The 57671-nt window shown below is 56.8% G+C and carries 47 protein-coding genes and 3 tRNA genes (1 of these 50 only partly in view); 19 read left to right on the forward strand and 31 right to left on the reverse strand.

The window, feature by feature from the left end; genetic code table 11:
- Both P4G45_RS10740 and P4G45_RS10745 read right to left on the reverse strand, forming a co-directional pair.
- Positions 1–1406, reverse strand: partial view of a beta-L-arabinofuranosidase domain-containing protein gene (locus P4G45_RS10740; protein ID WP_348266477.1) — the 5' portion only. 430 nt of this gene lie to the left of the window's left edge; 1406 of the gene's 1836 nt are visible here — the first part of the coding sequence; its start codon is at positions 1404–1406; its stop codon lies beyond the left edge, outside the window.
- A 170-nt stretch (positions 1407–1576) separates the two neighbouring features.
- Positions 1577–2965 (reverse strand): tetratricopeptide repeat protein, encoded by a 1389-nt coding sequence (locus tag P4G45_RS10745; protein WP_348266478.1) that lies wholly within the window; start codon positions 2963–2965, stop codon positions 1577–1579.
- 977 nt (positions 2966–3942) lie between these two features.
- On the opposite strand from P4G45_RS10745, the gene P4G45_RS10750 reads away from it, so the two are divergent.
- Complete coding sequence (locus P4G45_RS10750) at positions 3943–6948, forward strand: hypothetical protein (protein WP_348266479.1); 3006 nt, start codon at positions 3943–3945, stop codon at positions 6946–6948.
- Between the two features lie 436 nt (positions 6949–7384).
- On the opposite strand, the gene P4G45_RS10755 is transcribed toward P4G45_RS10750, so the two are convergent.
- Both P4G45_RS10755 and glgA read right to left on the reverse strand, forming a co-directional pair.
- Positions 7385–7471, reverse strand: a tRNA-Leu gene (locus tag P4G45_RS10755).
- An 84-nt stretch (positions 7472–7555) separates the two neighbouring features.
- Positions 7556–9004 (reverse strand): glycogen synthase GlgA, encoded by a 1449-nt coding sequence (gene glgA, locus P4G45_RS10760; RefSeq protein ID WP_348266480.1) that lies wholly within the window; start codon positions 9002–9004, stop codon positions 7556–7558.
- A gap of 74 nt (positions 9005–9078) precedes the next feature.
- Between glgA and rsmA the strand changes: the two genes are divergently transcribed.
- The gene (gene rsmA, locus P4G45_RS10765; protein WP_348266481.1) at positions 9079–9891 is read left to right on the forward strand and encodes a 16S rRNA (adenine(1518)-N(6)/adenine(1519)-N(6))-dimethyltransferase RsmA; all 813 of its coding nucleotides are present in this window, start codon (positions 9079–9081) and stop codon (positions 9889–9891) included.
- 14 nt (positions 9892–9905) lie between these two features.
- Here rsmA and P4G45_RS10770 read toward each other — a convergent pair whose 3' ends face one another.
- The 4 genes from P4G45_RS10770 to P4G45_RS10785 form a co-directional block, all read right to left on the reverse strand.
- Positions 9906–11516: a DUF6600 domain-containing protein gene (locus tag P4G45_RS10770; RefSeq protein WP_348266482.1), complete on the reverse strand. Its 1611-nt coding sequence runs from the start codon at positions 11514–11516 to the stop codon at positions 9906–9908.
- Positions 11517–11563: 47 nt separating this feature from the next.
- Complete coding sequence (locus P4G45_RS10775) at positions 11564–12271, reverse strand: hypothetical protein (protein WP_348266483.1); 708 nt, start codon at positions 12269–12271, stop codon at positions 11564–11566.
- Complete coding sequence (gene ruvC / locus P4G45_RS10780; protein ID WP_348266484.1) at positions 12271–12777, reverse strand: crossover junction endodeoxyribonuclease RuvC; 507 nt, start codon at positions 12775–12777, stop codon at positions 12271–12273. Before ruvC ends, P4G45_RS10775 begins: the two co-directional genes overlap by 1 nt.
- A 288-nt stretch (positions 12778–13065) precedes the next feature.
- Positions 13066–13440: an Rrf2 family transcriptional regulator gene (locus tag P4G45_RS10785; protein ID WP_348266485.1), complete on the reverse strand. Its 375-nt coding sequence runs from the start codon at positions 13438–13440 to the stop codon at positions 13066–13068.
- Between the two features lie 113 nt (positions 13441–13553).
- Here P4G45_RS10785 and P4G45_RS10790 point away from each other — a divergent pair, with 113 nt between their 5' ends.
- Complete coding sequence (locus P4G45_RS10790; protein ID WP_348266486.1) at positions 13554–14348, forward strand: TIGR00282 family metallophosphoesterase; 795 nt, start codon at positions 13554–13556, stop codon at positions 14346–14348.
- A gap of 39 nt (positions 14349–14387) precedes the next feature.
- On the opposite strand, the gene P4G45_RS10795 is transcribed toward P4G45_RS10790, so the two are convergent.
- The 15 genes from P4G45_RS10795 to P4G45_RS10865 all read right to left on the reverse strand — a co-directional run bounded on the left by P4G45_RS10795 (position 14388) and on the right by P4G45_RS10865 (position 31027).
- Entirely contained in the window at positions 14388–15881 is a 1494-nt protein-coding gene (locus P4G45_RS10795) for an NADH-quinone oxidoreductase subunit N (protein WP_348266487.1), read from the reverse strand.
- A complete protein-coding gene (locus P4G45_RS10800; RefSeq protein WP_348266488.1) occupies positions 15881–17461 on the reverse strand; it encodes an NADH-quinone oxidoreductase subunit M in 1581 nt (526 codons plus the stop codon). Before P4G45_RS10800 ends, P4G45_RS10795 begins: the two co-directional genes overlap by 1 nt.
- A gap of 17 nt (positions 17462–17478) precedes the next feature.
- Positions 17479–19458: an NADH-quinone oxidoreductase subunit L gene (gene nuoL / locus P4G45_RS10805; RefSeq protein ID WP_348266489.1), complete on the reverse strand. Its 1980-nt coding sequence runs from the start codon at positions 19456–19458 to the stop codon at positions 17479–17481.
- Positions 19455–19757 (reverse strand): NADH-quinone oxidoreductase subunit NuoK, encoded by a 303-nt coding sequence (nuoK, locus tag P4G45_RS10810; RefSeq protein WP_348266490.1) that lies wholly within the window; start codon positions 19755–19757, stop codon positions 19455–19457. Before nuoK ends, nuoL begins: the two co-directional genes overlap by 4 nt.
- Before the next feature lie 184 nt (positions 19758–19941).
- Complete coding sequence (locus tag P4G45_RS10815; protein ID WP_348266491.1) at positions 19942–20451, reverse strand: NADH-quinone oxidoreductase subunit J; 510 nt, start codon at positions 20449–20451, stop codon at positions 19942–19944.
- Between the two features lie 90 nt (positions 20452–20541).
- Positions 20542–21600 (reverse strand): NADH-quinone oxidoreductase subunit NuoH, encoded by a 1059-nt coding sequence (nuoH, locus tag P4G45_RS10820; protein ID WP_348266492.1) that lies wholly within the window; start codon positions 21598–21600, stop codon positions 20542–20544.
- Positions 21601–21617: 17 nt separating this feature from the next.
- Entirely contained in the window at positions 21618–23999 is a 2382-nt protein-coding gene (locus P4G45_RS10825) for a molybdopterin-dependent oxidoreductase (protein WP_348266493.1), read from the reverse strand.
- 139 nt (positions 24000–24138) lie between these two features.
- Complete coding sequence (nuoF, locus tag P4G45_RS10830; protein WP_348266494.1) at positions 24139–25458, reverse strand: NADH-quinone oxidoreductase subunit NuoF; 1320 nt, start codon at positions 25456–25458, stop codon at positions 24139–24141.
- Positions 25458–25967 carry an NAD(P)H-dependent oxidoreductase subunit E gene (locus tag P4G45_RS10835; RefSeq protein ID WP_348266495.1) on the reverse strand — a complete coding sequence of 170 codons (510 nt, stop codon included), beginning with the start codon at positions 25965–25967 and terminating at the stop codon, positions 25458–25460. The genes nuoF and P4G45_RS10835 overlap by 1 nt, the downstream gene beginning before the upstream one ends.
- Before the next feature lie 66 nt (positions 25968–26033).
- Entirely contained in the window at positions 26034–26336 is a 303-nt protein-coding gene (locus P4G45_RS10840; protein WP_348266496.1) for a transcriptional regulator, read from the reverse strand.
- Between the two features lie 39 nt (positions 26337–26375).
- A complete protein-coding gene (gene nuoD, locus P4G45_RS10845; RefSeq protein ID WP_348266497.1) occupies positions 26376–27632 on the reverse strand; it encodes an NADH dehydrogenase (quinone) subunit D in 1257 nt (418 codons plus the stop codon).
- Positions 27632–28114 carry an NADH-quinone oxidoreductase subunit C gene (locus tag P4G45_RS10850; protein WP_348266498.1) on the reverse strand — a complete coding sequence of 161 codons (483 nt, stop codon included), beginning with the start codon at positions 28112–28114 and terminating at the stop codon, positions 27632–27634. The genes nuoD and P4G45_RS10850 overlap by 1 nt, the downstream gene beginning before the upstream one ends.
- Positions 28114–28521, reverse strand: a complete 408-nt coding sequence (locus P4G45_RS10855; protein WP_348266499.1) for an NADH-quinone oxidoreductase subunit A — start codon at positions 28519–28521, stop codon at positions 28114–28116. The genes P4G45_RS10850 and P4G45_RS10855 overlap by 1 nt, the downstream gene beginning before the upstream one ends.
- Before the next feature lie 65 nt (positions 28522–28586).
- Complete coding sequence (locus tag P4G45_RS10860; RefSeq protein WP_348266500.1) at positions 28587–29507, reverse strand: prepilin peptidase; 921 nt, start codon at positions 29505–29507, stop codon at positions 28587–28589.
- A 20-nt stretch (positions 29508–29527) separates the two neighbouring features.
- Complete coding sequence (locus tag P4G45_RS10865) at positions 29528–31027, reverse strand: carbohydrate porin (protein ID WP_348266501.1); 1500 nt, start codon at positions 31025–31027, stop codon at positions 29528–29530.
- 111 nt (positions 31028–31138) lie between these two features.
- On the opposite strand from P4G45_RS10865, the gene P4G45_RS10870 reads away from it, so the two are divergent.
- Positions 31139–31411, forward strand: a complete 273-nt coding sequence (locus P4G45_RS10870) for a metal/formaldehyde-sensitive transcriptional repressor (protein ID WP_348266502.1) — start codon at positions 31139–31141, stop codon at positions 31409–31411.
- Between the two features lie 24 nt (positions 31412–31435).
- Here the strand turns inward: P4G45_RS10870 and P4G45_RS10875 are convergent, their stop codons facing one another.
- Positions 31436–31657 carry a DUF3185 domain-containing protein gene (locus P4G45_RS10875; RefSeq protein WP_348266503.1) on the reverse strand — a complete coding sequence of 74 codons (222 nt, stop codon included), beginning with the start codon at positions 31655–31657 and terminating at the stop codon, positions 31436–31438.
- A 378-nt stretch (positions 31658–32035) separates the two neighbouring features.
- Here P4G45_RS10875 and P4G45_RS10880 point away from each other — a divergent pair, with 378 nt between their 5' ends.
- Positions 32036–32806 carry a thiazole synthase gene (locus P4G45_RS10880; RefSeq protein WP_348266504.1) on the forward strand — a complete coding sequence of 257 codons (771 nt, stop codon included), beginning with the start codon at positions 32036–32038 and terminating at the stop codon, positions 32804–32806.
- An 11-nt stretch (positions 32807–32817) separates the two neighbouring features.
- Here P4G45_RS10880 and lysS read toward each other — a convergent pair whose 3' ends face one another.
- Complete coding sequence (gene lysS, locus P4G45_RS10885) at positions 32818–34500, reverse strand: lysine--tRNA ligase (protein ID WP_348266505.1); 1683 nt, start codon at positions 34498–34500, stop codon at positions 32818–32820.
- 197 nt (positions 34501–34697) lie between these two features.
- Here lysS and P4G45_RS10890 point away from each other — a divergent pair, with 197 nt between their 5' ends.
- From P4G45_RS10890 to P4G45_RS10905, 4 genes are all read left to right on the forward strand, one after another.
- Positions 34698–34955: an AtpZ/AtpI family protein gene (locus P4G45_RS10890; RefSeq protein ID WP_348269250.1), complete on the forward strand. Its 258-nt coding sequence runs from the start codon at positions 34698–34700 to the stop codon at positions 34953–34955.
- 14 nt (positions 34956–34969) lie between these two features.
- Positions 34970–35380, forward strand: a complete 411-nt coding sequence (locus P4G45_RS10895) for a hypothetical protein (RefSeq protein WP_348266506.1) — start codon at positions 34970–34972, stop codon at positions 35378–35380.
- Between the two features lie 71 nt (positions 35381–35451).
- Entirely contained in the window at positions 35452–36183 is a 732-nt protein-coding gene (atpB, locus tag P4G45_RS10900) for a F0F1 ATP synthase subunit A (protein WP_348266507.1), read from the forward strand.
- 127 nt (positions 36184–36310) lie between these two features.
- Positions 36311–36622 carry an ATP synthase F0 subunit C gene (locus tag P4G45_RS10905; RefSeq protein WP_348266508.1) on the forward strand — a complete coding sequence of 104 codons (312 nt, stop codon included), beginning with the start codon at positions 36311–36313 and terminating at the stop codon, positions 36620–36622.
- 344 nt (positions 36623–36966) lie between these two features.
- Here the strand turns inward: P4G45_RS10905 and P4G45_RS10910 are convergent, their stop codons facing one another.
- Positions 36967–38436 (reverse strand): hypothetical protein, encoded by a 1470-nt coding sequence (locus tag P4G45_RS10910; RefSeq protein WP_348266509.1) that lies wholly within the window; start codon positions 38434–38436, stop codon positions 36967–36969.
- A gap of 495 nt (positions 38437–38931) precedes the next feature.
- Between P4G45_RS10910 and smc the strand changes: the two genes are divergently transcribed.
- On the forward strand, positions 38932–42795 hold the full coding sequence (gene smc, locus P4G45_RS10915; RefSeq protein WP_348266510.1) for a chromosome segregation protein SMC: 3864 nt from the start codon (positions 38932–38934) through the stop codon (positions 42793–42795).
- 92 nt (positions 42796–42887) lie between these two features.
- On the opposite strand, the gene P4G45_RS10920 is transcribed toward smc, so the two are convergent.
- Positions 42888–43673, reverse strand: a complete 786-nt coding sequence (locus P4G45_RS10920) for a hypothetical protein (RefSeq protein ID WP_348266511.1) — start codon at positions 43671–43673, stop codon at positions 42888–42890.
- Positions 43674–43989: 316 nt separating this feature from the next.
- Here P4G45_RS10920 and P4G45_RS10925 point away from each other — a divergent pair, with 316 nt between their 5' ends.
- From P4G45_RS10925 to P4G45_RS10945, 5 genes are read left to right on the forward strand one after another with little or no spacing between them, the layout of a single operon-like run.
- On the forward strand, positions 43990–44622 hold the full coding sequence (locus P4G45_RS10925) for a hypothetical protein (RefSeq protein ID WP_348266512.1): 633 nt from the start codon (positions 43990–43992) through the stop codon (positions 44620–44622).
- Between the two features lie 44 nt (positions 44623–44666).
- A complete protein-coding gene (locus P4G45_RS10930; protein WP_348266513.1) occupies positions 44667–45560 on the forward strand; it encodes a phosphoribosylaminoimidazolesuccinocarboxamide synthase in 894 nt (297 codons plus the stop codon).
- On the forward strand, positions 45557–46099 hold the full coding sequence (locus tag P4G45_RS10935) for a CvpA family protein (protein WP_348266514.1): 543 nt from the start codon (positions 45557–45559) through the stop codon (positions 46097–46099). Before P4G45_RS10930 ends, P4G45_RS10935 begins: the two co-directional genes overlap by 4 nt.
- A 52-nt stretch (positions 46100–46151) precedes the next feature.
- Positions 46152–46430 carry a helix-turn-helix domain-containing protein gene (locus P4G45_RS10940; RefSeq protein WP_348266515.1) on the forward strand — a complete coding sequence of 93 codons (279 nt, stop codon included), beginning with the start codon at positions 46152–46154 and terminating at the stop codon, positions 46428–46430.
- A gap of 27 nt (positions 46431–46457) precedes the next feature.
- Positions 46458–48380, forward strand: coding sequence for a hypothetical protein (locus tag P4G45_RS10945; RefSeq protein WP_348266516.1), 1923 nt, complete (start codon positions 46458–46460; stop codon positions 48378–48380).
- On the opposite strand, the gene P4G45_RS10950 is transcribed toward P4G45_RS10945, so the two are convergent.
- The gene (locus tag P4G45_RS10950; protein WP_348266517.1) at positions 48355–49878 is read right to left on the reverse strand and encodes a PAS domain-containing sensor histidine kinase; all 1524 of its coding nucleotides are present in this window, start codon (positions 49876–49878) and stop codon (positions 48355–48357) included. The two genes, P4G45_RS10945 and P4G45_RS10950, sit on opposite strands and share 26 nt — an antisense overlap.
- Before the next feature lie 89 nt (positions 49879–49967).
- Here P4G45_RS10950 and P4G45_RS10955 point away from each other — a divergent pair.
- The 3 genes from P4G45_RS10955 (at position 49968) to P4G45_RS10965 (ending at position 51480) form a co-directional block, all read left to right on the forward strand.
- Positions 49968–50042: transfer RNA gene (locus P4G45_RS10955), tRNA-Gly, on the forward strand.
- A 67-nt stretch (positions 50043–50109) separates the two neighbouring features.
- A tRNA-Cys gene (locus P4G45_RS10960) sits at positions 50110–50184 on the forward strand.
- Between the two features lie 72 nt (positions 50185–50256).
- Positions 50257–51480 (forward strand): site-specific integrase, encoded by a 1224-nt coding sequence (locus P4G45_RS10965; RefSeq protein WP_348266518.1) that lies wholly within the window; start codon positions 50257–50259, stop codon positions 51478–51480.
- 537 nt (positions 51481–52017) lie between these two features.
- Here P4G45_RS10965 and P4G45_RS10970 read toward each other — a convergent pair.
- From P4G45_RS10970 to P4G45_RS10980, 3 genes are read right to left on the reverse strand one after another with little or no spacing between them, the layout of a single operon-like run.
- Positions 52018–52938: a hypothetical protein gene (locus P4G45_RS10970; protein WP_348266519.1), complete on the reverse strand. Its 921-nt coding sequence runs from the start codon at positions 52936–52938 to the stop codon at positions 52018–52020.
- A 3-nt stretch (positions 52939–52941) separates the two neighbouring features.
- The gene (locus P4G45_RS10975) at positions 52942–54075 is read right to left on the reverse strand and encodes a DUF3696 domain-containing protein (protein ID WP_348266520.1); all 1134 of its coding nucleotides are present in this window, start codon (positions 54073–54075) and stop codon (positions 52942–52944) included.
- Entirely contained in the window at positions 54069–55244 is a 1176-nt protein-coding gene (locus P4G45_RS10980) for a DUF262 domain-containing protein (protein WP_348266521.1), read from the reverse strand. The genes P4G45_RS10975 and P4G45_RS10980 overlap by 7 nt, the downstream gene beginning before the upstream one ends.
- Positions 55245–55651: 407 nt before the next feature.
- Between P4G45_RS10980 and P4G45_RS10985 the strand changes: the two genes are divergently transcribed.
- On the forward strand, positions 55652–56251 hold the full coding sequence (locus P4G45_RS10985) for a recombinase family protein (RefSeq protein WP_348266522.1): 600 nt from the start codon (positions 55652–55654) through the stop codon (positions 56249–56251).
- The last annotated feature ends 1420 nt before the right edge of the window (positions 56252–57671 follow it).

Genomic DNA, 57671 nt, shown 5'->3' on the forward strand with positions numbered 1-57671 from the left:
GCGTCTCCGTTCGCCGGGTATTGGGTGTGCTGGGTGAGCGAGACATGCGCGCTTCCCTGCTGCCAGGTGATGCGCGACGGGACGTAGAGGTTGACATTGATGCCTTTGGCGCTGCGCAGGTAGGAGCTAATGCCGTAGTCGGCGGTGAGCTGCGGGAAGGTGCCGGAACAGCAGGGCCACTTCTGTTCGTAGTAGACCTTCTTCGCATCGTGGTTATAGTCGGCGTAGTAGAAGCTGACGCCGTCTGGCTGGATGGGGCGAGCACCGAGGATGGTGTTGTAAAGTACGGTCTCCATGCTGTCGCCGTAGCGGCTATCGCCGGTAACGCGCATGAGGTAGCGAGTGATTTTGAAGTGGCCGTAGGCGCCGCAAGGAGTCTCGAAGCTGCTGTGGGTGGAGGCGAGACTTTCGGCGAGGCCGTTGCCGTCGGGCTGCTGGAAGGTCTCGTTCGGTCCCCAGCCTCCGGTGGCGAAGCTTTGCTGTTGAACGAAGGCGAAGCCGTTGCGGGCGGCGGTAAGGTGCTTCCGACTGCCATCCGTAAGGTAGGACTGCATAGCAGAGCAAAGGGCATTGACGTGGCTGTAGGCGTGTTGGCCGGGGAGCACGTTTTTGTTTTCGGAGAGCGGGCCGAAGTAGGTGTCGTCTTCGAGGAAGCGTCGGGCGAGTAGACGATAGCGGTCGCCTGCTCCGCGCTGATAGGCGAGATAGAAGTTTTCGGGCAGGGTGTAGGTCTCGTCCCAGGTGAAGGAGATGTTCTTATGAGGGCGAGCCAACATCTCTTCGCGGTTGAGAGCTTTGGGCGGAAGAAAGGGGAGGACAGCATCCGTGGCGCGATTGAGAACGGCGAGAGCGTGGGGGTCGCCGGCGAACTGATGAGCGTCGATGAGGCCGCAGTTGGTCTTGTCGAAGGTGTAGGCGGGAATGCAGTAGTCGTCGTAAAACTTCTTGCTGACGGTAGGAGAGAAACCGGCGACGAGTCGTTGGACCTTAGCCTGAGTGGCCTTGTCTCCGGTGACTGCGTAGGCACGAGCGAGACCGGAGAGATATTGGCCGAAGCTGTGGCCCGGGATGTAACCGGTCATGTCTTTGGGCGGATCGAAGAGGGGGGATGGCGAATACCAGCCACCCATGTCTTCGCCGGGCGCGGGGAGACCGGAGAGCTGACGGAAGGGCTTGAGGAGGCTGTCTTCGTTGAGATTGAGGAAGAGCTGGTGGTTGTGGCGGAACTGCTCAAGCATGGGACCGTCGAGAAGCTGGACATCCTGATATTCGAACTGCGTCAGCGGCGTCGCAGATGTCATCGCTGCAGACGACGCAGCAAATGCAGGCGTGCTGCGAAGGACAGCGGCACCGGCAGCCAGGGCTGCGCTACTTTTGAGGAAAATTCGACGGGTTGGCTTGGGCATAAATGGAATCCTCGTGTCGGTGGGGTTGTGCCGTTAATGAGATTGAGAAATCGTTTACTTTTTATTCCCGCCTAAGAATGCTTCACGAAACGGGATGAGGTTACCACTGCCGTATTGCAGGTGTAAACCTCATCCTGTTTGACGTGCTCCGCAAGAAATAAAGAGGAACACTAATGGGCTGGCGTTGCGGGAGGGGCCTCCTGCAGTGCGTACTTTGTATGACCCTGCTGATTGTGCGCCTTAGCGTTCTCAAGTTGTTTGACGAGCAATGCTGCCTTGTCCGCGTGCTTCAATTTGTGTTCGGCGAGAAGCTCCTGATAGATGGCGGCTTCATCGTAAGGATCGATCTTAAGAGCCTCGTGGGCTTGAGCGACCACACCTTCAAAGTCCTTGCTCCGCATGAGAAGAACGCAGAGAAGATCGTGCGCGGGAAGGTAGGCCGGTTCGAGCTTAACGGCGCGCCGTGCCGTAATGAGTGCTTTGTCGTTGAGCTTTTCGTCACCATTCGCAGCCTCAGAGAGCGCCTCGGCATAGAGATATTGCAAGAGAGCGTCATCGGGGTGCAACTGGCTTTGACGAGCGAAGATGGCAATCGCCGCGGCAGGGTCATGCTTCTGGCTGAAGAGCATCCCCATCGCGTCCTCCGCGAAAGACAACTGTGGATCTAGACGATGCGCCTCTTCAAAATCGCTGAGAGCGGCGTCCATTTGCGTCATCTGCTCTTCGAGAACGCCGCGGGCGAGATAGAGGCGCGCCTCTTTCGGAAGCTGTTTGATGCCGAGGGTCATGAAATCGACACCGACCTTGAAGGCGCCGTGATTAAAGCAGACAACAGAGAAATCAAGATAGGCAGTGATATTTTGGGGATTGAGCTCAAGCGCTTTGCGGAACCATTCGACCGCTTTGGGAGTGTCGTTATCGGCTTCGGCGATTTGGGCGGCGAGCAGGAAGGCACTGCTGTCGCGAGAATCCATGCCGAGTAGAGGTTGAAGCGTGCTGAGCGCAGCCGGTCGGTCCTTTGCGGCATCCTGGGCATATGCGAGGGCAGTTCGGTTCTCGCTTGTATCTGCGAGAGCAAGTAATTGTGTGAACAGCGGGACCGCCGCCGCTGGCTGATCGAGAGAGATGAGGCACTCGCCATATTGCCGTAACGCAGGAATGTTTCCGCGGACAAGATTGGGTGCCTTGGCATAGTTTTCTACTGCGCCGGAGCAGTCGCCTGTGAGTGCATCGATTGCTCCGAGCATGGCATAACCGGTCTGGTCGGTGGGGCGAAGCTTGATGGCCTGAAGGACGAGGTTCTTTGCTTGCGGCTCGTGGAGTTGAAACGCCGTTTCGGCTGCTCCCTCAACTGCGGCAACGGACTGCGGACAATGTGTTGCGGCGGTCTGGAAAGCTTTGAAGGCAGGTTCGACCTTGGACTGTTCTCGCAGAGCAATGCCGAGCATGACACGAACATTGCAGTCGCGGGGAGCGGCAGTGAGATACGTTATTGCGGATTGTTCGGCCTGCTGGAACTGGCGGGTCGTAAGGAGTCTATAAATCTCCTGTTTTTGCACCTGAGGCGGCTGCGCAAAAGATAGGGGAGAAGAGACGAAGAGAAGCAATAAAGCAGTGGCACCTATTGCTGCAGAACGTGCTTGTGTCCAGTCCAGGCTCATAGCTCCTACGATAACCCGGTTGAGGAAAAAAGCGGAGGTCGATGGTAGATCGACCGTGGCGATAGTGATCGTCCGTTGAATTAGAAGGTTGGATTAACCCCTCGTCTTCAGTTGCTCCTCTCTCGTGGATGTAGACCTTCGCCACCCTGGAACGTGGACAGGTCTATGGGGCGCAAAATTGATAACTGTTTTAGCACTGTGACTTGCGTCACATTTAAGTCGAGGCAGTTGCGTAAAACTCTACAAGTAACTGCTCCTTCTTTTGGAGGGCCGTAACAGAAATAGGTAAGGTAGCTCTCAACGACAGGATTGCGCGTCATCGCGACTTCTGCAAGGTACGGGCCCAACCGGGCGAATCTCACGGAGATACCCAAAGCTCGCGGAAAGAGAGGTTACGCAAATGTCTGCCTCAGGCGATCCATCATCTTCAAATGTGAAAGAAGCAGTCGACCTTACCCTCTCTGGAATTGTTTTGGCAACGGCACTGTCGCACCCGCAGTGTTCGCCGATTTTACTTTTTCACGCCTTGTTCCTGGAGGCTACATGACAGACAGATCGCGGAGACTATCGCTATGGGACATCTCTTAAGCGGTTCATATCGCCCTCTATTTCGGTTAAGCCTCTGTTGCGCTTTGGTTTGTTTTCTCTGCATCGGCTTGTCTGGCGAGACAGGAGCCGCGTCCGAGACTCAGCCATCTGGGACGAAGGGAACAAGTCAGAAATCGCACACGGGCGAGAAGTCCACAACTCCTAAACAAAAGGCTAATCTGAACCAAGCTACGGTCACGCCTCTGGCGTCCAGTGTCCCAGTGGCTGTCTGCCACCTTGATAAATGGAGCTGCGAGCTGCTTCCTGACCGCAAGCAGCTGATGTGCATGGATAGTAATCAGTCGAGCAATGACTGCTCGGCTCCGGCATGGACAGCATTCGCTATAGCCTCGTGCAAGACACAATTGCCGGCGGATACATTCGATTACGACAACACCTCGGCCGTGAATGCGACACAGGTCGTGAATGAACTGGGAAACCCCACACCATTCACGCTTACTGCAGTAGGTCAGCAAACCGTTGTCATCGCGCGCAGTGAACCTACCAATGCCAAGATGGGCAAGAGCAAAGACGATGACGACAAAGCCTTGCGCACGATTATTCAGACGTGGCTCCCACTCTTGATCAACGCCGAAGCGAAAGTGTCGTTTCAGCTTAAAATCCCTCACGCGAGCGCGCTGGGAGACCCGGCGGCACGCATCAATGGGCTCTCATCGCGATTTTTCAAGGCAGCAAATGAGGGGGACAGGGTGCGGATCGTCGTTTCGGGATCGCCCACCTGCCAGGACCTTTATACGTATCTTGATATGGTGCAGAGGATTGCATGGACGACGCACTCCGAGTCGCCTGTGGCCCGGGTCTATTCGCTGGATGCACCAACCGCGTCAAGCCTGCTGAACTCCGCTGCTCCCGGCCTTAAGGCATCTGAGGGCAATAAGGGCAAATTGCCGTCCAATGAAAAGAGCGCTGTTACGAAGAACGAGGATGCCTCCAGCAACGACGCTAGTCACGATACCAGCAAAGATACGAACGCGACATCGGCGGACGGCCAGGAGTCGGGGGGCGGGAAGTCCTCGAATAAGACCGCCAAGGCGCCGGCTCCCGCGACGTCATCTAACGACGATACTGCTAGCCCTGACGAGACGAAGAAGAGCTCAAGAGAAGACGGGTCATCAGCCCCCAGGCAGTCACCGACAACGGCTGCGGGCGACCTGATCGTGTTTGCCGAAGGAGCGAATCTGGGAGATGACTCGGCGATCACTGAGCAGAAGCGCGTTCTGGCTCTTCTCGACCTGCCGCGTCCGGAGATGATCATTAACGGATGGGTGCTGCAAAACTCGACCAAGGACGGCTCCAAGTTTGGCGAAGCGAACCAAGTGATCCGTCAGACAGTCGACGATCACAACGCGGCGCTGCAACGAACCATTCTGATTGGGTGGAACTATCTCAAGCAGGCAATCGCTGACAAGAACTATTTTGATCCCGACTTTTACGAATATCTCACCGGAGCGACCGTCATCGACAATGCGGATTACTTCGATTCGTCCCAGTCTGAGCTGCAACAAAGGCTCTCGCTGGCACATAAGGTAACTGTCACTGGCGAATCCGTTCGTCAGGTTTGCCCGATCGGTCAGTATTGCCTGGGATACACAACACTTTTCCAGCCGCTGCAACCGCGGCTCACCAACCTCGTGCTGGCGATCATCGCCGCCCGCGATCCTGTCAAAGCGGCAAATTGTGCCATCAACCGGACCGAGGGCGTAGACGATGCGAATGACGACGACTGCCATGCGACGGTGCCGCTTTCAGATGGCGGGCATGAATGGGCGAATATCATCAGGACCGACATTCCCATGAGCCATTCCGACAGCAACCGTCTCACTGAGACCAAACTTATCGAAAAACTAGCCCGAATAATGAAGCTCGTGAAAGATGTAAACGATCATAATTTGGCGCTTGATCATGTTTCGTTTTGCGAGACGGCCGACCAGATCGGCATATTGCGGCAAGAGGTGCAGAATTCAGAATCAAAGACAGTTCAGACGCCTACGAGATTCTATCTAGAGTGCTTCCGGCGCACAGCCACGTTGATGCTGAACAGCGCAGGGACACAGGGAGCGCAACCGAGCTCACTTGGGCTGACGCGACGCGCCATCGCTGACTTTTTATTCAACTACAAGATGAGTCAGCAATATCCGCACGAGTTCACTGGTTACGATTTGACCCAGAGCGCCGACGCTTTCAACAGTGCGTTGAGTCCTTTGATCGATGCCTTCAACCGTGATTTGATGGCCTACCAAAGTTATCTGCGAACGAAGCTTCAGGTCGTCCTCATGGAGAAGCGCATCGCCAGCAAAGACGGGTTTTTGAATGATGGCATCGTTTCGGTCGCCGTGGTTTCCGGGCACAAAGCTTCGGTCGACACTACATCCATGAGTTACCTGGACGACAGCGTCGCGCCCGAATTGGGCACGTTGGCGAGTGCGTTAAGCGGCAGCTTAACTGGTAGCGGCGGGGGCAAATCGGAGCAAGAAAGCTCAGGAGGCAAAGCGGCAGTGAAGGCGTTCGCCACCGTCGGGAGTGGCGGCATCTCTACGGAAGCGCAAGCCGCATTGGCAGCGCTCGCAAATTACAAGACAACCAAAATAGGGATCAGCCGGGAATTAAACTTGTCGGTCACTCCGCGCAGTATGGTGGGCGCGTCGGGCGCTGAGATGGACGTTCAGCTCACGTCAGCAGATTCGGCCGCTCCGAAGTACTGGTCGAACGCGAACGCGAGTAAGAACGATCCTGACATCTCCCGGGTCGGGACGCATAGCGTAAATACGCATGTTCGGGTGGACTCAGTGGTGCTGTTCGATCTGTCGTCATTCTCGGTGGTTCTGTCAAAGGGGCGTCCTCTGTTGCCGCTGCTGCCGCCGTTGGTTGAGCTGCCCTATATCAGGACACTGGCCGGCGTGCCGCTGCCAGCTGCGAAGGAATACCACAGCAGTTCGGCTATCGTAAGCGCGGTAGTGGTGCCCACGGCCACCGATCTAGCTTTCGGCATTCGCTTTGTAAGCGATGTCGTGCTTGATAGCAAAGGTGCCGACTGTTTCTGGGGCGTGGCTCGGGATCAGCGCGGGCAGAAACAGCCGGACCGCCAGCACTTTTGCGAGGCCCGCGCAGCGCAGTCTCTCGTCGATCTGGCCAATCAGCCCATACGAGAGTTCAATCGGCGCAAGATTCAATGCTTGGCGACCGAAAACTTCTCATCCCTTCCCGACAACGATTCTGGAGCGGCTCCGTGTGATGGGCTACAGTTTGCGGACGTCCAACACTCAGCGCATTGAGTCCGGGCTGTAACAGCGATGATTACAGACGCCCAGGACTCTGACCTGGAATCAAGGCGCTATTAGGTTTCTGCGAAGACTGTAAGTATTCGAAACCAGCAAATACCCCCGGCAATACAGCCGTAGTCATTTAATAGCGGACAACCATGATTCAGGGAAGAAGTAATCCCAACTGTCCAGAGCTGATGTGTAAGCAAATCAGAATAGCTTGCGAAAATGATCCATTCGAACGGACGGCCCCGCGTTTTTCCTCGCCCTGGGCGGACCGATTATCCGCGGCGCATTCATAATCGAGTGTAATCTGACCGAACGTAGAAGAACGACTAGGTCAAAATCCGCAGAATGCTGCAGATTGCTGAAAGAATGATGTGCACTGTACCGTTTTGTACAGGCCGGTCACTTCCCTGCTCGCAAGTTATTGCAATGATGCGATATGTGGTGCCGGGAGGGGGAATCGAACCCCCATGAGGTTGCCCTCGGCGGATTTTGAGTCCGCTGCGTCTGCCAGTTCCGCCATCCCGGCTGATGGATCTTTTTTATTATATAGTCTCCCAACTTGACGTCCTAATGAACTTCAAGTTCCAGGGTCGCGGTGCAGACAAAGCGACTAGCTGCGATTTTGAATGACCCGTTCATAAATACGAACATATTCCTGTGCTGGCTTGTCCCAGGAGAAGTTCTCGGCCATTCCGCGCTGCATCATCCTTACCCAGGCCTCTTTGTCGTGGAAGGTCGCGAGCGCACGCTGAAGAGCATCGAGCAATGCGTCCGAGTTGTATCCCCAGAACTTGAAGCCGTTTCCTCCACTCATCGGCTGCTCATCAATCGTATCTTCGAGTCCGCCCGTCGCGCGAACCACAGGGACCGTTCCATATTTCAAGCTGTAGATCTGGTTCAAGCCGCATGGCTCGTAACGCGACGGCATTAGAAACATGTCCGAACCCGCCTCGACCTTATGCGCCATCACATGGTCGTACTTCACCTGCACTCGTATTTTTGACGGGTAGCGCCCAGCCATTTCAACCAGCAGACGCTCGTAATACTCCTCACCATTGCCGAGTATCAATAAAATAATATCTTCCTGCACCAGCCGGTCAATGATCTCGACGATAAAGTCAAAACCCTTTTGCGTAGCGAAACGAGAGACCACGCCGATCACGGCCGTCTCATCTCGCACGTCCTTCAGCCCAAAGGCATGCAGCAAATCTCGTCGGCACTCCTGCTTCCCTGCTAGATTATCGGCCGTATAGTGGGCAGCGATATTCGGATCGATAGCAGGATCCCACTCCGCATAGTCAACGCCGTTGAGAATGCCGAACAGGTCGCCGCTGCGCTGCTGCAGTGCGCCCTCAAGACCATTACCGAACTCCGCAGTCTTAATCTCTTCCGCATAGGTGCGGCTGACCGTCGTCAGCGCATCGCAATAAACGATGCCGCCTTTTAGAAAATTGACCATATCGTCTTGCTGGAGTTTGTCGAAGGTAAACATCTCCCAGGGAAGCAGCAGCGTCTCCATCGTCTGCGGCGAAAACCGTCCCTGATAGCCCGCATTGTGGATCGTCAGCACCGCCGGAACGTGCCTCAGCACAGGATCGAAGTAGTAGGTCGAGCGCAACAGCACCGCCAGCATTGCCGTCTGCCAGTCATGCACGTGGAAGACATCTGGTATTCCCATCACCTTCGATGCCTCGATTACAGCGCGGCTGAGCAGTCCAAACCGCTCTGCATTGTCCGGATAGTCCCCCGATGGAGTGGCATAAAAGCTCTCCCTGTCGAAGAACTCTGGACAATCCACAAAATACATCTGCACGCCGTCCGTTACTCCCCCATCGAGGATTCGGACAAAGCGGTTGTAGGACGGATATGGAATCGTCACGCTGGGCAAAATTACCGCAGCATGCGGCATCGCCTTTGCCACCTGGCGGTAGTACGGTATGAACACGCTGACCTTATGGCCCAGCTTCACCAGCGTCCGCGGCAGTGCATTCACCACGTCGCCGAGGCCGCCAGTCTTGGCCCAGGGAGCACACTCCGATGCTGCAAATACGATATGCATTCAGTCGTCCTTTATCTTCCCCACCAAACCGTTAGTCTATACAAAGACCGGCGTGGTCAAACACTCTTCATTGGATGCACATGAAACGCAAGCCCAAATTCGGCCAGAATTTCCTCATCGACGACACCGCGCGTCACGCCATCGTCGGTGCGCTCGGCGACCTTCGCAACCGAACCGTCATCGAAATCGGTCCCGGCCATGGCTCCATCACCGAAATACTGGCAGACCGCTGTCAACGCCTCATCGCGATTGAACTCGACCCTGCACTCGCCGCGGAGTTGACCTTTCGCTTCCGCAACCAGCCACAGGTAGAAATCGTCCAGCTCGACGTTCTCAAAGCCGACGTCCGTGCCCTCGTGCCTGAAGGCGAAACCGCGGACGTCATAGGAAATCTTCCCTACTACATTACGTCGGACATCCTGCTGAAGCTCTTCGCCGCAGGGAGCACCGGCATCATAGCCCGCGCTGTTCTGATGATGCAGCGCGAGGTTGCCGACCGTGTCTCCGCCGCGCCGGGCATCCGCGACTACGGCCTGCTCTCCGCTACCGCGCAGATGAACGCGCAGGTCGAACATCTCTTCACGCTTCCCCCATCAGCATTTTCACCACCGCCCGACGTCTATTCCACCGTACTGCGGCTCCAGTTTGCACCCCGGTTCGCCGAACTCGGCGTGGATGCGGTAGGCTTCGACGCCTTCCTCAAGCAGACCTTCGCCCAGAAGCGTAAGACCCTCCAGAACAATCTCCGCGCCGCCGGATACTCGGCCGAACAGCTTGCCGCAGTATGGCCTGCGAGCATCCCGCCGCAAGCCCGCGCAGAGTCCTTGCCATTGGGGCCAATGGCAGAGCTATATAAGGCGCTCCGATCCAGCGTGGATGTAGTTTAGATATTCCTCACCAGCTATTTATGTGAAGCGGCCGGCTGACTCTCTGTCGAATGCGATGCAGGCGGTGGCGAAGAGTAGTGTGGCTGAGGAGGCGGAGAATAATGAGGCTGTGATGGCTGCGAGTACCGCGGCTGCTGCTGTTGCGGCGCAGGTGGTCTCGTCTCCTGCTGCGGATGAACCTGCCGTTGCTCTGTTGACGGCTGAGGCCGCACCGGCGCTTCCCTTCCCCCGGTGCCGTCTCGAAAATCCATTGGCCTCGCCGGACGCATCACCCCGGGACGCGCTGCCCTGGCCGGAACTCCATGCTGAGGCGAGGCTCCGTTGCCCAGCTCCGGCCGACGACTCGCCCGGTCCACGGGAAAGTCCCGCCGCAGCGATGCGCCCAGTGGGCTAGCTCCCCGGAGAGCGGTAGCGCCCTGCACTGGCCGCAAAGGCTCAACTGTACGCCCGGCGATTGTGCGCGGCCCCTGGTGCATCGGGTGAACCTGCGCTGGGATCGCCAGGGGGTGGCCCACCCGTATGGGATGGGTCCCGCCCGTACTATGCACCGGTATTGGCCTGAACCTGTAGCCACGGGGCGGACGCACGATATTGATCAGATAACCGTCGCCAAAGCCCCAGCCGATAAAGCCGCAATTGCTTCCCGGCAACCATCCCCAGCCAAAGTCATCCCAATACGACCAGTTGCCGCAGCGATACGGCGTCCAGCCCCACGCATACGCCGAAGCCCACACATACCCGCGCCCCGGATACCACACCCAACTTCCGTATCCATATGGATCAAAACCGGGATACATCGCTACACTCGGCTGCCACACCTCGCCCTCGCCCGGAACGTCGTACCAACTCCCATTGGCATCCAGATCGGACCACCCATAGCCCGCCCCTCCGGCATAATCATTACGCGCAGCGGTCTGGTTCGCAGCCTCATTCAACGCGGCCGCATCGCGATCAGTGTTCCACTTGTCCCACGAGTTCTCCGCAATCTCCTTTTGAAGCGAGTAGCGTCCGGTATCGGCAGGGTCACCCGTCAACGTCTCCCCCGCATTCACATTGGTCCTGTAACCCTCGCCATCCGTCGAATCCCCGCTCGACACCTGTGCCGTTCCATCCAGCACCGACACCACGACAGGCGGCTGGTCCATCACAATGCGGACCGTCGCATTTACCACCGGCGAAACCTGCGCACCGACCGCATTCACGCTGTAGACAAACTTCGCCGCAGCACGCAGCTCGGCATAAATCAGCCCGTGGTCCAGGGTAAGGTCGGTGGTCAGATTGCTGTTCGAATCCGCAGTCAGGGCCGTCAAATCCAGCGAGCTATTCGGCGTCAATCGCACCAGGCTGCCATCCTCGAACTCAATCTCGGCCTGGCCATCCTGGCCCGTCGTTACCCGAACCCCCTGCGCCAGCGGCATATTGATCTGCGCCGGGTCGCTCCCCGTATTATCGACGTGGTCGATGGTGACATTGCCTTGAAGAAAGCTCAGCCTCGCCGCGCGTCCGGGCGCATTCGACCTATCCTGCGCGCGCGCCTCTCTGGTCCATCCCGCAAATAGGAGGCATAGTAGCGCTACTACCGCCCAACCCATATACCGTCTCTGCACCCAGGCACCGTCTCTCATGGCAACCTCCGCCCCCACTGTTAGACACTTATCTTTAACCCGAAGGTTCATATCTTGTTGCTGCCCGCCAGTTTCAGCAGATTAGCCGCCTCCAGCCGAACGCGTTCCATCACTGCGTTATCCCCTGCAATGGCGGTCAGCACAGGCGCAATCGTGTTTAGCTCCAATGCATGTCCCGCCGCCGTCTCGCGTTCGAAGATAGTCATCTCCGCATCCAAGCCCAGCCGGTCATACTGGTGCAGAAACGCCAGCCGCCGTCCCTCATCCAGCGTAAGAGCAATGCCGATGAAGGTAGTCGTCAGCTTCTCAACATCTTTGTTGTTGGAATAGTTATAAGTGCACGAACCCGACCCGTCTGTTCCCTTATAGCTCAACGTCTTCTTTCCTGTATCCGCAACCTTCTTCGCATTTGCTGCACAGTCCATATCGAAGCGGTTAAGTTCCCGCGCTGCCTTGAATATGGTTCCGACCGTAGATGAGGTCAGGTTCAGAGTGCGATCGATATGCTTCGCCGACGCGTACTGCAGTGATCTGCCATCGGCTGCCCCTTCGATCTCTTCCGCCTGATAGCTGCCCGAACCGTCCTCCTCCACTCGAAGCGTGAAGCGTGGAACCGGCAATCCCACCCGCTCAAACTGGAAGCTGACCTCGGCCGGCTTCGCAGCAACATTCGGCCCACCGGATTGAGCGGCAAGAGCAATTCCCGAAGACATCGCCAACGTGATCCCAGCGACCATTCGAGCGGCAAACCTCATCACCGTACTCCCTGCAACAAAAGCGTCTGAGCTGTATGGATGTGGCAGATGGCAATCGCCAGCGCATCCGCCGCATCCGCAGAGTCGAGTTCATAGTCGATCTCAAGCAGCCGCTTCACCATAAACTGCACCTGCTCCTTCGCCGCCAGTCCATAACCCACCACCGAACTTTTAATTGAGAGCGGAGCATACTCGGCGACCGGCAGCCCGCAGGTAGCGGCGGCCAGAATCGCCACTCCCCTCACCTGTCCCAGCTTCAACGCCGACTTCGCATTGGCCGAGAAAAATACCTCTTCAATGGCGACAATCTCTGGTTGATGCAACGTCATCAGGCCGACCAGCTCGGTATACACCTGCATCAGACGCAGCGGCGTCTTCTCTTTCTTGCTCAGCCGAATGGTTCCGGCGGCAAGATGAATCAGCTTGGGCATCCGTGCGTCGCAATCTACCTCCACGACACCATAGCCAGTAAACTCCGTGCCGCAATCGATCCCAAACACGCGCATGGGCGAAGTTTACTGCAAATCAGCATCTCCAGCGGCTATCAAGATGGAGTCCCTTCTGATTCCCCGTTACGGAATCATTTCCACCGAATTGCTCCACAATGAAATAGTTGAGAAGGTAAATAAAAAGGCGGAGAAACTGTCTATAACTCTTTTATAAACAATATCTTAACGTTTCGGACATGAAGATGGAAGACTTTACTAGCAAAGTATCGGGAGGAAACCGGAAACGGGCACCAACCATTTCCCGTCTGACGGAAAATCAAAGGACAAATGGAAATCCATTCCGCCTCAACTCTTTTTCAGCCGCTTCACGACCCCGGACAGCGAATGTTCATTCATGGCTGCCACCGCATCATCCCGGACCTTTTTCATCAGTCCAGCCAGCGCCTTGTCCTCTACCGCCAGCCACTCCCCGGCTGTTGCGTTGAACACATCGCCCAAGCCGATCTGCTTGATCGCAACCTTCAGCTTCGCCCCGCCGTTCGGCCCCTTCCGCTGCACAATCAGTCCGGCCTCACGCAGCAGCAGAAAAGTCCGCCGCACCATCACCGCGCTCTCGTTCAGAGTCTCCGCAATCGCAGCCGAGGTATGCATCGCATCCGGCTCACCCGCCAGCACCGTCAGAACCCGCAAACTCAAAGCAAATCGCGCATTTTGTGCCATGAACAAAAAGCTAACACACCCAACTAGCCGGGTGCCCCATCTTCGCGCGGTTTCATCGCGCAAGGAGGGAGAAGATGCACAGGATTGGCCAGGTCGCCATGTAAACTTTTTGAGTGAATATTCTTTTTGTCGGGGACGTCTTCGGCTCCCCCGGCCGCCACATCGTCCGCGAACACCTGCCCCACGTCGTCGAAACCAACTCCGTTGATCTGCTCGTCATCAACGGCGAAAACGCTGCCGGAGGCTTCGGCATTACGCCTTCCATCGCCGAAGAGCTCTTCGACCTCGGCGCGCACGTGATCACCACCGGAAACCACATCTGGGATAAGAAGGAGATCTTCGAGTACATGGCTGTGCCAGCCGACTCGCACTCCCGCAACCGCCGCATCATACGTCCGGCCAACTACGCCGCGGCAACGCCCGGCTTCGGTGTCTATGAAGGCGAATTAGGGAACGGCCAAAGCTACGCCGTTCTGAACCTGCAGGGGCGCGTCTTCATGTCGTCCTGCGACGATCCCTTTCGCAAAGCCGACGAACTCCTCTCGAAGATCACCGCCAAGGTCATCCTGCTAGACCTCCATGCGGAGACCACGAGCGAAAAGGTAGCGATGGGCTGGTATCTCGATGGCCGCGTCACCGCCGTCCTTGGCACGCACACGCACATTCCCACAGCAGACGAACGCATCCTGCCTGGTGGCACCGCTTATCAAACTGATGTGGGTATGTCCGGCCCCTACGACTCCGTCATCGGCGTCGAGAAAGAACTCGTTCTCAACCGCTTTCTCACCGGAATGCCGGGCAAATTCGAAGCCGCAAAGGGAAACCCGAAGATGTGCGCCACCCTCATCGTGTGCGACGGAGCCACCGGACGGGCTCAACGCATTCAGCGCATCATGCTCGGAGAATAGAGCATGATGCGTTGGCGATGATGATTCAGAAGCAGGAGCTTACCGCGTCGATGGTGGAATCGTAGCAGCTACAGGAGCAGAGACTGGCTGAGTGCTGGCACTGGCGCGTTGAGCCAAGTTCAGGAAGTGTCCCGGCAGGATTCCGAGCACCAGCGTCGCCGCAGCGGCAAGAGTGAGCCCGATGCCGGCAGGAACGCTCAGAGTGCGGCCCTTGGCAGGCTGAGCGGTCTCTGTTACCGGGCGCGCGTAAAGGGCAACCAGGAGACGAAGGTAGTAGAAGCAGGCAACGCCGCTATTCAGAAGGCCGATGACCGCGAGCCAGACGTTGCTGGCGTGAATGGCAGCAGAGAAGACGTAGAACTTGCCGAAGAAGCCGCCGGTAAAGGGAATGCCAATCAGCGAGATCAGGAAGAGCGCGAGGAACGCTGCAAGGATCGGACGTCTGAGCCCGAGGCCGGTGTAATCGTCCGTCGTGCGGATCTGCTCGTTGTAACCGGTGACCTGGGTGATGACAGCGAAGGCCCCGACCTGCATGGCGGCGTAGGTCGCGGTGTAGAAGCAGGCAGCGGCGATGCCATCGGACTGAAATGCAGTGAAGGCGACGAGGATATATCCGGCGTGGGCGATGCTGGAGTAGGCCAGCATCCGCTTGACATCACGTTGAAGCAAAGCGCCGAGATTGCCGATGGTCATCGACAGCGCGGCGAGTATCCACATCAGAATGGCCCAGCGATGCTGCATCGGCCCAAAGGCGGAGAAAGTAATGCGCAGCAGGACGGCGAAGGCCGCAGCCTTGGGCGCGGTGGACATGAAGCCAACCACAGGTGACGGCGCTCCCTGATAGACATCGGGCGTCCAGACGTGGAACGGCGCGGCCGAGACCTTGAAGCCGAGGCCGATCAGGATCATCGCAAGCGCAAGGAAGGCGAGGCGCGGAGTGGTCGTCGTTGCAAGGCCCTGCGCGATTGCCGCGATGCTGGTGGAACCGGTAGCTCCGAAGGCCAGTGCAATGCCGTAAAGGAAGAAGGCAGTCGCAAAGGAGCCGAGCAGGAAGTACTTGATGGACGACTCGGCACCGGTTGCGTGGCCTTTGCGGAAGCCACACATGATGTAGGTCGCGATGGAGGAGATTTCGAGGCCGACGAAGATGACGAGCAGTTCAGTCGCGCAGGTCATCAGCATCATGCCGACGGCGCTGAACGCGACGAGAGCGAAGTATTCGCCGGAGTGGCGTGTGCTGCCTTCGAAGTAGTCCAGCGAGATGAGCAGTGTGACCAGAACAATGGCTGAGATCAGCAGATGGAAGAAGATGGAGAAGCTGTCGATCTGGATGGAGTTGGAGAAAGCAGTCAGAACGCCGAGATGAAGCTGGTACCAGCTTGCAACGCCAGCAGCAACCGTACCGAGAATAGCCAGCCAACCGAGCGGCTTGCGGCTCGCGGCAGGCGGCAGCAGAGGTTCGGCGAGCATGATAAGAACGCCGACGATGGTAAGGATGTACTCAGGCAGGAGAGCAATGATATTAGGGGACATTATTTGGCCTCCGTGTGGGCCGAGGCCGTCATGATTTGGACGTGGGGTGGGGTTTGCAGGGCCCGGGCTTCAGTGTTTGCCGAGGAAGACTGTGTGGCGGCAATGCGGGTCCCGGCGGCGTCGATGACGCGAAGCCAGATGGGAGAGGCTACTCCCATGACGAGGAAGAGGATGACCAGAGGCCACATCGCGAGATGCTCTCGGGCATCGAGGTCCCAACCCTTTACGTTTTCGGACTTGATGCCGAGGTTGCCGTAGAAGATGCGTTGGATCATCCAGAGCATATACGACGCGCTAAGGATGACGCCGGTGGTGGCAAGGACCGTCCATGCGGTGTGTTGCGCGATGGTGGACTGCATGGAGCCGGAGAGGATGAGGAACTCGCCGACAAAGCCATTGAGCATAGGCAGGCCCACGAGCGAGAGCGTGGTGATGACGAACATCGTCACCATCCAGGGCAGCTTGGCGGCAAGGCCGCCGTACTCGCGCATATCGTAGGTGCCGTAGCGCTCGTAGAGGATGCCGAGCAGCATGAAGAACGCGGCGCCGGAAAGACTCTCACTAAGGATATGGAAGATGCCGCCATCGAGACCGGAGATGGTGAAGCTGAAGACGCCAAGAATGATGAAGGCAAGCGCGCTGAGCGTGGCATATGCCGCGAGCCGTTTCAGGTCCTTCTGGACGAGGGCAAGCAACGCTCCGTAGACAATACCGATGGCCCCGAGCGCAAGCATCAGTGGGGCGATGCGGTGCGACTGCTCAGGGAAGATGCCGAAGGAGAAGCGCAGGATCGAGTACAGGCCCAGCTTTCCGGCGAGCACCATCACGGCAGCCGTCGGCGCTTCGGAGATGGCGTCGGAGAGCCAGCCATGTAGCGGGAAGACGGGGACTTTGACAGCGAAGGCGACCAGGAAGGCCAGCGAGCAGAGCCAGAGGGCCGCGGAGTTATTGGAGATGCTGTGCGTGGCGGCCAGTTGTGCAAGCTGCGGCAGATCGAACGTGCCGGTCTTGACGTAGAGCCAGAGGATGCCGACCAGCAGAATTGCGGAGGGGATGAAGGCGTAGAGGAAGAACTTGATCGCGGCGCGACGGCGGTTTTCGGTGCGGCCGAAGGTGGCGATCAGGATGGTCATGGGAATCAGCGAGAGTTCCCAGAAAGAGTAGTAGAGGAGCAGGTCAAGCGAAACAAAGACTCCGAGCATCGCCACCTGCTGGAGCAGGAAGAGAACATAGAAGGTCTTCTTGCGCGTATCGATAGTGCGCCACGAGACCAGCACGCCAAGCGGAGCGAGGAGGCCGGTGAGCACAACCAGCCACATCGACAGGCCATCGACACCAAGGTGGTAGCGGATAGCGGGAGAAGCAATCCACGGAACGTCCGTTGCAAACTGGAAGGTACCGGATGCGGCGCCGTAGTCGTAGTGGAACGGAAGGTGCAATGTAAGCAGGAAGGTGACGAGGGTGACGGCGAGGGCGCCCCACTGCATCAGCTTTCCCTTGTCCGGCAGCAGCGCGAGCAGGACCGCGCCAGCGAGCGGGACGAGGATGAGGATGGTCAGAATGGAGTGGTCTATGTTCATCGGGTTTATCGTTTCCTTTAGTGCACCCAGAGCGAGCGTCCGAAGATCATGACGACAAGGATGGCGGCAGCGCCGAGCGCAAGCCATCCGGCATAGGAGCGAATGTTACCGGATTGGACCCGGCGGGTAAGTGTGCTGAGGCCCCGGGTAGTAGCTCCAGCGAGAGCACCGGAGCCGTTGACCAGTCCAGTATCGACGAGGCCGCCCAAGATGAGGCGTGTGAACATAAGCAGCGGCGTGACGATGACGGCGCCGTAGATCTCGTCTACCCAATACTTGTTTTCAAGCAGTGAATAGATCGGCTTGACCTTGAGCGCGAGTGCAGCGGCGGTGCCGGGTTTTTTGTAATAGAAGAGCCACGCGAAGAAGAAGCCGATGGCCACCACAATCAGAGAGACAGCGGCCAGCGTAAGTTCGAGGCTGTGGCTTGCGGTGGTGGCGACTTCTGCGACGGCTCCGCTTCCGAAGACGGGATCGAGGAAGTTGCCGAACGCAACGTGTCCCCAGCCACCGACGAGGGAGAGAATGCCAAGGATCACCAGTGGAAGCAGCATGACCCATGGCGATTCGTGGACGCCGTGGGCGTGGGAATCATGGCTCTCGTGGCTGTGCGCATCGTGCGCGGCTTCTTCAAATCGTTCTTCGCCGAAGAAGGTCTTGAACCAGAGGCGGAACATGTAGAAGGACGTCATGCCTGCCGTGACGAGGCCGACGAGCCACAGCAGCTTGGCGATGGGATTATCCGAGATAAAGGTCTGATAGAGAATCTCGTCCTTCGAGAAGAAACCCGCGAATGGCCAGATTCCGGCGATGGCGAAGACGCCCGAGGTCATGGTCCAGAAGGTGATGGGGATGCGCTTGCGCAATCCACCCATGTTGCGCATGTCCTGTTCACCCGAGAGAGCGTGGATGACGGACCCGGCGGCGAGGAAGAGCAGCGCCTTAAAGAAGGCGTGCGTGAGCAGGTGGAAGATTCCGGCGGCGTAGGCTCCGACTCCGCAGGCGAGGAACATGTAGCCGAGTTGCGAGACGGTGGAGTAGGCGAGAACGCGTTTGATATCGTGCTGCACCATGCCGATGGAGGCGGCTACGATCGCGGTGGCCGCACCGATGATGGCTACTACAATCAGCGCCGTGGCCGAGCGATCAAACAGCGTATGGCAGCGAGCGACCATGTAGATGCCTGCCGTGACCATCGTCGCGGCATGGATGAGGGCGGAGACAGGGGTGGGGCCTTCCATCGCGTCGGGTAGCCAGATGTAGAGAGGGATCTGCGCGGACTTTCCGGTGGCTCCAACTACAAGCAGAAGTGCGATAGCGGTCAGGAAGCCGCCATGCCACTCGGGATGCTGCGTGATGGTACTGAAGATATCGGTGAAGTTGAGGTTGCCGAAGTGGGCGACCAGAAGAAACATCGCAAGCAGAAAGCCGAAGTCACCGATGCGGTTGACGATGAAAGCTTTTTTACCAGCGTCTGAGGCAGAGTCTTTCTTGAAGTAGAAGCCGATGAGCAGGTACGAGGCAAGGCCTACGCCCTCCCATCCGACGAAGAGCAGGAGGAAGCTGCTGGCCAGCACGAGGACGGACATGAAGAACATGAAGAGGTTGAGGTAGGCGAAGAAGCGCCAGTACCCCTCTTCGTGCGCCATGTATCCAGCAGAGTAGAGGTGGATGAGGAAGCCGACACCGGTGACAACGCCGAGCATGATCAGCGTCAGGTGGTCGACGGTGAAGTCAAAGTTGACCTGAAAGCCTGAGATCGCTATCCACGGACGACTGACGGCATGGATCGCCTCTGGAGCATTGGTGGCAGTCATGACCGACCACAGCCAAGCAACGATGCCGGCAGGAATGGCGGTGAAGAACAACGCGACAGCAGTGACGGCAGCGCGGGGCAGCTTGCGGCCAAGCGTCCCATTGATAAGGAAGCCAACAAAGGGTAGCAGCGGGATCAGCCAGAGGTAATAGGCAGGCGTCATGGAGGTCTGAGGGCTCATAGTTTCATCAGGTCGATCTGGTCGACGTTCAGCGTCTGGCGGGTACGGAAGATGGCGATGATGATTGCAAGGCCAACGGCGGCTTCGGCGGCTGCAACGACCATCACGAAGAAGACGAAGATCTGGCCGTTGATCTGGTGCCAATGGTGCGCGAAGGCGACGAAGGTAAGGTTGACGGCGTTGAGCATCAGCTCAATCGACATAAAGATAGTGATGATGTTGCGCTTGATGAGAAAAGACCCGACGCCGATGGAGAACAAAATGGCGGCGAGAACAAGATAATAGGCGGTGGGAACCATTAATTACTCCTTGCAAGTACTGCCCAATATGCAGAATTCACGAGTAGGGCAACGAGGATGATGGTCAGAGTAAGACGATGCATATGTTCCCGCGAAGCATGAAGGTCGACAAATATCCAGACAGCTGTTGCCGAGCCTGCGATAACCGCACTGCCTGCCAAGCGTTTCTTCTGATAGTCCGTCATTATTGCTCCTCCTTGCGCGCGAGAACGACGGCGCCGAGGATGGCGACGAGGATGAGGATAGAAGTCACTTCGAATGGAAGAAGCTGTTTGGTAAAGAGGACCTGGCTGATCTGTGCGATATTGTCGATGCCGCTGTCGAGATGGCCGCCGATATTGGCGAAGCCAAGCGCCTTGTGCTCCGACAGGAAGACGAAGCTGAGCAGGCAGAAGATGGCGGCAGCTCCAGGGAATCCGGCGAAATACGCTGCACGGCTGCCGGTGGTCTGTTCTTCTTCGCCCGCATTGAGCAGCATGATGACAAAGACGAAGAGCACCATGATGGCGCCGGAGTAGACGATGACCTGCGCGGCAGCGAGAAACTCTGCCCCCAGCGACCAATAAAGGACGGCGAGTGACATCATCACGACGACGAGCGACAGAGCGCTATTAATGGGGTGACGTTGCAGCAGGAGATTGAGCGCTCCCGCTACGGCCAGCGCGCCAAAGATTATGAAAAGTGCCAGTTGCATGATGAACCGCTCAAGTCTTTCCTGAATCGCTTGAAACAGAGCAGAAGTTTTGTGGCTATCTGCCGATTGTAAAGCAGCCCGGCGGTGAAGCTAACCGTGCAGCGCGAGAACGAGACTGGTGATGATGATGTTGGCCATCGCCAGAGGAAGTAGAAATTTCCAGCCAAAACTCATGAGCTGGTCGTAACGAAAACGGGGCAGCGTACCACGGACCCAGATGTAGAGCAGAAGGAACGCGAACACCTTGGCGACGAACCAGAGAACCGGAAGGATGGCCTGAACGATCGCTCCCCCAAAAACCGGAATGAGATGGCCGAAGGGGCTGGATGCGCCGCCGAAGAACATCAGCGTGGCGACGCAGCTTACGGTAATCATGTTGGCGTACTCGGCCATGAAGAACATAGCGAACTTCATGGAGCTGTACTCGGTGTGATACCCGGCAACCAGCTCGGATTCGGCCTCGGGGAGGTCGAATGGCGTGCGGTTGGTTTCGGCGTATGCAGCCATGAGGTAGATGAAGAAGGCAACGAATTGGAAGCCGCCGAAGAAGTTCCACGAGAGAAGACCGTGAGCTGATTGGCTGTCGACGATGGTGCGCAGGTTGAGCGACTGGGCACGAAGCACCACACCGACTAAAGATAAGCCGAGGGCGAGTTCGTAGCTGATCATTTGCGAGGTGGCACGGAGGCTGCCAAGCAGAGAAAACTTATTGTTGGACGACCAGCCCGAGAGCGCGATGCCGTAGACACCGATGGAGGTGATGCCGAGGATAACCAGCAACCCGATGTTGATATCGGAGATGTCGAACATATCGACGCCCTGAATGCGGTGAGCGGCTCCGAAGGGGACGACTGCTATAGACACCAAAGCGCAGGAGAGCGCGATGATTGGCGCAAGGATGAAGAGAGGACGCTCGGCTGCGAAGGGCAGCAAGTCTTCTTTGAGGAAGAGCTTGATGCCATCGGCGAGAGGTTGCAGAAGACCGAAAGGGCCGACGCGGGAGGGCCCCCAGCGGTTCTGCATATGGCCGAGGACCTTGCGCTCCAGCAGCACCGTGTAGGCCACCGCCGTCAACGTAATAACGAGGACGACGACGATCTTAAGGATGCTGAGCAGCAAAAATGTCTGGAACGGTGATAGATGGCTCACGGTGTCGGGTTGCGCTCCTAGTCGGCGGCTTGAATTTGGATGAAAGCGCCAGGGCGCTTCTCGTTCTGCTGCAGGTCGTTGAGCATGGCGGAGTATCGGCCAAGCGTGCCGGAGGTAAAGAGTGTGTCGTTCGCGGGCAGGACCAGGTCACGTCGGTTGCCTATCTGGACAAGCCCAGAAACGGCGGGCTGCAGGTGCTGGTCGTTGCCAGAGAGAAGTTGGAGACGCAACAAATTGTAGCCGGGAACAAGACGCTGGATCTCGTCGAGAATGGCGTAAGAATCGAAAGGGCTAAGCTTCGGCTCGAGATTGTTCGCCGTCAGCCATACCGCGTGACGATCAGCTTCGCCGGACTGTGCCCCACGCGATTGGCCCATGTCGGCGCGCAGTCCTTTGCCAAATGGAACGAGTTTGCGCATGTCCGCGCCCATCTTGTCGGCAATGCGAACGATCATCTCGAAGTCGCTGCGAACACCGGCACGGTCGCCGGCTTTTTTGACCTGCTGAAGATCGCCGTAGCTGTTGGTGACGGAGCCGGACTTCTCGTAGAGATTCGCAGCGGGCAGGATGACGTCGGCCAGCGCGGCAGTCTCGGTGAGGAACATCTCCTGCACAACGACGAAGGTGTTCTTGAGCGAAGCGGGATCGATGCTGTAGCGAGCTACCGGGTTTGAGTTGACGATATAGAGCGCGGAGAGATCGCCGCGTCCAGCTGCATCGAAGATCTCGATCATGTCCAGGCCGGGTTTCGCAGGAGCGTTGTACTCTGCGAAGGCGCTGTCGCCGGAGACTGGGGTGTAGCCGGGTAGCATATCGGGCAGAAGGCCCATATCGGCGGCGCCGCGCGAGTTGGCGTAGTCGGCGAGCAGCGCGAACTTTGCTCCGGGAACAGTAAGCCCGAAGTCGATGAGCTTCTTCAGCTCTGCGCCCCGTAGTTCCGAACCGATGAGGATGAGGAGGTTCTCTTCCGCCTTGACAGCGTCGCGGAATGTGCCGAGCGCATTGGTATCGGAGACAGCGCTGGAACCAGCCGCATTATCGCCGGCGAGATAGCTGGCCACCGCACCGTACCCAAACGGAGCGAGATGGACGAAAGCCTTAGCCTGACGGCGAAGCTTGATCTCGGCGGAGTTGATGACATACAGCCGTGCCCGGTTATTGCGGACGTTGGTGCGAATATTCCATGCCGTTCCCGGTGCCTGATTCGTTGGGTCGCCGCCTACAAGCAGAATTGCCGGGGCCGTGAGCGTGTCGCGCAGAGACGCTGTACGGTCTCCGTTTCCGGCGAGCGCTTGCGCGAAGGCCACATAGTCTGCCGTGCGGTGGTGATCGATGTTATTGGTGCCAACTACGGTGCGGGCAAACTTTTGCAGCAGGTAAGCCTCTTCGTTCGTCAGGCGGTTGCCGCCGATGACGCCGATGCTCTTGCCGCCGCGCGTATCCCGAAGTTCACGGAAGCGCTTGCCGACATGGTCGAGTGCCTCTTCCCAGCTAACAGGCTTGAGTTCCCCGTTTGCCTGGCGAACCAGCGGCTGTGTGATGCGGTCGTCATTGTTGGCGAAGTCGAAGGCATAGCGGCCCTTGTTGCAGAGAAAGTCGCCGTTGATACCGCTCTTGTCGCGGTTGTCGCCGCGCACAATCTCGGAGCCGTCGGAGGTAGAGCGAACGCCAAGCGTGGTCTTGCAGCCATCACCGCAGTGCGTGCAGGTCGTGGCGACGTGATTCATCTCCCACGGACGCGTCTTGTAGCGATAGGTTCCGCTGGTGAGCGCGCCGACGGGGCAGGCGTCGATGCACATGCCGCACTGTTCGCAATCGACGTGAGCAAGGTCGTCGGGCGACATATGCGCGGGAACGTTGGGCGCGATGACGGAGGAGCTGCCGCGATTCTGAATGCCGAGAGCAAAGACATCCATGCCCTCGCCACACATGCGGACACAGCGATAGCAGAGGATGCAGCGCGGGCGGTCGAAGTACACAACCGGAGACCACTTCTGCTCCTCGCGATGGTTCTTGGGCTCGGCGTAGAAGCTGTCCGCCGCACCGTACTTGAAAGTCATGTCCTGCAACTCGCACTCGCCACCGGCGTCACAGACCGGACAGTCGAGTGGATGATTGCCGAGCAGCAGTTGCAGCGTGGCCTTGCGGGCCTGGGCGATCTCTGGGGTCTCAGTGGCGACGACCATTCCCTCGGCTACGGGAGTAGTGCAGGCGGTCTGGAGCTTGGGCATCTTTTCGATGCGGACGACACACATGCGGCAGGCTGCCTGAAGCGACAGGCCAGGATAGTAGCAGAAGGCAGGAATCTCGATGCCGGCGGACTTGCAAGCATCGATCAGCAACGTCCCCGCGGGTGCGGTGAGTTTTTTGCCGTCTACGGTAAAGGTTACGTCTGCCATCTTCAATTCCTCTGCTTTGACTTCTCAATCAAAATCTTCTGATCTGCGCTCCGATGAGAGCGAACCATCATTATTCTTAGAACTCCAACCAAAAGTACAATCGCTACGATTACCCATATCAATTGGGGTAATCGCCTGTTCAATGTCCTGCTCCCACCAGTTGCTGCACGGTGATGAGGGGGGTTCCGGCCTTGTGGCCCTCGATATAGTCTTCAAACTCTTTGCGGAACTTCTTCACGAAGCCCAGCGTAGGCATGGCTGCCGCGTCACCAAGTGGGCAGAACGTCCGGCCCATCATGTTTTCGGCGAGGTACTGGACGTTATCGACGTCCTTCTTGCTGCCGCCGCCTTCATAGACGCGCGTGAGTGTCTTCTTGATCCAGTCCGTGCCTTCCCGGCAGGGGATGCACCAGCCGCAGGACTCGTGCTGGTAAAAGGCTATGGTGCGCAGGGCGAACTCGACGATGGAGACAGTCTCGTCGAGCACGACGATGCCGCCAGACCCAAGCATGGTTCCAGCCTTGGCCATCTGGTCGAAGTCGAGGCCAACGTCGATCTCGTCGGCGGTGAGCACAGGGCAGCTTGAGCCGCCGGGAACAACGGCCTTGAGGTTCTTGCCGTCCTTGATGCCGCCCGCAACCTCGTAAATGGCCTTCTTCAGGTTGTAGCCCATGGGAAGCTCGTAGACGCCTGGACGCTCCACATGGCCACTGATGCCGAAGAGGCGTGTACCGCCGTTACGTTCCGTGCCAAGCTTGGCGTAAGCCTCGCCGCCCATCAGAAGAATGTGCGGAGCGTTGGCAATCGTCTCAGCATTGTTGATAACGGTTGGGCCACCGTAGAGGCCGACGACCGCAGGAAACGGCGGCTTGATGCGAGGTACGCCGCGTTTGCCTTCGAGCGACTCCATCAGCGCGGACTCTTCACCAACTTCGTAGGCGCCCGCACCGGTCTGGGTAATGATGTCGAAGTCGACCCCGGTGCCGAAGATGTTCTTGCCGAGGAAGCCTCTGGCGTAGGCGTCGGCGACGGCCTTTTCGACGATCTTGAGGAGGTAGCGGTACTCACCGCGTAGATAAATGAAGCCGAGCTTCGAGCCGATGGCAAGGCCGGCGATCATCGTGCCTTCGATGACGGCGTGAGGATCGTGCAGGAAGAGAACGTGGTCCTTGCAGGTGCCGGGCTCGGACTCGTCGCCGTTGACCAGGACGTATTTGGGCTTCTCCGACTGCTTGGGGACAAAGGACCACTTGAGACCCGTAGGAAAGCCTGCTCCGCCGCGACCACGCAGGCCCGACGCCTTCATGGTGTTGATGATCCACTCAGGCCCCTCAGCAATGGCTTGCTGAACAGCCTTGTAGCCGTCGAGTTCGATGTACTTATCAATATTGGCTGCGCCCATACCAAAGCGGCGGGAGATTACTTTGACTTCATCGGGATGGCCGACGAGGGTAGGCATTATTTGATGTCCTTTCCCTGGCCTGCGCGATAGTTTTCGAGGATCTCGTCGACCTTGATGGTGGTGAGATTGTCGTGGAAGTCGTAGTTGACCTGCATGGCAGGCGCCCAACAGCAGGCTCCAATGCACTCGACCTCTTCAAGCGAGAAGGCGCCGTCGGGTGTGACCTGTTTGTGGCCGATGCCGAGCTTTGATTTGCAGTGGTCGAGAATCTCGTAGCCACCGCGCAGCATGCAGGAGATATTGGTGCAGACCTGAACGTTGTACTTGCCTGCGGGCTTGGTGCGCAGCATCGAGTAGTAGCTGAGGACGTTGCGAACATCCAGTTCGAGCAGACCGATGCGCTGGGCAATCTCAGCGACGACGGCATCTGAGATGTAGCCGACCTCGTCCTGCGCGTAGAGGAGCATGGGAACGAGGGCCGAGCGGCGCAACGGATAGATAGTCACGAGGTGGTCGAAACGCGCTGCCAGCTCCGGAGAAAAGATCGTGTTAGCTACTGTGCTCATTCGTAAGATCCTGGGTTGCAAGGTGAAGCAGATTCCTTGGCTGCGTTACGGAATGACAACAAAAAATCATTCACTTTGCATCATCTCCCTTGCCAGCCTTTCGGCGGTAAGGTCCATCTCTTCGGTTACTTCACCGACCGTGGCGGTTCCATCATGGTTCAGGTGGAACGGCACCGTGCGGTTGTTGTCTTCGATCATCTCGCTGGGCGTAAAACGTAGCCAGCGTGTGCCGACGCGAAGCAGGATGAGGTCATTCCCGACTTCAACGACTGCCTGGTGGCGGCTGTTCAGCCCGTGGGCCGCTCCATAGCTCCTGATCAGCGATGCGAACGATGTCCAGAGTTCCCTGTCGATGCGTTCGTTGGTCAAACCTAACCTCAGTACAAAAAACTCTGCTGAAATGCTTTCTTATCGGTCAATCTCTCCAAGAACGATGTCGATGGAGCCAATGACAGCAACAACATCGGCGAGCAGGCGGCCTTTGCACATCGTCTCCAGCGCCTGCAGCGTTGCATACGACGGGTTGCGCATGTGGACGCGGTACGGTTTGGCGGTGCCGTCCGAGACGACGTAGTACCCCATCTCGCCGCGTGGCGATTCGACGGCCTGATATACCTCGCCAGCGGGAACACCGAAGCCCTCGGTAACGATCTTGAAGTGATGGATGAGCGCTTCCATCTGCGTCTTCATCTGTTCGCGGTCGGGCAGGATGATCTTGGGCGCGTCGGCAACGATGCGGCCTTCGGGAAGGCCATCGAGCGCCTGTTGGCAGATCTTGACCGACTCGCGCATCTCGTCCATGCGGACGACGTAACGAGCCCATACATCGCCATCATTCGAGACCGGAACGTTGAACTTGAACTTCTCGTAGCCGCTATAAGGCATGTCGCGGCGCAGATCCCAATCGACACCACTGGCGCGCAGCGGTGGCCCAGTGACGCCAAGCGCGATGGCATCCTCCGCAGAAAGATAGCCGATGCCCTTGAGGCGCCCCATCCAGATGGGATTGCCGGTCAGCAAATTTTCATATTGCTTTATCCGGTCTGGCATGATGTTCAGGAACTCCTGAACCTGCTTGTAGAAGTCGAGCGGTGGTTCCAGGCTGACGCCGCCGATACGGAAGTAGCTGGTCATCATACGCTGGCCCGCTACATTCTCGAAGATGCGGAGAATGTCTTCGCGCTCGCGGAAGCAATAAAGGAAGACAGTGAGCGCGCCAATATCCATGGCGTGGGTGCCTAGCCAGACCAGGTGTGACTGGATGCGTGTCAGTTCATTCAGCAGAACGCGCAGATACTGGGCACGCTCCGGAATTTCGAGACCAAGTAGCTTCTCTACCGCAAGGCAGTAGGCAAGGTTATTGGTCATCGGACAGAGATAGTCGATGCGGTCGGTCAGCGGCACGACCTGCTGGTAGAACTTCGCCTCGCATGTCTTCTCGATACCGGTGTGCAGATAGCCGATGTCGGGAGCAAGCGAGACGACGGACTCACCATCGATCTCAAGCACCAGACGAAGCACGCCGTGCGTCGAAGGATGCTGCGGCCCCATGTTGATGACCATGGTCTGGTCCTGCGGAGGAGGCACGCCTTGATGGCGTTCTGTATCGGCGACAACGTCTTCGACGCCGGGGTTCAGCATGTCGGGAGCGGCAATAGGAGACATTAGCGGTAGCCCTCCACGGGATAGTCCTTGCGCAGCGGATGTCCCTGCCAGTCTTCGGGCATCATGATGCGGCGGAGGTTGGGGTGGCCGCTGAAGCGGACGCCGAAGAGGTCGAAGACTTCACGCTCGTAGAAGTTGGCCGATGGCCAGACACCGACGATGCTGTCGATCACTGCATCATCCTCGCTGAGCCGCGCGACCAGTCGAACACGCGCCTTCAGCGACATCGAGAGGATGTGATACGTGATCTGAAAGCGTGGCTCAGAGGGGTACCAATCAACAGCGGTGACATCTTCGAGGAAGGTATAGCCCGCCTGCTTGACTGCTTCGCCGGCAGCGACGATGTTCTCTCTCGCGACTGTAATCGTCATCTCACCGCGATCAAACTTGGCGTTGGTTGCTATGCCCGAGAGCGCCTTGACGGCAGCATTGTCGGCATGGGCCTCAAAAACGGCTTGAGTGCCATTCAGTACGGCGTCCATTAGAGATCTCCCTTGTCGTTTGACCAGTCCAGAATGCCCTTTTTCCAGACGTAGAAGAGGCCGACGCCGACGAAGCCGAGGTACACCAGCATCTCGTAGAAGCCGAACATGCGCGAACCGGTGATCGCCGGAAGCCGCCGGAAGATAACCGCCCAGGGAAGCATGAAGACCGCCTCCACATCGAACAGGATGAAGAGCATCGCGACCATGTAGAAGCGGACCGAGAAACGTCCGCGCGCGTCGCCGATGGGATCCATACCGCACTCGTAGGCTCCGGCCTTGGTGCGTGAATTTTTATGTTTGCCGATGAGGAATGAGACCCCAACCATGCCGCAGGCGACACCAAGCGCAACCAGTATCTGCAGCACCAAGGGAAGATAATTCCATATGTAGGGGTAACTTTGCATGGCCATCTTCGACTCTAAGATTGCGACGGTCAAGTGTCAAGTTATTGACGGTATTCGGCTGTGAATTAGAGCAGCATTTTATAGGCGTTGATGAGCTTTTCACCGTAAAGCGCGGCAATCAATCCGCCGATCGCAAGGAAGCTGCCAAAGGCGAGTTTCGACGTCGCTCCAGCCTTGCCCCGAGCAAGCAGAACGATAGCATAAATGCTCGCAATCAGCAGGCCCGCAAATAACGCAAGCGCAGAGGACCAGAAACCGAGGAAAGCAGCCAGCAGACCGAAGAGCTTGACGTCGCCAAGCCCCATGCCTTCGCGATGGCGCAGCACTTGATACAACCAGCGGATGAGCAGCAGAATGGCAATGGCTGCGCAGACCGACAGGAGCCACTCGCCCAGCAGCCTCTCCGGCCCGGTGAGAAAGACGTTCCCCTGACCTGCAGAACTTCCCGGGCTGCTGATCTGAATCTGCTGATTTTTGAGGATGACGTCGTCCTCATTCGGAGCTAGAAAGATAGCCCGCGTGCAGGTGAGAAAGAATGAAACAGCGATGCCGCCGAGAGTGAAGATATCTGGCAGCAACTGCGTCTGCCAGTCCATCACCATTAGCCCAATCAGCAGAAAGCCGAGCAACGCGATACCGACGTGCACAATGACGTCCGACACCAGATCATGCGACCTTGAGAAATAAAGCAGCGTATAAATCGCCGCTGCCTGCGCCATGAACCATAGCCCAAGGCCAATCTCGACCAGAGGATAGTGCAACGCAATGGAGTCTTTGCAGTGGCGGCAGCGACCTCGCAGCAGCAGCCAGCTAATCACCGGAATATTGTCGTACCAGGGGATCGCCGCTCCGCAATCCGGACAGCGCGAACCCGGATGGACAACCGATTCGCCCTGTGGAAGGCGTGCAATGCAGACGTTCAGGAAGCTGCCAAAGATCAGGCCAAGGGCGAATCCCACAGCCTCGTACGCGATAAGTGGAGTCACTTTTGAAGTATACGGCGAGCTTAAAAATCCACATGCATCCGCAACGCTGACACCAGCGTTGGGCCGCGATCCTTGTTGTAGCCGGGATGCGCGATGAATTGCGTATCCACCGCGTAGTAAACGCCGCGCCATGCATGAAGGTTGTAATACCCCTCCACGATGTCCTCGCGCGCGTAGTTCAGATTGCTATCTCCAAGCAGGAAGCCCAGACCGCCGAGGCGAAGGTAGTTCTGGTGATCGCGCTTGATGGCGTTGCTCACAAAAGTGAGGCCTAGCTTGTCGTTGGGCCGCGCCCAGCTTCTGCCGGAGTAGTCGCCGCCAAACTCGACCGTCTGATCGACTTCGGTGTAGGCGAACGACTCATGCTGGCCTTCGTTCCAACCGAAGCGCACAAAGATGCGTAGATTCTCGGTCAACTCCTGCTCTGCATTCAATCCAAATCCGTACTTCACCGCGCCGTATCTCTCGTGCCGGGTGATCGCGGGCGTTTTTTCCGTCCCGTCAAGATACGCCTTCACCGCATCGCGATAGAGGCCCATGTGCGCGTGGTTCACGAAGCTCAACACACGGACGACACCCTTGCGGTCCGGGGCCACCAGTCCGCCGAGCAGCGGCTTGCGCAGTTCAAACTCCATATTTTGCCCGCTCGCACGGCGCAGGTTCCAGTCGAGGTCGATGCCGTTAGCGACGGTTGGCATCAGCGCAAGGCCATAGCGCGCAGACCAGTCTTTGTCGTCGTACTCAGCCACGGCGGCGTAGGTATAGCCGCGTGTATCGGCTGCGTAGTCCCACGCGCCGTTGTTGTCTACGGTCCAGTTCAGGAACTGCAGATGACTATCCGTCCCGATATTGTTCATGTCGAAATAATCGGGAAGGCTCATCTTGCCGACGCGGAACTCCAGCCTGCGCTCGGGAACCTGTGTCGCCAACGCGAACGGCGTCCGTTCGGCATCGGTCATCTTGCTGCTCAGTCCGATGGTCTGGTGAAGCTGAACGCGCGCGATGTATGGCACCGGCCCGAGGTTTGGGTTGCGCACAACGTCGAGGTTGGTGAACCCGGCTAGCCCGAGCGCTTCGCTGTCGCCGCGTCCGCCGGATGACTCGACGTCAAAAATCGCGTCGGTATTGCTCTTTGGACTCTTCCGGAGTTGCGCCCCCAGAAAGAGCGTCCCCAGAAGCGATGTCTTATATTCGCCCCGGCTGAGAAAGCTGTTGGTCCCCTCATACGGCGAGTGAAATGGGCCATGCCCTTGAAGGATGATGTTCGCTTGACCCGAGATCAGGTAGCGCGATTTTTCCGAATGAGGAAAGAGGGTTGGCGCTCCCGCTGGGGCTGGCGTCACATCGCGTTGCGGAGTGGGATCGGACGATAGCAGCGTGGCCGCCTGCTGCGCCACGACTTTATGCGCAGGGAGGGTCAACAACAGTAGCAATCCCTGCAGCACATATTTCAAAGTGGAGTTATGCGCCATCGAAGTTCGATATTCAGCCTTGCCTGTGAACGGAGTGCTAATTGCCATGCAAAGCGTCTTCTTTCCTGTCCGAAGTGCGTCTTCTCTCGATGAGAGCTTGCCGAAAGCGGCGCGACACGGATAGTATACCCCCATACGGTATTATTCGGGAGCTACAAGATGACTGAAGTATCAAGAGAGCGGACAAAGTTGTTGAATCGTGTCAAGCGCATACGCGGTCAGATGGACGCTGTGGAACGAACGTTGCTGGGCGACGAAAACTGCGCGGACGTCTTGATGCTGCTTGCCGCTGCCCGCGGAGGAATCAACGGCCTGATGGCCGAGGTGTTGGAAGATCACATTCGCCTTCATCTTCTGCAGGATGGGCGTGCTCCACTCACGCCCGACCTGGGAGAAGAGTTGATTGATCTGGTCCGTGCTTATTTGAAGTAGTTTGGGTGAAGAGGGGCTGCTCGACTAGCGAGATTTGGCTCCGACGGCGACCAGTCCGACGCCGGCAATCAAGGCGATCGTGCTCAGGATCGGCGAAATGGGAATAGTCTGCTTTTGCTGATGCGAGATTTGAAGCGGCCCCATGTCCACATCTTTTTTTGTGTGAGTGAAGCTGACCCCGCCAACCGCAAAGCCGATAATGCCGAGGAGGATGAGAAGAATTCCTACAATGGTTGCAGCCTTCATGCGTAACTACCTTTCACTACAAATATTTGGCGACCTACTCTCTGATGCCCCCATTCCAGTCACCAGATGCATGGGTGCTTCGACTTGATTCTGTTTGGCATCAAGGAGTAGCCTAAATCTACACGGGAAAGGAGGATGATCCAGCCTATGAAAATTGACTGTAATAGTTGCACCAACGTACGTGAGGTGACTGAGGCTTAGAGCGTCCTTTGCTCTAGTCCTGGCGTTTGCAGTAACCAGCAGTTCCGCCGAGGCCCAATGTCCGAGTTAGGGGACGCCTCAAGTCAAACTCAACAGATCACCGCCAGACGGCCCGCTGCTCTCTTCAGAGTGCGGGCCGTTTGTCTTTCATTCGGGCCACAGATTTAGAATAGGGATATGAACCCCCTTGTCATCGCTGGCAGAGCTTTTCAGTCACGTCTTATCGTCGGTACCGGAAAATACAAAGATGGCGCGGAGACCCAGGCGGCTATTGAGGCATCAGGCGCCGAGATGGTGACGGTTGCGGTACGCCGCGTCAACCTCGACCGTTCAACGGAATCGCTGCTGGACTTCATCGATCCACGGCGCTACTTTCTGCTCCCCAATACCGCTGGCTGTTACACCGCAGACGAAGCCATCCGCGCTGCTCGTCTCGGGCGCGAGGTAGGACTGTCGGACTGGGTCAAGATCGAGGTCATCGGCGACCAGCAGACGCTCTATCCGGATATTCAGGCGACACTGGAGGCGACGCGGGTTCTAGTGAAGGAAGGCTTCACCGTGCTCCCCTATGCATCTGATGACATTGTTTTTGCCAAGCGCCTGATTGATGCTGGCGCGGCTGCGGTAATGCCTCTGGGCGCTCCCATTGGCAGCGGGTTGGGATTGCAGAATACCGCTAACCTGCGCATTCTGAGGGAGCTGATTACCGAGGTTCCGCTGATCGTCGATGCCGGCGTTGGCACTGCATCGGATGCCACGGTTGCCATGGAGTTAGGATTCGATGGAGTGCTGATGAATACAGCTATCGCGCAAGCAAAAGATCCTCTGCTGATGGCCGAAGCGATGCAACACGCTGTGCTCGCCGGACGGCAGGCATTTCTCGCTGGGCGCATGCCGCGCAAGCTGTACGCCACAGCAAGTTCGCCGCTGGAAGGTATCTCCCGCTAATTCCTAAAACACTATTCGGCAGATTCTCCGTGGGGCTGGTCCGCGGTGAATTGCTGCTTTTTGACCTGGGGGCGAAGAAGCGGGAAGAGGATGACGTCGCGGATGGACTTTGACCCGGTGAGGATCATGGTCAGGCGGTCGATGCCGATGCCTTCGCCCCCGGTGGGGGGCAAGCCGTAGCCGAGTGCACGGACGTAGTCCTCGTCCATGGCGTGGGCTTCGTCGTCGCCTCGTTCTTTTTCGAGAAGCTGCTGCTCGAAGCGGCGGCGCTGGTCTTCGGGATCGTTCAGCTCACTAAAGGCATTGCCAACCTCGAAGCCGCCGATGTAAAACTCGAAGCGTTCGACCCAGTCGGGCTCATCGGGCTTTTGCTTGGAGAGGGGCGAGACGGCTAGCGGGAAGTCATAGATGATGGTGGGCTGAATAAGGTGTTCTTCAGCGACAGTTTCGAAGATGTTGGCGATAGTTTTGCCGACAGGGTCTTTGGGGCTGTAGTCGATGCGGATCTTTGCATCGCGGAGTTGATGAACAAGCGCGGCTACGGAGTCATGTGAGGTGAAGGCGCTCGACTCTGGCTTCTTCCCTGCTGCCTTGGGCCAGAACTCTCTAATGGCTTCGCGCATGGAGAGCTTTTTCCACTTGCTGAGATCGATCTCTACGCCGTTGAAGTTGGTGAGGGTGTGGCCATTTACCTCCTGCGCTACGAAGATAATGAGTTCTTCGGTCAGGCGCATGAGGTCGTGGTAGTTGGCGTAGGCTTGGTAGAACTCCAGCATAGTGAACTCGGGATTGTGCTGGGTGCTGATGCCCTCGTTGCGGAAGTTGCGGTTGATCTCGTAGACGCGGTCGAGGCCACCGACTACGAGGCGCTTGAGGTATAGCTCCGGCGCGATACGCAAGGAGAGGTCGAGGTCGAGCGCGTTGTGATGGGTGCGGAAGGGCTTGGCCGCGGCTCCTCCGGCGATTGTGTGCATCATCGGGGTTTCGACTTCGAGGTAGCCGCGCTCGTCAAAGAAGGTGCGCAGTGCGCGGAGGATGGCGGCCCGTTTGACGAAGACTTCGCGGACGTTGCGGGTTTCGGGTTCGGTAGTCTCCGGATTTTCCGCGGAGTTTTGCGGTGCTTCACCCGGTTGGGCGACAGAGGCACCTGCATTTGCAGCCTGCTTGGCGCTGTAGCCGGTGTTCATGAAGAGATCGACGTAGCGCTGGCGGTAGCGTAGTTCGGTGTCTTCGAGGCCATGATACTTGTCGGGCAGGGCGAGCAGGGCCTTGGCGAGGAAGGTGAGTTTTGAGACATGTACGGTGAGTTCGCCGGTCCGGGTGCGAAAGAGATGGCCGTGGGCGCCGATGTGGTCGCCGAGGTCGAGCAGCTTGTAGAGGGCAAAGGCGGTCTCGCCGACATCGTCCTTGCGGACGTAGATCTGAAGGCGCTGGCCGCCCTGTTGAAGCTGCGCGAAGCCTGCCTTGCCCTGGACGCGGATGGCCATGATGCGACCGGCGACGCTGACTTCGATGGGGACAGGGGTGGATTCGAGCTGCACGGCGGTCTGGTCGTCGTAGGCGGCGCGCAGTTCGGGAATGGTGTGCGTAGCAGAGTAAGAGTTGGGATAGGTGGCGTGGCCGAGGTCGGCGATCTGAGCGAGCTTGTCACGACGAAGGGCGTAGAGATTTTTTTCGAACTCGGACTCGAACACAGGTTTTCCTCTGAGACAAATGGGTTTGAAGTTTCAGTATAGCGGCGATGAGGAGCTTAGATGGGGCCGAAGGCAGCGAGCAGGAATGAACAGCAGCAAGGGAGAGGACGGGTATAGTGCGGGCTTCTCCTTTGCGGGACAGCTACCGCATGGAGCTCCTATGTCTTTGGCGCACATGCATGATGTAATGGTTGGCTATGGCGGATAACCAGACAGGAAACGGCAAAGGCGGCGGAGGCAAAGGCCCGCTGGGCGACCTGGTAAAGGCCGAATCGATGATTCAACTGGCGATTGCGCTTCCGGCTGGATGCCTGATCGGCTGGCTGATCGGGTCGTGGCTGGATAGGCACTTTCACCAAAGCTGGATCTCGATTGCAGGCATTGTGCTGGGCGCAGTGGCGGGATTTATACAAATCTTCACGACGGCTTCGCGCTTTTTGAAGAACGACAAATAGGTGAGGACGATTTTGTGAAGGCAATCGATAGCTATACGGACGCGGACTTCAAGCGAACGATCTGGAGCGCGCTGCGGCTGCTGACGATCGTTACGGTGGTCGCGACTCCACTGGTGTGGTGGAAGGCAGGTTGGCCGAGCGCGGCGTTGCTGGTGGTGGGCGCGGTTATCTCGGGGTCGGGGCTGTTTGAGTGGCTGAGGCTTATGTCGGCGGTGATGGTGAGGATGGACGGCGGCCAGACGGCACGGCCGATGGCGATGGTATTGGTGGGATTCTTCCTCCGATTAGGGGTCGCGGTGGTGCTGCTGTATGTTAGCCTGAAGTATCTGAATGGTTCGGTCTATGCGCTCGCTGCGGGCCTTGCGCTGGGAGTGTTTGCACTCGCGGTGGAGGGGTTGAGGCTTATGAAGGCGTGGACGGTGTAGACAGGCAGTTCGGAGCTGTATCTGGAACGTGAATTACCTGCAAAAGCAAAAAAATCTACTTATTTTTCTATATGCCGACACAGACATTGCTAACTAAATTCCTCAACGCGCACTTTGCCGTCCCTGTCGATTCGCTGCTTCATGCGTTGCATATTAAGCCACAGTATCCTGCTGCGCCGATCACGAACGCGTTCGCGATGGAACTGCTCGTCTTCGTTGTGCTGGTGGCCTACTTTATCCTGGTCAGGCTGACGCTGAGTGTCGAGAAGCCCGCTGCCATCCAGCACCTCGCCGAGATGACGCATGAGTTCGTGTCGGAGCAGGGCGATCAGATCATCGGACATGGCTCGGAGCGGTTTACCGGCTATCTGACGGTACTGCTGCTCTTTATCCTACTCTGCAACCTGCTGGGGCTGATTCCGGGGCTGGAGTCGCCTACGGCGAACGTCGTGGTGCCGCTAGGGTTTGCGCTGGTCACGTTTGTTTACTATCACTATCACGGTATCCGGGCGCATGGCTTTGCTTACATCAAGCAATTCCTGGGGCCCGTCTGGTGGCTGTATCCGCTGCTGTTACCGATCGAAATCATCTCCCATTTTGCCCGTATTCTTTCGCTGACGGTACGTTTATACGCCAACATGTTTGCCGGCGATCTGCTGTCATTAGCGTTCTTCTCGCTGGTGCCGATTGGCGTTCCTCTGGTGTTTCTGGGTCTGCACCTTGGCGTGGCCGTGGTTCAGGCTTATGTATTCTTCCTGCTTGCGGCGATCTATCTGTCGCTAGCGGTCGCGCAGGATCACTAATTTTGAGTTTGCCGCGAAGGGCCTCCCTCTTCGCGGCAGCAACAACGCCGCATAGCGTGAGGGTGCCAGCACGGTGAGCATCAACCACCCACTGGCGGCGTATCTGACGGGAGACAGGAGTAACACAATGCAGAAACTGCAATATCTGTTTATGTCGTTGGCCGCGCTGCTGCTTGCAACGCCGGCTTTTGCGCAGGAAGCTGCTGCCGCCAGCCCGGCTGCACAGTGGGTTCCGCTCGCTGCTGGTCTGGGCATGGCATTGGCTGCTGGCCTTTGCGGTCTGGGTCAGGGCAAGGCGACGGCGTCGGCCACCGAGGCCTTGGCGCGTAACCCAGGTGCTCGTCCTGGAATCTTCATCTTCTTGATTCTCGGTCTGGCGTTCATCGAGTCGCTCGCACTGTTCACGTTCGTCATCATCTTCCTGAAAGTCAAAGCGTAAGCTTTAAGGTCCGGATTATGGCGAAGCCTCCGCGAAGCGGAGGCTTCGCCGTTTTGGCGAGCCAGATAACGGGCTACGTAGGCCCATAATATTTCCGGAATCAGATTGCGCCCACAAAGGAAACGACGTTATCCGGTGGCTCGAAGATCGTGAGCCGAATGCAACTGTCACCCCCAACACATTTATGGCTGTCGAATCCCAAAGTAGGCCGAAAGGTGTCTGCTCTACTTTCGACGACGGCCCTCAACAAGCGCTTCCATTCTTCGCCATCCAGAACTAACTGCACCCAACGCAAAAAGAGGCAACCCGAAGGCTGCCTCTTCTGCTCAACAACAACTTCCCTTCTAGCGTTTCCGTGTTGCAGCGTGGTGATGGACCGGCGCTGCTGCCTTTTTCGGCTCGACGATTGCCGCATCGCTCATCACAATCATCACTGGACCGACGGCGGCAGGTGCCGCAGCAGGTGCAGGAGTCGCAGCAGGCGCGGGCGCGGTTGTCGTAGCAGGAGCCGCTTCAGCTGGTGCCGGTGTGGTTGCAGCAGCAGGTGCAGCACCCGGCGCTGGCGTTGCAGCCGCACCGCCAGGCGTAACACCGCCCACCGTGTACGAAGCATACGTGCCTGAGAGCGTCACCTTGGTTCCAGGAGCAGGAACCGTCTTCAAGGGCTCCTTCATGTTGAAGGTAAAGTCCGCCGTCTTCGACGTGACTGCATCGTCAGAGACCGAGGCCTGAATGGAAGTATCCGTCGCCGCAACTACCGTGACGTCCGGAAGTTGAACCGACTTGCCCTTGATCGTATCCCAAACCTTTGCGGCATCTTCAGGCTTGCCGTTTTGCAGGATGAACTCCTTGTCGCTGATTGCCAGCGTCGAGAGATCGGGGGTACTGGCGATCACCTGTGCCACGATGTCCGCAGGCGATGGCGCGGGCTTGATGGAAGCAGCCCAGGTTGGAGGCGGGAAGAGATTAGACTGGACAGCCGTCGTGACGGCATCATAACCGTCGGCGTTGCCGTGGTATTTCTTGTAGCAATAGGTCGCTACCTTCAAGAACTCCGTCTTGTATGGTTCCGGAGCAAAGGCCGCTGCGCGCGAGGTGAACCAAGTGCAGTTCAGATAGTCGGGCGGGGTGGACTGATAGTACGCGAGGCCCAACTGGTAGGTATCCTGCAGAACCGGTCCAGGAGTTGTGGTCGCAGCAGGGGGGGCTGCCTTCAACTCTTCGGTGTAGTTCGTGATCGCCGTCTTCATATCCTTCTTGTTGGCAGCGTCTTCTGCGATTGCGCCATACAGGCCCGGAGTTACACCGGTCTTCACTTTCTGAAAGTCCGCCTCGCTCATATCCGCAGGCTTGGCGGCGGCCAGTGCCTTTTGCGCAAAACCAGCAGATGCGTCAAGCGCTGTCTGCTTCGCCGCGGGATCTGTCGCCTTGTCCGCATCTTGCCTACGGAAATAACTCTCGAAAAACAAGGCCACCAGATTATCCGGCTGCACCTGCAGCAGACGGTCTGCGGTGCTGAGGGTCTTCGCGGGATCGAACGCGCTATACGTCTGCATCAGCGTCTGCAAGGTAGCAGCCTTGACTGCCGACTGCGGGTAAGTCGTCAGATAAGTCTCTAGCGCTGCAGCTTTTGTCTGGGGCGTCGTCTGCGAGATTGCATCGTTATAAGCCTTATATTCGGCCGGGGACATTTGGACCCCGCCACTGGATTGCGCGCTGGCACCGGAATTGTCCGGGGCCTGCGCAACCATAGTTTGCCCACCAAGTGCGATGCTAGCAACTGCCAGGAGAGACGCAACGACTACCTTCTTCATTCCCATGCTCCTCGATAAATCTTTAGATAAGACTTTTGTCTGTAACAATCCCGATGTTCCGGTCAAGTCTATACAACATAACCCACAACATACGCCTTGGCGAATCCCAATGTATTCACCCGTCATCACTGATAGCTGTCAAGCTGCGAAGGCTTCCGCTGAAATCCGAATTTTGATTCCAAAGAAGATGATGCGGATTATAGAAACGTCGTTGTACAGATGGCAAGTAACCCCCTTTTTCCGGGATGATCTTCAAGCTAAACGGCCAATATATTAAGAGGTCGCAGAGATCTCAGTTTTCGGAACTCGTATTATCGTCATAGCGGCCGCTGAACTTGGTCTTCCTACCTATTCGTAGTATTAGTGCCGCCTTATCCACAACCAGTAGTGTTGTACCCGTTGATTCCAGCCGCGGCCACGACTAAAGTTGATTCAGTCTTATTTAACAAGGGCGAGAACGATCCGCAACTCCCCAGTCTCGCCATAGAGGTGCCCTTGCTCAAGCTTAAGAAAGTCCAGATTCTCGGCTTCAAATCGTTCTGCGACCGCACCGAGGTCCAGCTCTCCGGCGAAGGCATCGCAGCTATCGTCGGTCCCAACGGCTGTGGCAAATCGAACATCTCCGACGCCATTACATGGGTGCTTGGGGAACAGTCTGCGAAATCTCTACGGGGCATCAAGATGGAAGACGTCATCTTCGCCGGCACGCGAGACCGCAAGCCTACCGGCATGGCTGAGGTATCCCTGACGCTGGTTGACCCCGAAGTCTACGACGGTGCCAGCCTGGGCGATGAGCCCGAAGTTCTCGTCGATGAAGGCCTGCCCACCGATTGGGACGAGACCTCACTTCGCCAGCAGAATGCGGCCGAGACTGAGGACGCTGTCGCCGAAGCGCAGCCGGGAACCATCATCGAAGGCGAAGCCAAAGGGCCGCAGATCGTTGCTCTTGCAACGGACGCGGAAGCAGACTCTTCCTCCGTTGCCAATAATGTCGTCCTCAAAATTCGCCGCCGCAAGTTTGGCCGCGCTCCGATCCGCGCCGGGGAACTCACAATCACCCGCCGTCTCTTTCGCTCGGGCGACAGCGAATATCTGCTCAATGGCAAGATCTGCCGCCTCCGCGATATTCAGGACATCTTTATGGGTACCGGCCTCGGTGGGGAGTCCTACGCCATCATCGGACAGGAGCGCATCGGCCAACTGCTCAGCTCCAAGCCGCTCGACCGCCGCAGCATTATTGAAGAGGCAGCAGGCATCACCCGCTTCAAAACCAAGAAACGGCTTGCGGAGCTTCGTCTCGAGTCCGCGAAGCAGAATCTCTCGCGCGTCAACGATATCTTCGATGAAGTGACGCGGCAGATGACTACGCTGAAGCGCCAGGCTGCCAAAGCTGAACGCTATGGCGCTCTCCGCGATGAGCTTCGGACCCGGCTTCGGGTTGTGCTTGCCAGCCGCATGTCGCAGCTCGATACAGAGCAGGCCGCCACCACCGAAAAAATTGCCGCTTTGGCAACTCAGATTGATGCTCAGGCGGCAACCGTTGAAGAGATGGACGCTCAGCACAGCGAAGGCATCCGCACCGGCTACACGCTCGATCAACAGATTCGTGAGGCAGGAGGACAGGCCAACCAGTCTGCCGTAGAACTGGAACGCATCACTGCCCGCTCCGCCGCCAATGCCGATCGCATTGCCGAGTTGACAGGCCGCCTTGCTTCCGGGGCAGACGATCTCGAGCAGGCACGAGAGCAGCTTGCCACACTGAGCGGAGAGCTTGAGCAACATCGCAGCTTTCTCGAAAATGCGACTGCCGAATCCACCGGCTCGCGCGAGGCGGCGCAGCTTCAACAACAGCAGGCGCAGGAGGCTGTTCGCTCCCTTGCCTCGGCCGAGCAGCAGGCGGAGCAGAACCGCCGCACCACCATGCAGCTTGTCCAGCGCATCGCGCAGACACGCAACGAGCAGGCACAGGCTGAGGCAGCCTTGTCTGGGCTCGACCGCGAGGCCGAGCGGCTGCTCTCCGAGTCTGACATTGCGCGACAGGAGCTTGAGACTCTCGGCCTTCAGCGCGGACAGGTCAAGTTGTCATTCGAATCAGTCACCGAGCGGCTCAAGCGGCTCGAGGCTGAGATCGCAGATCTTCGCCTGCAGATTGAAGCACGCCGCGCCGAGGAGTCACAGAGCAAGCGTCGTGGCGACCAGCTTCGCGGCGAGGTTGCGAGTCTCAATGGACGGCGCAGTTCGCTTGAAGCGCTCATTCGCGAGCACAGCTACTCCACTGACACTGTCCGCAATATCTTCAAGCACAACGCCAGCAATCCCAGTCTCAACGGCACCACTCCCGTAGGTACGCTCGCCGATTTTCTGGAAGTCGATGGGCAGTATGAAAATGTCGTCGATGAATTTCTTCGCGACGAACTCAACTACATCGTGGTCAAGAGCTGGGATGCCGCCGATGCCGGCATGAACCTGCTCAAAACCGATGTCAGTGGACGTGCTACATTTCTCGTCCATCCTAATGATGCACAGGCAAACTTCCCCTTCTCCGAAGGCATGACCAGCGCCGCCGAGAACAGCACCGCAGGAATAGAGGGCGTCGTTCCCCTCAAGGACTGTGTTCGCGTCCTGGACGGATTCGGCAAGTCGCTTGAGGTCATCCTGCCGAAGCTCCGTGAGGGTTATGTCGCGCCGGACTCGTACACGGCCCGATCGCTTGCGCTGTCGAATCCGCAATCGTTCTTCCTCTCGCCCACTGGCGAAACCTTCCATAACGTTACGGTCACTGGTGGACGTCCGCGAGCACAGGGCCCGCTGGCTCTCAAACGCGAGCTGATTGAAGTGCAGCAAAAGATCGAGAAATCGGAGCAAGATCTGGCACAGACCGACCTGCACACCGCCGATCTTCAGCATCAGATCGCCAGTCTCAATTCCACCATTGAAAGCAAGACCAATGAGCGCCGCGAAGCTGAGCGTGAGTCCGCCAACTCAGGCGCGGCCTTACGCCAGATGGAGACCGAGACCGCGCGCATCGAGCGCCGCCTCGCCGACTGGTCGCTCACCAGCGAGCGCAATCGTGACGCGCGCAATCAGAAGGCCGAACTCATCTCACGCCGCCAGCAGGAGGCTTCGTCGTTTGAAGCCGAGCGCGCAACACTCGAAGCTTCGCTTAGCGATCTTCAGGCCCAGCTCGAAGAACTGCGCCAGCAGCGGGAGCAGTTACAGCAGGCAGCGGCAGCAGCGTCGGCCGATCTTGCCGGGCTCGAAGAGCGTCGCCGCAATGCCCAAGCCAATTTTGACCAAACCACTCGTCTCTACAACGGTCAGAACCAGCGTATTCAGCAGCTCGATCAGCAGCTCGCTTCTGCCGCATCGGAAAAACTTCGCCGCGAAGAAGAGACCGCTGCTCTTGCCACCCAGCACGCGGAACTCACTGAACTCCGTGCCACTGCTGTGGCGGAAGGCGCTCGTCTCACCGAGGAGGCCCATACCCTCCGCGCTGCTATGGCCGACCTCGATGCCCGGCTGCGGACGTTGCGTCACGAGACCGAAGCGTTGCGCGAACAGCGGGCGGCACTCACGGCGCGCGCTGCCAAACTCGCCTCCGATATCGAGCACATCGAGGCCACCTGCCTCAACGATCTCGCCGTCGAGGCTTCCTCTCTGCGTGAGGACACAAGTATCGTACGCATCCAAGGCGAAGCCCTCACCACCGAAGAAGAAGAGTCCCGCACACTGAAGCAGAAGCTCGAAGCGATGGGGCCGGTCAACATGATGGCGCTCGAAGAGTACAACGAGACCACGCAACGTCATGGTTTTCTCGAAGCGCAACGCAAGGATCTCCTCGACTCTATCGAAAACACCCAGGCCTCCATCAAAGAGATTGACGACGTCTCGCGGCTCAAGTTCGATGAGGCTTTCAAGGTCATCAACGACAACTTCAGCATCACTTTCACCAAGCTCTTCGGCGGGGGCCAGGCGTCGATGCGGCTCACCGATGCGGAGAACTCCGCCGAGAGCGGCATCGACATTCTCGCCTCGCCTCCGGGCAAGAAGTTACAGAACATTCTCTTGCTTTCGGGAGGAGAAAAGGCACTCACGGCTCTCTCATTGCTCGTCGGCATCTTCCAATTCCAGCCCGCGCCCTTCTGCATCCTAGACGAAGTCGATGCTCCTCTCGACGAGACCAACGTGGGCCGTTTCGCCAAGCTCATCTCCGATATGTCGGCGACAACCCAGTTCGTCGTCATCACCCATAGCAAGCGCACCATGTCCCAAGCCGACGTCATCTACGGGGTCACCATGCAGGAGCCCGGCGTCAGCAAGATCGTCAGCGTCAACCTCAACCGTCGCGCCGTCGCGTAATCCACAATCTAAAGTTTGCGCAGGTGGAGCGGGTCATAGCCGCTCCCCTTTTTTCTCCCCTCAGAGACACAACATAAATCGATCAGATGCGACTACTGCTGCGGGGCCGGTTTAGCCTGTTTCTTTGTCGCGATCATCTTCGGCTTCCAGAAATCAGGATTATCCTTGACCCACATATCCCGGGGATAGCTCATCTTCGGATCAAACTGGAAGAGATTCGACTGAGATGATTCGATACAGGCCGCCGCAAGTTCCGCCATTCTCTTCGAGTCGGCCGCACTTCTCGATGCATAAAACGCATCGTCGGAAGCCAGTTCATGGTCAATTTCGCTGGCGGACTTCATCGGCGTAATCAAAAGATATACGCCTCCATTGTCCATGCCATACATGCTCTCGAACATGGCCCAATGGGCTTCCGGTACCGCCTTTTCATATGCGTCTCTGTACATCTTCACCAGAGCGTCCCAATCCTTGCGGTGGCCCTCACGGATCTTGAACTGGCTTATCTCCATGTACCGCATCTCTCCAATATTCACGGGCGCACGAAGGCTGTACTCTTCGCGGTAGACAAAGGCACTGGACTCGTAGCGGTCCAGCAGTTCGCCATCCTCGAACGATGCGCGATCCAGAGCCGCGGCAAGCGTAGCGTTCTTCTGAGTGTCCATATTGTCCTTTTCCCACGCCGCGAACGAATCGTATCCAATAAAGAACAGCGACCGGGAAGGCCCAGAGAGCGAATTCATTCCTAGGTAATGGGTTGGCCACTTGGCCGCCATCATCGCTCGGACAAACGCGCTCTCCGTCTTTTCATGTGCGTTACCAGCTTTGCCGGGCTTAACAAACTCCCGTTGAATGACAAGAACCTTGGGCGGAGACATGGTGTCAGCACTCTCCTGTGCCGTCAGAACGCAGGAACCGCCACAGAAAAGACACGATACAAGCAAGAGCCCTGATAGCTTTTTCATAAGAAATATCCTCCCAGGCTGGAAAGTTGGACTGCGACATTTCCGGCTGCAGGAATCAAGCACACCATAAAACGGTTGCGCTCGATAGACTCAAGCCGGTGGTTCGATTGAAGTGGGGTCCCGGGGCATTCTATACCTCTTCTCTTCTTTGCATCCAAATATCCAATATTTCAACTCCACTCGCAGGATTCTGCGCCCCAAATTCCTGCAAAACCCTTAATCTAAAATCATGCTCCCGCTCACCTTCGCCGTGCTCGCATTTCTGACCGGAGCACTTATCCTTCTTCGGTTGCGATGGACTCACCTCTCCCAAAGGTCACGCAAGATTCTCTTCGGGTGTGCCTGCGCCACCCTTATCCTCTACGCGTTTAGTTTCGTTACCGGCTGGAGCACCTCCTCTAACCATCTCAACGCCGCGCTATATTGGGCCGCGATCGCAGGCTACGAATTGCTCGTCCTCCTCTTCACGCTGCTGCGGCCCCGCTGGCTCACCTCGATTATCGCGGCGGTTCTCATCTTCCCCATCCTCTCCGCCAGCGTCTTTCTTCCCCTCGCTGAACTCTTCAATCCCGCACCCCACACCATCGTCTCCATTGGTCCCAATCTCATAAGCGACCGCGCGCTGTGGGGTACCGGCACAGCACCCACATCCGGCTTTGACCTGATCATCTACTCCCACCCTTCCTGGACGCAGGTCCTCCTACACCGTCGCCAGGCTAGCCACTACTACAGTGGCCAGTGCGATGCATCGCGAGCCTTTGCCACTCTCCAGCCGGATGGGAAACACGTCCTTATGTCGTGCCCGGCGGCTCCAGACCAACCCGCCGACGCGGCACGAAACCTTGTAGTAAAGCTCTATTAAATTTCCGCCTAAAATCACTTCATAGGAGTGATACCGTCATCTCAATGAGCCAAGCCCTTCTCCAGACCAATCTCGGCGACCTTCCGCTCACCGCTCGCGGCAAGGTTCGCGACATCTACGACCTAGGCAGCAACCAGCTTCTCTTCGTCGCCACCGACCGCATCTCCGCCTTCGACCATGTCCTCGCCACCGGCGTCACGGACAAAGGCCGTATCCTTACTCAGCTTTCGCTCTTCTGGTTTGACTTGCTCAAAGACACTGTCAGGAACCATCTCGTGACTGCGGATGCCGCACAATTTCCTGCATCTTGCGCGCCATATCTGGACCAATTAGAGGGCCGCAGCATGTTGGTGAAGCGCGCCGAGATGTTCCCCGTTGAGTGCGTCGTTCGCGGCTATATCTCCGGCTCTGGCTGGAAAGACTACCAGCAGACCGGCGCAGTCTGCGGCATTAAACTCCCTTCCGGCCTGCGCGAATCGGACAGACTGCCCCAGCCTATCTTTACTCCTGCCGCCAAAAACAATATCGGCCATGACGAAAATATTTCCTTCCAGAAGATGATTGACACTATCGGCCAGAAACCTGCGGAAGATCTGCGCGCCCTCACCATCAATATCTACGAAAAGGCCAGCAAACACGCGGCGAGTAAGGGACTCATCCTGGCAGATACCAAGTTTGAATTTGGCCTCATCGACGGCCAGATCACCCTTGCTGACGAAGTTCTCACACCCGATTCCTCGCGCTACTGGCCCGCCGAAACCTACAATCCCGGCGGCGCACAACCCTCTTTCGACAAGCAATTCGTCCGTGACTACCTTGAATCCATCCACTGGAACAAGCAGGCCCCGGCTCCGGGATTGCCTCCTGATGTCGTCGAAAAAACCAAGGCGAAATATCTCGAAGCCTTCCGCTTGATTACGGGCCGCGCCAATCTATGAATCTGAACTACTTCGACTGGTTCCTGATTGCCGTCCTCGCATGGTCAACCATCATGGCGTTCATGCGGGGACTTCTGCTCGAACTCTTCGCGCTGGGAGGACTCATCGCCGGTATCCTGCTGGCCTCCTGGAATTACCCCATCGTGGCACGCATTCTTGAACGCGTCGTTACCGCCACGACGGTGGCGAATGTAGTCGCATTTCTGGTCATCGCCATCAGCGTCATGATCGTCTGTGCGCTCATAGGAAAGGCACTTCACCACACCGCCAGCGCCATCGGCCTTGGCTTCTTCGACCGCCTCCTGGGAGCGATTTTTGGCTATCTCCGCGGCTGCCTGCTCTGCGTAGCTATCCTTATGGCAGTAACCGCCTTTCTTCCCCCCACTTCTGCCGTCGCAAAATCTTCTTTAACTCCCTATTTCCTTGCCGGGGCTCATGCTGTATCCTTCGTTGTACCTCAAGACCTTCGTCAGCTCATTCGGGACGGTGCGGCGCAACTCAAGCACACCGCACCCGATTGGATCAAACGGCACGAATAGAGTGACAATGAGAATGCACCGCAAATCTGGACCTGCAAGCGAGGAAAATATCTTGAAGCGCGAAATGGACGGTCTCATCACGCAGATGCACAGTGCGGGCATCCCTTATGCGGACGCCGTTCGCCAGTTCAAGAAGCGCTACATCCTCGAAGTCCTCGCCCACCACAAGGGCAATCAATGCAAGGCCGCCGAAGAGTTAGGTATGCACCGGAATACCCTCAGTCGCACGCTTGCCGAGCTGGATCTCGACACCGCGGCGATCCGCAATGGTATGCGTCGGCCACCCAGCAGCGAGCGTCCGCGCATCCAGAGCATTGCGAGCGCCCGTTGATGCTTCACCCCCTCTAAGCACCAGCAGATGATTCTCCCCTTCCAGTTTCGGCCTGCGTCAATTATCCGAAGCACAGCCGCCTTTGCCATTCTGGGAATCTCGCTCGCGGGTCTCTCGCAAACGCCAACGGCCAAGCCTGAATCCGGATCAAAGCTTTCCACCCCAAGCAAAAACCAGCTCCGCGAGGCCGAAGACGCCTATCTCGCAGGCGCGCGAATGCTCGAACGCAATGATCTGACAGGCGCGCAGAAGCAGTTCGAAAAAGCCGCGAAGCTCAGTCCCAACAACCAGGACTACGGCACAGCGATCTCCATCACGCGCGAGCATCGCGTCACGGAATTGGTGCAGCAAGCCGGCAAGGCCCACCTCCTTGGGCAAAACACCAAGTCCGAAGCGCTGCTCGCCGAAGCCCGTCTGCTCGATCCCGAAAACCGCATCGTCAATCAGCATCAGGTCCCCGGCGCACTCCCTATCACCTTCAATCCAGAGATGGAACCCTGGGTCAAACAGGCTGCGTCCATCGCCGGACCGATCACTCTACAGCCCGCTCCTGGAGCAAAGAGTTTCCATATTGAGGCTGATATCCAGGCAGTCCTACAGCAGGTTATTTCAAGCTACGGCATCCGTACGGTCTTCGACGACTCCGTTCCCCATCAAAGTATTCGCTTCAATCTCGAATCTGTTCCCTACCAGCAGGCGATTCGCGTTCTGTTTGAGATGGGCGGCCTCTTCGCCGTTCCCGTCGATTCCAAAAGCATCCTCATCGCCAAAGACACCCCCGAAAACCGGCAGCGTCTCGAACGCCAATTGCAGGAGACCATTAGCACCCCCGGCATGTCGCCGACGGAGATCAACGACCTTGGCAGTGTCCTGCGCAATGTCTTTGAGATAAAGCAGTTGACCGTCGAAAAAAGCCTGGGCGACCTGGTTCTTCGCGCTCCCGAAGACACTTTGAAGGCGGTGAACCTCACTCTCGCCGATCTGCTCGACGGCGGAAGCCAGGTGATGATCGAGCTGAAGCTCTATGCCGTCGACAAGAGTCGCCAGCGTAATATCGGTGCCCAGCTTCCCCAGCAGCTAGGTCTTTACAGTGTCTCCGGCGAGGCGGCGAACATCGTCAATCAGAACCAGTCGCTGGTCAATCAGGCAATCGCGGAGGGACTAGTCCCGGCGGGCGCAAGCAATGTCGAAATCGCCCTCGCGCTCATCGGCTCCGGCCTGGTGCAAAGCTCACTACTCTCGTCTACGATCGGCTATTTCGGAGGCGGGCTGACACAGACCGGTGTCACCTCCAACGTCTTTCCCGCATTTAATCTTGCACTCAACTCCAGCGATAGCCGCGCCCTCGACGACATCCAGGTGCGAGTAGGCGATGGTGAGAGTGCTGATTTCCGCGTAGGGACACGCTATCCGATCACGACCTCCACCTACAGCACCGGCCCTACCCCGAACTCGGCCTCGCTTGCGGGAATCACCGTTAACGGCGTCAGCGCGTCCAGCCTGCTCGCCCAATTGACGGGGAGTTCCAACGGTGTAACCATCCCGCAGATTCAATATGAAGATCTAGGTTTAACTCTGAAGGCTACGCCCACCGTGCAGAAATCTGGCACCGTAAGAATGCACATCGATCTCAAGATCGAAGCACTGACTGGCACCGCACTGAACAACATACCCGTCCTCGCCAGCCGGCAGTTCGTATCCGACATCACGATCAAAGACGGAAAGACGGCCCTGCTGGTCAGCTCGCTGAGCAAATCCGAATCAGCCGCAGTCAGTGGTCTTCCTGGCCTCGGGGAACTACCCGGATTTCAAACCGCCACTGCCGACAAGACCGCAGAGCGCGATTCCAGCGAATTACTTCTCCTCATCACGCCGCATGTTGTGAGACGTCGCTCCAATATCATCGCCGGGCCACGCATCGCACTCAACCTCCCTCAGCAACCAGATTAAGACCGCCATCCAGCGGGAGCCACACCGTAAACACCGTCCCGTGACCTTCCCCGCGCCGTGACTTCGTACTGATATGTCCGCCATGTTTCTCGACGATTCCCTTGCTCACCCACAGACCCAGTCCCGTCCCCGTTAACTCCTTCGACGTTTGAAACGGTTCAAACAAATGAGCCATGATTTCGGGGCGAATTCCCTCACCCGTATCTGCCACCGCCATCCGCACGCCTTTCTGTCCCGTTACCCAGTTCATCTGCGGATGCATTCGCACCAGCAACCGGCCACCATCCACCGTGGCGTCGAGCGCATTTCGCAATAGGTTGTTGACGACTTGGCGAATTTCGCCTTCAAGGCAGAGAACAGTCGGCGAGTCGATCAGCTTCATCTCTACATTCAGTCGTCGTACCAACAGCCGACCTGTGTAGAGAGTCATCAAGGTACGCAGCAGATCTGCTAAGTCCACCTGGACGGGCTTGCTTTGCTGTCGGTGAAAACGCAGGGTCTGCAAGGTAATTTCAGTGACCCGCGCCAGCTCGTCCTGTGCAATCCTCGCATATTCCTTTACCTCGTCCATCGAATCTGATTTCTGCACGAGATAGAGCAGGTTCGTAATCGACTCCAACGGGTTATTGATCTCATGCGCAATCGACGACGCCAGCTGTCCCACAGCCGCCAGCTTCTCAGACTTGCGCAGCGCTTCGTCCTGTAACCGTGCCTGGGTCACGTCCGTATTCACTGCGACGCCGCCTGTAATCCTATCTCCCTGACGAACCGGCGCAGCCACACTGCGAATCCAGCGGCCGGGTGTGTGCACCGTCTCGGTTGAAGACTCCCCCGCCAGTGCATCTTTCAGCGTCTTCAACTCAGATGGAAAGCGCTCCCCACTCATCATCCGCGCCCATCGGTTCGTTCTCACTCGCCCATCAGGAGTAGCTATATAAACGCCATGCGGCATGCTTTCAATCACGGCATTCAGCTCTGCGGTCCGCTGCTCGGCCAACTCCTTCGCCTTCCGAAGGTCCTCCTGCTGCTGGCGCAATTGGCTCACATCGCGAAATGAAACCACCACACCCAACACTTCTCCTTCAATAGACACCGGATGCGCTGACATCTCTACAACAAAGGAACTACCGTCCTTGCGAAACATCGTGTCTGAAAGATTGCTGAGTGGGGTGTTTCGGCGCAGCACGTCATAAATCGGACATTCCTCCGCAGGAAAAGGACGCCCATCTGCATAATGATGGTGCACCAGTTCGTGAATATTGCCACCGATCAGCTCTTCGCTCTCAAACCCGATTATCTTCGTCGCCATCCGGTTGGCGAACGTGCACCTTCCCTCCAGATCCAAGCCCCAGATGCCCTCGCCCGCCGAATCCAGTACGGCCTGCCACTGCCGCATCTGTCTCTGATCTCCCGGTGCTATTGTCATCTGCTGCGCCTCATACTCTTGAATGCCCACTAAATGCGCCCCCGTCTCCAGTTCAGATGCAAAACAGTTCATGCTCGACCACCTTCCTTCGAAATCCCCGAGCCGACTGCCTCGATGCGTTGACCACAAGCGAGATGGCCGCTATACTTGAACCTGTGAGAGCGGGAGTAGCTCAGTGGTAGAGTGCTTCCTTGCCAAGGAAGATGTCGCCGGTTCGACCCCGGTCTCCCGCTCCAAAAAGCCCTGTCTGCGGTACACTTCACCTACAATTCAGCGGGCTGTAATAATTCGATAGCCCATCGAGGCGCGGTACCCAAGTGGTAAGGGAGAGGTCTGCAAAACCTTTATGCGTCGGTTCGATCCCGACCCGCGCCTCCAAAATAATTCCTAGTAAAAGCGGGGCGATTCTTGGGATCATTCGAGAATTGCCTTATTTTTGCCTTAGATATAATGCTCGGCATGGTCAATCGGGCACCTAGAACCGTCCTCTCCATCCTGGCAGTCCCCCTCATCACGATCTTTGTCCGGCACTCCGCAAACTGCCCCCACGTAGACGATCACTTCTATAAGCGGTGTCAGTGTAGGAAGAGCCTGCGGTATTTCCACGATGGGAAGCAGCGAACGGTTTCCGCAAAGACGAGGAGCTGGGCTCTCGCGGAAGAGGCAAAGCGAAAACTAGAGGGGATATTTCGGTCTGCCGACACGGCTAACCCGGTCGGAACCGTCACCGTAGAGGGTGAGGGAAAAGCCACAATCGAACGCGCGGTTGAACTCTTCCTCAGTGACAAGCGGTCGCAAGGTCTAGATAGTGAGGTGCTGAAAAAGTACGAGCGAGAACTGGGACGGTTCTCAGATTTCATGAAGCGGCGGTCGCGGTACTTCCCTTCTGAGATACGACTAGAGGACCTGACAGAGTTCCGTGCGGGCTGGGATGCTCAGTATCCCTCATCCACGACCAGAGGTAAGGTGCAAGAGCGTCTGAGGGCCTTTCTGCGTTACTGCTATGAGTCCCAGTTGATTGACCGAGTGCCGAGACTCTCACCTATCAGGGTTGACGAAGTTCCGACACTCCCCTTGTCTGCGGCGCAATATCAAAAGCTCTTGAACGCTGTCGCCAATGAATTTCCCGGGAAGAAGGGAACGCGAGTTCATGCGCTCATCAGACTCATGCGGTTTAGCGGGCTTGCGATTCGCGATGCGGTGACGTTGGAGAGGGACGAGCTAACGCGAGATGTAAAGCACGGACTATATAGGATCGTGACCAACCGGCAGAAGACAGGGACGCACGTAAGCGTACCGATACCGCCTGATGTGGCCGATGAAGTCAAAGCGGCGATGCTTTTGAATGATAGTGAGCGGTACATCTTTTGGAACACGGGCACCGGCAAACCACAAACCGCCGTCACCAACTGGCAACATGACCTTAGGCGGGTGTTCAGGGCAGCCGGTCAACCTGAGGGACATCCGCACCAACTCAGAGACACCTTCGCCGTGGGGCTGCTCGAGAAAGGCGTACCTCTTGAAGAGGTAAGCAAACTGCTCGGACATGAGTCGATAAAGACGACCGAGCGGTACTACGCAAAATGGGTGAAGGAGAGACAGGATAGGCTTGATGCTCTGGTAGTTGCGACGTGGGAGACCGCACCGAACAATGTTTCTAGGCCAGAGGCGTAGCAGATACGGTTTAGGGGAATACTCTTGCCCGCTAAGTAGATGGCGACCTTGAAGTCAATAAGGCCAGTATCCATGTTACGACCGACGTCGGCGACGAGACCTCGATCGCATATGGCGTTTGAGGGATAAGAGAACAATTGTGCTGTTTGACACGGACACCGTGGACGGCTCAAGGATGCGAAGGCAATAACCGATTGGCTATTCCACTACTTACGCTGACATCATGAGGACACATGGGCGAAGAAATCAGAACTCGCGAGGCTCGAACATAAGTGCAAGTGCGTCCATTGGGTCCCGAACATAGGGGTTCTTTCTTCGCTCAATTGACTCAATCTCAGCTTCACGAATGTCAATCAGTTCTAGGGCAGCCGCTCGGATCGAGCCGTTCTGCGTATTTGCGATGTCTCGTAAGCGTTCTAAGGATACCTTTTTGTAGTCTGGCATAACGAATTGTAATCGCATGAAAATCATTCGCCGCAAATAGTGAAATTTCAAAAAACCGTTGGATGTCAAACAGATCAATAACCCGGTCAGGCATCATGTTCCCAACTTCTTGCCGATGTAGCCAAGAACGACTCTCTTAGGTTCGTACTCAAGTTTGAAATGTATCCGTCCAGCGCCTGGAGTATATCGCCCGTGCCAAGTGAAATAGTCACGACCGCATTCAATGTCGGGAAGATAGCAGAGCTCCTTCCGGGACGCGCTCTCATTCGTGGTGTGAGGGGGGTACTTGGGTTGCGTAGTTTTTCGGGGATCCCACACGTTCACAGCATCGTCCAATTGACATAAGTAGTGGACGACTTGGCCAAATGCCGGGTGCTGCAGCACCTCCAAGTTTGCTTTAACACTCGGTGTGAACGCTAGAAACGGAAATAGCTCCGCTCTGCGTTCATATAAGTCGTCCGCGTTTGCCACTTCTCGCTTACGTAAGGTTAAGAGCCATTGCTGATGATTATGAACATGCTGCACCGAGGCGGCGTGTGGCATCTCTATGATCCAAGCTCTCTCTTCGTCTTCAACAAGCTGCTGGACATTGAGACTTAGAGTGGATACCCGCCAACGATCTTCAATATCGAGGCTAATAGGAACCCCTCCATAGAGATTTGCGAGGCCAATACCTTCTACAATTTCATCACCATAACGATGGACGGTAACGCCAGGATCAGGATCGTCATACAGGTCATTCACAACTCGAAAAGGAGCTTGGTTGGCCAATGACAGCAGAACACGGCCTCGCTCTCTATTTGCGGCCCCGCTATTTAACCAGCTTGCGACGGAATAGCCGTTACCGAGCCTCAAATGAGATAGCGATTCTGAAGAAATCAAAGATACTCTGGGTAATAGCTTCTTGATTTGAAGTAGAACATCTACAAAGGTTGCGAGGGATTCCTGCGCCACGGGAATGGCGATGTGTCCTGGACCGTAAGATCTTTCATTCAAAAACAACAATTGCGCCATTTGTCAGCTCAGCAGTTCCATTAAGGCGTCGTCCCATTGAGTGAAGAATCCGTTAGGCCATTCGCTCAGCATTCCGTTGCTATCGCAGCTAGGATTCGTGACTTGAGAGGCACCGGACTCGTCGCGTCTGAAAAACCTGAATGCCGCTGATTGAGATGAAAGTATTTTTCGTTTGATCGCAAGGCGAATCCCATTCAATACGTGGTCGCTGTGCGTCTCGACGATTACCTGAATGCCGCTTGCTGCTGCGCGGGAGACAAGTTCACCCATTGCGAGTTGTCCATCGGGATGTAAATGAGCCTCTGGATTCTCAATAAGGAGAAGATCTCCTGGGTGCGCAGATAGACACGCGACAACGATCGGAAGGCAGTACGACAGGCCGAAACCTACATTAGTTGCGCGAAATTGGCCTCCTCCACCTCCGATTCCTTTCGTACGGTAGGAGTATTTGAGTTGGACGAGGTCAGTGCTGCGTATGTTCTCGATATCTAAAGTTACGTTGGGGCTGAACCTTTGCAACCATGCCACCGTTTGAGACAACAGACGATGTGCGTGCTCTGGTTGAGATTCTGAGGTCAATATTGATGGAATAGTGACATCTCCGTACTCAAGCAGGAAATGCGCTGCATATTCGCCTCGGCTACCCAGAAATCGACGGGTGGCCACCGCATGTTGCGACTTCGCGTACGTTACTGCTGGCGTGAGGCGATCAGCTCGAAGATATTGAAACCCGGGGCCGAAAAGGCTAAAGGTGCCAGGCGGCGCGATCTGATCGAAGAGACTATTTGTAGACCTTAATACATCACCCTTAGAGTCGTAACTTACCGACCAACCAGCCTCAACATTCCGGACCGGTGCTCCAATCATCGCGTTGAGAGTCAATCCCATGGTTCCGTCTAGCGCGGGATTGTCATGCAAAACATCACTTCCACTTCCGAGCTCAACAAGCTCGCCATTAAGGAGCCAGCTTCCTGCTTGCAGGAAGCCAGTATCGTGCGACTGCCTGAGCATTGCCAAAGCCTGGATCAACGTACTCTTGCCAGATCCATTCAGTCCGGCAAGTAGAGTCAAGGGAGCCAGATCGATCGATTGCTCCCGAAAAACCTTAAAGTTGCGCAGGCGTATGTTAGTTAGCATGAGAGTATGTTTTTTATCATTTTGTTGATGCTTGTGAACCGAATGGCAACCTTGTTCGGGTTATTGGTGCCTTGTGAGATTGCCGAATCGAAAGCGCGCTCGTTGCAGAGCGCAATGAAATCCGCTCGCACCTGATCTCCGCGTTCAACTAAGTGTTCAATTTCTTCATCGCTAAGCTGTGCGAAAGTCGTTGACATAGCCTCAAAAAGAGCTTTGTTTACTAGCGATCTTCCCGCTGAGGGGTTATACCTCTTCCGGAATGCATCGTTTCCAAAGATCCGATATGCCGCGTGCATGGCCTTCTCGAACGCTGAGTAAATTGCCGAGAGCTCTTGTGTGGACAGCACATTCAAACGCTTCATGGCCTCAACCAGGAATGTATCGAGGTCTTTGTCGCGATATTCGCTATACGGCGTCATCGAGAACGCCACAAAACGCAACACCAATTCCCTATCGTTCATCCGATCGGGCTTCACGCTGTAGGCTGTCGCCTCCCTGAATCGCTCGGACGCAGCCCAATCTTCCAATATCTGCCTACCCGGACCAGGGATGATTGCATGTCGAAGCTCTTGCGCCGTTAAGGCCATGCCTCCAGTGTTGATCCTCCCGAAGATGTTGAATTTCACGTCCACAGGCGTGCCGTGTCTAATGAGATGAACTATCAGCTCAGTTTCACGGAGTCGTCTCTGCAAGCGAGGCGTAAGACCGTCATATCGCTCGCCCTCAAATTCGTGCAAGTATTCTAGCCCTTCGAGCTCAAATGGCTGTTCATAGAGAATTGCGGGCTTGATGAATCTCGCGATCGTTGACAACCTTTGGATGCCATCCACAATCTCCCAATTCTCGTCTTCGTCTTCAGCTGCGTAAAAAGTAGGCAAAGGAATCCGCAAGAGAAGCGACTCTATGAGACGAGTTTGTCTCCTTCGACTCCAGATGCCCCACCTACGTTGGAAATCAGGCTGAAGGTTGATCGCCCCGCTCTGGATCCTGGACAAAATGAGATCGATCGTCATCGCCTTAGTGGTCACTTCGATCTGATCAGGATCAAATGGAACAGCGATGCTAATTTCCTCTTGAGCTTCTTCCTCAATCCCGCTGAACTCCTCGGAGGGGGTTTCATCGCCTAACAGTGCGCTCGCACTAATTTCCTTCAGATTGTCATCGTTCATGAGTTCACTCGGGTGGATCAATCATAAACGGATGTCGAGCCTCCTGCACTATTTCTGTGAAGACGAGAGATAGCGAGTGAGCGTTGCGATGGAAGACGCGATTTCCTATGAACCTCGCTAATCACCGCAGATCAATTACTCCCGCTGCGAGGGTAACGTTTGTGTGCTCGCATTGCAGCCCAGCCGCGACGGCCTGCAGTGGAAGCTCCATCTGGTTTATGTGCGACTGCGCTCCGTTGACGATAACGCAGAACTTCACGACATGTCAGATTAATGTATACGGCAGAATGACACTTTTAACCTGACAGTTTCTAGGGCCTAATGCGTCCGTCTAGGGTTTATATTCATTTACTTGACACATGAACGATAAGAACCTTAGACTCTACACTGACACATGGAGGTGTCCTATGGTGGCAACGGCCAAGCGTGGGGGAAAGCGTATCGGATACGTCCGCGTAAGCAGCGTGGATCAGAACGTCGGCAGACAACTTGAGGGTGTTGACCTCGATAAGACGTTCACCGATAAGGCGAGCGGCAAAGACGTAAAACGTCCCCAGCTGCAGGCCGCTCTCGAATATGTACGTGACGGTGACATTTTCATTGTGCATAGCATGGACCGACTAGCCCGTAACCTTGTAGATCTTCGCACGATAGTGGAAGACCTCACACAGCGCGGCGTGCAGGTTCAATTTGCCAAAGAACAATTGACCTTCACAGGGGACGACACATCGGCTGCGAAATTGCTTCTTTCAGTAATGGGCGCAGTAGCAGAATTTGAGCGGTCCATGCTGAAGGAACGCCAACGCGAGGGTATCGCGCTAGCGAAGAAAGCGGGCGTCTACAAGGGTCGCAAGCCATCCCTGACACCTGAACGTGCGCAAGAGCTAAGGGCGCGTGTAGAGGCGGGAGAGAAGCGAGCCGGGTTGGCTCGGGAGTTCGGCATCTCTCGGGAGACGCTCTACCAGTACGCCCCTGTCCGTGATGTACCGGTTTCTGCGCGAGCGTAATGCTGGGTATCAACGAGGAGCGGACCCACGACCAGACATACTTTGTCCGGAAACTGGGTCCCCTGCATAACGTCCCTAACCAACCCTGTCGATTAGCCCGTGCCGGGGATCCCCTCCCGACTCCGAGAAAAATTCCGTATTGGCGCGGCTGACACGGTCGTATTGGACCAGACTCCTCCTTTCGATTGGCCATCACTCCGTTTCACACATTCGGGACAAGACATATGGCCACGCCGATATGGACGATTTCTTCACCCGCGAATCGATCTACCTAAATTGGGTATGCAAAATACCATGCTTATGAGGCATTAATTCTGTATTTACATATAGATAGATCCATTTTGAGGTCAAGAAGGGTACTCAGAAGAGGGGGGACTAACCGCTCTAGAACTGGTAGTTTTGCTGCGCACTCGACGATTTCGTGCCTGAATGTCATAACCGCTCCATCTGCAGTTTTCGGGCGAATAATGACCGTTGGGATTGATCCTGTCGAGAGTCATTCCCCGCGGTCTGGGCCCCATATCAAGGACGAAGAGTTGGAAGTTATCGAGCCAACGTTCACAAATGCTAATACCTCGGCCACCGTAATCTGCGTATTGAAGGTGTCTCGTGTTTGTGCATCTCTGCTTCATATTCCTCCAACTCCCGTAGGTGTCTTTGAGGCAAGAACATCTTCGGTTTCCCTTGCGAATTTGTCGTGCCTGCGCAAACATCACCAGGGGACAATAAGCACAAACTGCAACCCATATCGTTGATGGACGCGACGGACTATCCGGATCCGCTTTACCGAGTGCCATCAAGTTCCCAAAACGCGACAGAACCATCTTCCCCATTTTCCGTCGTAGCTTTCGAGCCTTGAGACAGCCGCAACTCTTCGTATGGCCACTCCGTAGATCGGTCAATCGGGCGACACATTCGCGTCCACAGATACAGCTACACAGCAGTCGTATGCGGTGTGAGGCGTCATTTGCAACGCGTTTCTTGACTGTCAGGTCAGAGAACTTTTGGCCCTTGGCAACACGTTTAGGTAGTTGCAGCTCGCAACAAGCTCCAGCGGTCACTACCGCTTCACTGTTCGCGTCGGTAATTTCGTAAGTCATTGATAACAAAGAGATCATCCTTTCTTCCACATACTATGCCAGTTGCCGCGTAAACTATTGAAAACAATAAGATTCACACCCTGAAAAACCACGGCTGGCCTTCGCTCGCTATATGAGTAATGCTGTTGCCCTTAATGATCAGCTGCTAGCCCGTCGTGCCTGATGCCTAGCCCTTCTTCCCCTCCTCTTCAGCTTTCCCCTTTTCTTCTTGGCCAGCTTCGCCTGTACCTCCTCCTCAGTTAGCGGTCTAATGCGCGGGGCAAAGGTCTCAATGGACACCGAGCCTTCTTGCCCGGGGAGGATTGAAGGCCTCACGTGGC

Source organism: Edaphobacter paludis (assembly GCF_039993895.1).
In the GTDB taxonomy this organism is placed as follows: domain Bacteria; phylum Acidobacteriota; class Terriglobia; order Terriglobales; family Acidobacteriaceae; genus Edaphobacter; species Edaphobacter paludis.

Excerpts from the sequence above, each read along its gene's own strand:
- P4G45_RS10865 (WP_348266501.1), bottom strand. The coding sequence starts at position 31,027 with ATGGCAATTAGCACTCCGTTCACAGGCAAGGCTGAATATCGAACTTCG.
- rsmA (WP_348266481.1), top strand. The coding sequence starts at position 9,079 with ATGCACATGAAACGCAAGCCCAAATTCGGCCAGAATTTCCTCATCGAC.
- P4G45_RS10905 (WP_348266508.1), top strand. The coding sequence starts at position 36,311 with ATGCAGAAACTGCAATATCTGTTTATGTCGTTGGCCGCGCTGCTGCTT.
- P4G45_RS10825 (WP_348266493.1), bottom strand. The coding sequence starts at position 23,999 with ATGGCAGACGTAACCTTTACCGTAGACGGCAAAAAACTCACCGCACCC.
- nuoF (WP_348266494.1), bottom strand. The coding sequence starts at position 25,458 with ATGCCTACCCTCGTCGGCCATCCCGATGAAGTCAAAGTAATCTCCCGC.
- nuoD (WP_348266497.1), bottom strand. The coding sequence starts at position 27,632 with ATGTCTCCTATTGCCGCTCCCGACATGCTGAACCCCGGCGTCGAAGAC.
- P4G45_RS10835 (WP_348266495.1), bottom strand. The coding sequence starts at position 25,967 with ATGAGCACAGTAGCTAACACGATCTTTTCTCCGGAGCTGGCAGCGCGT.
- P4G45_RS10935 (WP_348266514.1), top strand. The coding sequence starts at position 45,557 with ATGAATCTGAACTACTTCGACTGGTTCCTGATTGCCGTCCTCGCATGG.
- atpB (WP_348266507.1), top strand. The coding sequence starts at position 35,452 with ATGCCGACACAGACATTGCTAACTAAATTCCTCAACGCGCACTTTGCC.
- P4G45_RS10965 (WP_348266518.1), top strand. The coding sequence starts at position 50,257 with ATGCTCGGCATGGTCAATCGGGCACCTAGAACCGTCCTCTCCATCCTG.
- P4G45_RS10950 (WP_348266517.1), bottom strand. The coding sequence starts at position 49,878 with ATGAACTGTTTTGCATCTGAACTGGAGACGGGGGCGCATTTAGTGGGC.
- P4G45_RS10945 (WP_348266516.1), top strand. The coding sequence starts at position 46,458 with ATGATTCTCCCCTTCCAGTTTCGGCCTGCGTCAATTATCCGAAGCACA.
- P4G45_RS10975 (WP_348266520.1), bottom strand. The coding sequence starts at position 54,075 with ATGCTAACTAACATACGCCTGCGCAACTTTAAGGTTTTTCGGGAGCAA.
- P4G45_RS10980 (WP_348266521.1), bottom strand. The coding sequence starts at position 55,244 with ATGAACGATGACAATCTGAAGGAAATTAGTGCGAGCGCACTGTTAGGC.
- P4G45_RS10985 (WP_348266522.1), top strand. The coding sequence starts at position 55,652 with ATGGTGGCAACGGCCAAGCGTGGGGGAAAGCGTATCGGATACGTCCGC.
- P4G45_RS10815 (WP_348266491.1), bottom strand. The coding sequence starts at position 20,451 with ATGCAACTGGCACTTTTCATAATCTTTGGCGCGCTGGCCGTAGCGGGA.
- P4G45_RS10785 (WP_348266485.1), bottom strand. The coding sequence starts at position 13,440 with ATGGCACAAAATGCGCGATTTGCTTTGAGTTTGCGGGTTCTGACGGTG.
- nuoL (WP_348266489.1), bottom strand. The coding sequence starts at position 19,458 with ATGAGCCCTCAGACCTCCATGACGCCTGCCTATTACCTCTGGCTGATC.
- P4G45_RS10750 (WP_348266479.1), top strand. The coding sequence starts at position 3,943 with ATGGATAGTAATCAGTCGAGCAATGACTGCTCGGCTCCGGCATGGACA.
- P4G45_RS10925 (WP_348266512.1), top strand. The coding sequence starts at position 43,990 with ATGCTCCCGCTCACCTTCGCCGTGCTCGCATTTCTGACCGGAGCACTT.
- P4G45_RS10890 (WP_348269250.1), top strand. The coding sequence starts at position 34,698 with ATGGCGGATAACCAGACAGGAAACGGCAAAGGCGGCGGAGGCAAAGGC.
- P4G45_RS10920 (WP_348266511.1), bottom strand. The coding sequence starts at position 43,673 with ATGTCTCCGCCCAAGGTTCTTGTCATTCAACGGGAGTTTGTTAAGCCC.
- P4G45_RS10850 (WP_348266498.1), bottom strand. The coding sequence starts at position 28,114 with ATGGACGCCGTACTGAATGGCACTCAAGCCGTTTTTGAGGCCCATGCC.
- P4G45_RS10930 (WP_348266513.1), top strand. The coding sequence starts at position 44,667 with ATGAGCCAAGCCCTTCTCCAGACCAATCTCGGCGACCTTCCGCTCACC.
- P4G45_RS10910 (WP_348266509.1), bottom strand. The coding sequence starts at position 38,436 with ATGAAGAAGGTAGTCGTTGCGTCTCTCCTGGCAGTTGCTAGCATCGCA.
- P4G45_RS10770 (WP_348266482.1), bottom strand. The coding sequence starts at position 11,516 with ATGAGAGACGGTGCCTGGGTGCAGAGACGGTATATGGGTTGGGCGGTA.
- nuoK (WP_348266490.1), bottom strand. The coding sequence starts at position 19,757 with ATGGTTCCCACCGCCTATTATCTTGTTCTCGCCGCCATTTTGTTCTCC.
- P4G45_RS10855 (WP_348266499.1), bottom strand. The coding sequence starts at position 28,521 with ATGCAAAGTTACCCCTACATATGGAATTATCTTCCCTTGGTGCTGCAG.
- P4G45_RS10870 (WP_348266502.1), top strand. The coding sequence starts at position 31,139 with ATGACTGAAGTATCAAGAGAGCGGACAAAGTTGTTGAATCGTGTCAAG.
- ruvC (WP_348266484.1), bottom strand. The coding sequence starts at position 12,777 with ATGCGCGTGTTTGGGATCGATTGCGGCACGGAGTTTACTGGCTATGGT.
- P4G45_RS10970 (WP_348266519.1), bottom strand. The coding sequence starts at position 52,938 with ATGGCGCAATTGTTGTTTTTGAATGAAAGATCTTACGGTCCAGGACAC.
- P4G45_RS10775 (WP_348266483.1), bottom strand. The coding sequence starts at position 12,271 with ATGAGGTTTGCCGCTCGAATGGTCGCTGGGATCACGTTGGCGATGTCT.
- P4G45_RS10880 (WP_348266504.1), top strand. The coding sequence starts at position 32,036 with ATGAACCCCCTTGTCATCGCTGGCAGAGCTTTTCAGTCACGTCTTATC.
- P4G45_RS10800 (WP_348266488.1), bottom strand. The coding sequence starts at position 17,461 with ATGAACATAGACCACTCCATTCTGACCATCCTCATCCTCGTCCCGCTC.
- P4G45_RS10875 (WP_348266503.1), bottom strand. The coding sequence starts at position 31,657 with ATGAAGGCTGCAACCATTGTAGGAATTCTTCTCATCCTCCTCGGCATT.
- glgA (WP_348266480.1), bottom strand. The coding sequence starts at position 9,004 with ATGCATATCGTATTTGCAGCATCGGAGTGTGCTCCCTGGGCCAAGACT.
- P4G45_RS10795 (WP_348266487.1), bottom strand. The coding sequence starts at position 15,881 with ATGTCCCCTAATATCATTGCTCTCCTGCCTGAGTACATCCTTACCATC.